This window comes from Pseudoalteromonas sp. Hal040, assembly GCF_037162425.1.
Taxonomy (GTDB): domain Bacteria; phylum Pseudomonadota; class Gammaproteobacteria; order Enterobacterales; family Alteromonadaceae; genus Pseudoalteromonas; species Pseudoalteromonas gelatinilytica.
The window spans coordinates 1,351,984-1,409,654 of sequence record NZ_JARLUU010000001.1 but is presented as its reverse complement, the minus strand read 5'-3'; the positions used below and the strand labels follow the sequence as shown (position 1 = coordinate 1,409,654).

At 41.8% G+C, this 57,671-nt stretch carries 46 protein-coding genes and 4 pseudogenes (2 of these 50 only partly in view); 23 read left to right on the top strand and 27 right to left on the bottom strand.

Features of this window, described 5'->3' with window-relative positions; genetic code table 11:
* From P4S60_RS06365 to dapB, 5 genes are all read right to left on the bottom strand, one after another.
* A protein-coding gene (locus P4S60_RS06365; RefSeq protein ID WP_337115385.1) for a S66 family peptidase crosses the window boundary here: on the bottom strand, nucleotides 1–663 show its 5' portion. The gene continues 381 nt to the left of window position 1, outside the view; only the first 663 of its 1,044 coding nucleotides appear in the window; the start codon lies at nucleotides 661–663; its stop codon lies beyond the left edge, outside the window.
* 119 nt (nucleotides 664–782) lie between these two features.
* A complete protein-coding gene (gene greA / locus P4S60_RS06360) occupies nucleotides 783–1,259 on the bottom strand; it encodes a transcription elongation factor GreA (protein ID WP_063705817.1) in 477 nt (158 codons plus the stop codon).
* Between the two features lie 51 nt (nucleotides 1,260–1,310).
* Nucleotides 1,311–4,529, bottom strand: a complete 3,219-nt coding sequence (gene carB / locus P4S60_RS06355) for a carbamoyl-phosphate synthase large subunit (RefSeq protein WP_063705819.1) — start codon at nucleotides 4,527–4,529, stop codon at nucleotides 1,311–1,313.
* 16 nt (nucleotides 4,530–4,545) lie between these two features.
* On the bottom strand, nucleotides 4,546–5,682 hold the full coding sequence (gene carA, locus P4S60_RS06350) for a glutamine-hydrolyzing carbamoyl-phosphate synthase small subunit (protein ID WP_063705821.1): 1,137 nt from the start codon (nucleotides 5,680–5,682) through the stop codon (nucleotides 4,546–4,548).
* Between the two features lie 207 nt (nucleotides 5,683–5,889).
* Complete coding sequence (dapB, locus tag P4S60_RS06345) at nucleotides 5,890–6,687, bottom strand: 4-hydroxy-tetrahydrodipicolinate reductase (protein WP_337115384.1); 798 nt, start codon at nucleotides 6,685–6,687, stop codon at nucleotides 5,890–5,892.
* Between the two features lie 289 nt (nucleotides 6,688–6,976).
* Here dapB and P4S60_RS06340 point away from each other — a divergent pair, with 289 nt between their 5' ends.
* Together P4S60_RS06340 and P4S60_RS06335 are read left to right on the top strand one after the other, a co-directional pair.
* A complete protein-coding gene (locus P4S60_RS06340) occupies nucleotides 6,977–8,290 on the top strand; it encodes a Na+/H+ antiporter NhaC family protein (protein ID WP_337116830.1) in 1,314 nt (437 codons plus the stop codon).
* 92 nt (nucleotides 8,291–8,382) lie between these two features.
* Nucleotides 8,383–9,165: an outer membrane protein OmpK gene (locus P4S60_RS06335; RefSeq protein ID WP_337115383.1), complete on the top strand. Its 783-nt coding sequence runs from the start codon at nucleotides 8,383–8,385 to the stop codon at nucleotides 9,163–9,165.
* An 80-nt stretch (nucleotides 9,166–9,245) separates the two neighbouring features.
* On the opposite strand, the gene P4S60_RS06330 is transcribed toward P4S60_RS06335, so the two are convergent.
* Nucleotides 9,246–10,043 carry a M48 family metallopeptidase gene (locus P4S60_RS06330; protein WP_337115382.1) on the bottom strand — a complete coding sequence of 266 codons (798 nt, stop codon included), beginning with the start codon at nucleotides 10,041–10,043 and terminating at the stop codon, nucleotides 9,246–9,248.
* Between the two features lie 192 nt (nucleotides 10,044–10,235).
* Between P4S60_RS06330 and P4S60_RS06325 the strand changes: the two genes are divergently transcribed.
* Nucleotides 10,236–11,435 carry a Bcr/CflA family efflux MFS transporter gene (locus P4S60_RS06325; protein WP_337115381.1) on the top strand — a complete coding sequence of 400 codons (1,200 nt, stop codon included), beginning with the start codon at nucleotides 10,236–10,238 and terminating at the stop codon, nucleotides 11,433–11,435.
* 27 nt (nucleotides 11,436–11,462) lie between these two features.
* Here P4S60_RS06325 and grpE read toward each other — a convergent pair whose 3' ends face one another.
* A complete protein-coding gene (gene grpE / locus P4S60_RS06320; protein ID WP_063705836.1) occupies nucleotides 11,463–12,071 on the bottom strand; it encodes a nucleotide exchange factor GrpE in 609 nt (202 codons plus the stop codon).
* A gap of 58 nt (nucleotides 12,072–12,129) precedes the next feature.
* Complete coding sequence (locus tag P4S60_RS06315) at nucleotides 12,130–13,074, bottom strand: HrcA family transcriptional regulator (protein WP_337115380.1); 945 nt, start codon at nucleotides 13,072–13,074, stop codon at nucleotides 12,130–12,132.
* A gap of 120 nt (nucleotides 13,075–13,194) precedes the next feature.
* On the opposite strand from P4S60_RS06315, the pseudogene nadK reads away from it, so the two are divergent.
* From nadK to P4S60_RS06295, 4 genes and pseudogenes are all read left to right on the top strand, one after another.
* Nucleotides 13,195–14,078, top strand: a pseudogene (nadK, locus tag P4S60_RS06310) (NAD(+) kinase).
* A gap of 94 nt (nucleotides 14,079–14,172) precedes the next feature.
* Entirely contained in the window at nucleotides 14,173–14,736 is a 564-nt protein-coding gene (locus P4S60_RS06305; RefSeq protein WP_119851984.1) for a hypothetical protein, read from the top strand.
* A 68-nt stretch (nucleotides 14,737–14,804) separates the two neighbouring features.
* On the top strand, nucleotides 14,805–16,478 hold the full coding sequence (recN, locus tag P4S60_RS06300; protein ID WP_337115379.1) for a DNA repair protein RecN: 1,674 nt from the start codon (nucleotides 14,805–14,807) through the stop codon (nucleotides 16,476–16,478).
* Between the two features lie 58 nt (nucleotides 16,479–16,536).
* Nucleotides 16,537–16,935 (top strand): hypothetical protein, encoded by a 399-nt coding sequence (locus P4S60_RS06295; RefSeq protein ID WP_337115378.1) that lies wholly within the window; start codon nucleotides 16,537–16,539, stop codon nucleotides 16,933–16,935.
* Between the two features lie 75 nt (nucleotides 16,936–17,010).
* Here P4S60_RS06295 and P4S60_RS06290 read toward each other — a convergent pair whose 3' ends face one another.
* Nucleotides 17,011–18,606: a hypothetical protein gene (locus P4S60_RS06290; protein WP_337115377.1), complete on the bottom strand. Its 1,596-nt coding sequence runs from the start codon at nucleotides 18,604–18,606 to the stop codon at nucleotides 17,011–17,013.
* Nucleotides 18,607–18,922: 316 nt separating this feature from the next.
* Between P4S60_RS06290 and P4S60_RS06285 the strand changes: the two genes are divergently transcribed.
* Together P4S60_RS06285 and P4S60_RS06280 are read left to right on the top strand one after the other, a co-directional pair.
* Nucleotides 18,923–20,965 carry an ATP-binding protein gene (locus P4S60_RS06285; RefSeq protein WP_337115376.1) on the top strand — a complete coding sequence of 681 codons (2,043 nt, stop codon included), beginning with the start codon at nucleotides 18,923–18,925 and terminating at the stop codon, nucleotides 20,963–20,965.
* Between the two features lie 229 nt (nucleotides 20,966–21,194).
* Nucleotides 21,195–21,494: a hypothetical protein gene (locus P4S60_RS06280; RefSeq protein WP_337115375.1), complete on the top strand. Its 300-nt coding sequence runs from the start codon at nucleotides 21,195–21,197 to the stop codon at nucleotides 21,492–21,494.
* A 22-nt stretch (nucleotides 21,495–21,516) separates the two neighbouring features.
* Here P4S60_RS06280 and P4S60_RS06275 read toward each other — a convergent pair whose 3' ends face one another.
* From P4S60_RS06275 to gltB, 3 genes are all read right to left on the bottom strand, one after another.
* The gene (locus P4S60_RS06275) at nucleotides 21,517–22,434 is read right to left on the bottom strand and encodes a response regulator (protein WP_337115374.1); all 918 of its coding nucleotides are present in this window, start codon (nucleotides 22,432–22,434) and stop codon (nucleotides 21,517–21,519) included.
* 260 nt (nucleotides 22,435–22,694) lie between these two features.
* On the bottom strand, nucleotides 22,695–24,110 hold the full coding sequence (locus P4S60_RS06270) for an FAD-dependent oxidoreductase (RefSeq protein WP_063705857.1): 1,416 nt from the start codon (nucleotides 24,108–24,110) through the stop codon (nucleotides 22,695–22,697).
* Between the two features lie 9 nt (nucleotides 24,111–24,119).
* Nucleotides 24,120–28,577: a glutamate synthase large subunit gene (gltB, locus tag P4S60_RS06265; protein WP_337115373.1), complete on the bottom strand. Its 4,458-nt coding sequence runs from the start codon at nucleotides 28,575–28,577 to the stop codon at nucleotides 24,120–24,122.
* Between the two features lie 696 nt (nucleotides 28,578–29,273).
* Here gltB and P4S60_RS06260 point away from each other — a divergent pair.
* The 6 genes from P4S60_RS06260 (at nucleotide 29,274) to P4S60_RS06235 (ending at nucleotide 36,491) form a co-directional block, all read left to right on the top strand.
* Nucleotides 29,274–30,527: an efflux RND transporter periplasmic adaptor subunit gene (locus tag P4S60_RS06260; RefSeq protein ID WP_337115372.1), complete on the top strand. Its 1,254-nt coding sequence runs from the start codon at nucleotides 29,274–29,276 to the stop codon at nucleotides 30,525–30,527.
* Between the two features lie 21 nt (nucleotides 30,528–30,548).
* Nucleotides 30,549–31,256 (top strand): ABC transporter ATP-binding protein, encoded by a 708-nt coding sequence (locus P4S60_RS06255; RefSeq protein ID WP_054551528.1) that lies wholly within the window; start codon nucleotides 30,549–30,551, stop codon nucleotides 31,254–31,256.
* Nucleotides 31,257–31,258: 2 nt separating this feature from the next.
* Nucleotides 31,259–32,572, top strand: coding sequence for an ABC transporter permease (locus tag P4S60_RS06250; protein WP_337115371.1), 1,314 nt, complete (start codon nucleotides 31,259–31,261; stop codon nucleotides 32,570–32,572).
* 11 nt (nucleotides 32,573–32,583) lie between these two features.
* Nucleotides 32,584–33,789, top strand: a complete 1,206-nt coding sequence (locus P4S60_RS06245) for an ABC transporter permease (RefSeq protein WP_337115370.1) — start codon at nucleotides 32,584–32,586, stop codon at nucleotides 33,787–33,789.
* Between the two features lie 81 nt (nucleotides 33,790–33,870).
* On the top strand, nucleotides 33,871–35,199 hold the full coding sequence (locus P4S60_RS06240; RefSeq protein WP_337115369.1) for a sigma-54-dependent transcriptional regulator: 1,329 nt from the start codon (nucleotides 33,871–33,873) through the stop codon (nucleotides 35,197–35,199).
* Nucleotides 35,199–36,491, top strand: coding sequence for a sensor histidine kinase (locus P4S60_RS06235; protein WP_337115368.1), 1,293 nt, complete (start codon nucleotides 35,199–35,201; stop codon nucleotides 36,489–36,491). The genes P4S60_RS06240 and P4S60_RS06235 overlap by 1 nt, the downstream gene beginning before the upstream one ends.
* Nucleotides 36,492–36,546: 55 nt before the next feature.
* Here P4S60_RS06235 and P4S60_RS06230 read toward each other — a convergent pair whose 3' ends face one another.
* Nucleotides 36,547–36,885: a Grx4 family monothiol glutaredoxin gene (locus P4S60_RS06230; RefSeq protein WP_054551536.1), complete on the bottom strand. Its 339-nt coding sequence runs from the start codon at nucleotides 36,883–36,885 to the stop codon at nucleotides 36,547–36,549.
* Between the two features lie 264 nt (nucleotides 36,886–37,149).
* Between P4S60_RS06230 and P4S60_RS06225 the strand changes: the two genes are divergently transcribed.
* The 5 genes and pseudogenes from P4S60_RS06225 (at nucleotide 37,150) to P4S60_RS06205 (ending at nucleotide 43,624) form a co-directional block, all read left to right on the top strand.
* A complete protein-coding gene (locus tag P4S60_RS06225; RefSeq protein ID WP_337115367.1) occupies nucleotides 37,150–37,731 on the top strand; it encodes a superoxide dismutase in 582 nt (193 codons plus the stop codon).
* Between the two features lie 239 nt (nucleotides 37,732–37,970).
* The gene (locus P4S60_RS06220; protein ID WP_337115366.1) at nucleotides 37,971–39,890 is read left to right on the top strand and encodes a PrkA family serine protein kinase; all 1,920 of its coding nucleotides are present in this window, start codon (nucleotides 37,971–37,973) and stop codon (nucleotides 39,888–39,890) included.
* Nucleotides 39,891–39,916: 26 nt separating this feature from the next.
* Nucleotides 39,917–41,203, top strand: a complete 1,287-nt coding sequence (locus P4S60_RS06215; protein ID WP_337115365.1) for a YeaH/YhbH family protein — start codon at nucleotides 39,917–39,919, stop codon at nucleotides 41,201–41,203.
* Nucleotides 41,204–41,223: 20 nt separating this feature from the next.
* Nucleotides 41,224–42,737 (top strand): annotated as a pseudogene (locus P4S60_RS06210) (SpoVR family protein).
* 5 nt (nucleotides 42,738–42,742) lie between these two features.
* Nucleotides 42,743–43,624: a universal stress protein gene (locus P4S60_RS06205; protein WP_337115364.1), complete on the top strand. Its 882-nt coding sequence runs from the start codon at nucleotides 42,743–42,745 to the stop codon at nucleotides 43,622–43,624.
* A gap of 52 nt (nucleotides 43,625–43,676) precedes the next feature.
* Here P4S60_RS06205 and P4S60_RS06200 read toward each other — a convergent pair whose 3' ends face one another.
* Nucleotides 43,677–44,639 carry a sensor domain-containing diguanylate cyclase gene (locus P4S60_RS06200; RefSeq protein ID WP_063705887.1) on the bottom strand — a complete coding sequence of 321 codons (963 nt, stop codon included), beginning with the start codon at nucleotides 44,637–44,639 and terminating at the stop codon, nucleotides 43,677–43,679.
* 3 nt (nucleotides 44,640–44,642) lie between these two features.
* Nucleotides 44,643–45,647 carry a response regulator gene (locus P4S60_RS06195; protein ID WP_063705889.1) on the bottom strand — a complete coding sequence of 335 codons (1,005 nt, stop codon included), beginning with the start codon at nucleotides 45,645–45,647 and terminating at the stop codon, nucleotides 44,643–44,645.
* Between the two features lie 205 nt (nucleotides 45,648–45,852).
* Here P4S60_RS06195 and tpx point away from each other — a divergent pair, with 205 nt between their 5' ends.
* Complete coding sequence (tpx, locus tag P4S60_RS06190) at nucleotides 45,853–46,434, top strand: thiol peroxidase (RefSeq protein ID WP_288344704.1); 582 nt, start codon at nucleotides 45,853–45,855, stop codon at nucleotides 46,432–46,434.
* Between the two features lie 67 nt (nucleotides 46,435–46,501).
* Here tpx and adk read toward each other — a convergent pair whose 3' ends face one another.
* The 11 genes and pseudogenes from adk to P4S60_RS06140 form a co-directional block, all read right to left on the bottom strand.
* Entirely contained in the window at nucleotides 46,502–47,146 is a 645-nt protein-coding gene (gene adk, locus P4S60_RS06185; protein ID WP_036967590.1) for an adenylate kinase, read from the bottom strand.
* 179 nt (nucleotides 47,147–47,325) lie between these two features.
* Nucleotides 47,326–49,239 (bottom strand): molecular chaperone HtpG, encoded by a 1,914-nt coding sequence (gene htpG, locus P4S60_RS06180; RefSeq protein ID WP_188727551.1) that lies wholly within the window; start codon nucleotides 49,237–49,239, stop codon nucleotides 47,326–47,328.
* Nucleotides 49,240–49,400: 161 nt separating this feature from the next.
* Entirely contained in the window at nucleotides 49,401–50,009 is a 609-nt protein-coding gene (gene recR / locus P4S60_RS06175; protein ID WP_337115363.1) for a recombination mediator RecR, read from the bottom strand.
* Nucleotides 50,010–50,019: 10 nt separating this feature from the next.
* Nucleotides 50,020–50,346 carry a YbaB/EbfC family nucleoid-associated protein gene (locus P4S60_RS06170; protein WP_054551547.1) on the bottom strand — a complete coding sequence of 109 codons (327 nt, stop codon included), beginning with the start codon at nucleotides 50,344–50,346 and terminating at the stop codon, nucleotides 50,020–50,022.
* Nucleotides 50,347–50,405: 59 nt separating this feature from the next.
* Nucleotides 50,406–50,945, bottom strand: a pseudogene (locus P4S60_RS21520) (DNA polymerase III subunit gamma/tau C-terminal domain-containing protein); the annotation flags it as partial.
* 2 nt (nucleotides 50,946–50,947) lie between these two features.
* Nucleotides 50,948–52,831 carry a DNA polymerase III subunit gamma/tau gene (dnaX, locus tag P4S60_RS06165; RefSeq protein WP_442961475.1) on the bottom strand — a complete coding sequence of 628 codons (1,884 nt, stop codon included), beginning with the start codon at nucleotides 52,829–52,831 and terminating at the stop codon, nucleotides 50,948–50,950.
* Between the two features lie 3 nt (nucleotides 52,832–52,834).
* Complete coding sequence (gene apt, locus P4S60_RS06160) at nucleotides 52,835–53,380, bottom strand: adenine phosphoribosyltransferase (RefSeq protein WP_063705905.1); 546 nt, start codon at nucleotides 53,378–53,380, stop codon at nucleotides 52,835–52,837.
* 148 nt (nucleotides 53,381–53,528) lie between these two features.
* On the bottom strand, nucleotides 53,529–53,651 hold the full coding sequence (locus P4S60_RS06155; RefSeq protein WP_254907726.1) for a hypothetical protein: 123 nt from the start codon (nucleotides 53,649–53,651) through the stop codon (nucleotides 53,529–53,531).
* A gap of 85 nt (nucleotides 53,652–53,736) precedes the next feature.
* Entirely contained in the window at nucleotides 53,737–54,480 is a 744-nt protein-coding gene (locus tag P4S60_RS06150; protein WP_337116828.1) for an HvfC family RiPP maturation protein, read from the bottom strand.
* 7 nt (nucleotides 54,481–54,487) lie between these two features.
* Nucleotides 54,488–55,350, bottom strand: a pseudogene (locus P4S60_RS06145) (HvfB family MNIO-type RiPP peptide maturase).
* A gap of 54 nt (nucleotides 55,351–55,404) precedes the next feature.
* Nucleotides 55,405–55,995 (bottom strand): HvfA family oxazolone/thioamide-modified RiPP metallophore, encoded by a 591-nt coding sequence (locus tag P4S60_RS06140; RefSeq protein ID WP_337115362.1) that lies wholly within the window; start codon nucleotides 55,993–55,995, stop codon nucleotides 55,405–55,407.
* A gap of 173 nt (nucleotides 55,996–56,168) precedes the next feature.
* Here P4S60_RS06140 and P4S60_RS06135 point away from each other — a divergent pair, with 173 nt between their 5' ends.
* Nucleotides 56,169–57,146 carry a tRNA-dihydrouridine synthase gene (locus P4S60_RS06135; RefSeq protein WP_337115361.1) on the top strand — a complete coding sequence of 326 codons (978 nt, stop codon included), beginning with the start codon at nucleotides 56,169–56,171 and terminating at the stop codon, nucleotides 57,144–57,146.
* A 51-nt stretch (nucleotides 57,147–57,197) separates the two neighbouring features.
* Complete coding sequence (locus tag P4S60_RS06130; protein ID WP_063705913.1) at nucleotides 57,198–57,533, top strand: TraR/DksA family transcriptional regulator; 336 nt, start codon at nucleotides 57,198–57,200, stop codon at nucleotides 57,531–57,533.
* Between the two features lie 11 nt (nucleotides 57,534–57,544).
* On the opposite strand, the gene P4S60_RS06125 is transcribed toward P4S60_RS06130, so the two are convergent.
* Nucleotides 57,545–57,671, bottom strand: the end of a protein-coding gene (locus tag P4S60_RS06125; protein WP_337115360.1) for a hypothetical protein. Its footprint extends 878 nt past the window's final position; 127 of the gene's 1,005 nt are visible here — the last part of the coding sequence; the start codon falls outside the window, past its right edge; it ends in the stop codon at nucleotides 57,545–57,547.

The window sequence follows — 57,671 nt, the reverse complement described above, 5'->3', positions numbered from 1 at the left end:
CAACAAGCCTAGCGTATCTAAACAGCCACCAATTAATCGTCCAGATACTTCAATTTGGCGTTTATCTTTATAGTTAATACAGCGCCATTGGCTTGGAGCGGTATAGTCAAATTGAGCCTCAGGCTTAGCTTTATAATCAATAGGCTTTTGCTGATAAAAAGGCGACGCGACTTGATGCAGTTGCTGTTTTTCTTCAAGTGACATAGCACTGAATATATTTGCTAAATAAACATCGGGATCGTCAGGGTGAATTTGCATTAAATTTGCAGCGTGCAAGGTTGCCCAGCCACAACGAGTGGTTAATGCACATGCAAACGTGCTGATATCTGAAAAGCCAACCAACCATTTAGGCCTTGCTTTACTTATGGCATTGAAATCGAGAAGAGGTAAAATTTCCATAGTAAGATCACCGCCCCACGGAGGCATAATGGCTGCGATTGAATCATCAGTTAAAAACTGCATTAGCTCATCAGCACGTTGCTTTGCACTGTTGTGTGACTGACGTAAGCAGGCACCTTCAATTACGGTAAAACCTTTAGCAGTTAAGCCTCTAAGCACTGTGTCTAAACGTCTATGAAACGCTTTATCAACACCCGATGAAAAAGCACAAATAGCTATACTATCGCCTTTGGCAAGCGGCTTAGGATATTGAATTTTAGCCATTATTACTCCTTCATTATGATTGCTAAGCGCCCAACCTAGCGAATAATTCTCCCTCTGTAAACAGGCATAAAAAAACCGCAGTATAAAACTGCGGTTTTTATCAATGCTTGGTTAAGCTATTAAATATACTCAACTTCAATGATTTCGTACTCGACTTCACCGTTTGGTGTTTTAATGGTAACGGCATCATCTACCTCTTTACCAATTAAGCCACGTGCGATTGGCGAGTTAACAGAGATCAGGTTGTTTTTGATATCTGCTTCATCATCACCCACGATTTGGTAAGTTACCTCAGCGTCGGTTTCAACGTTAACGATAGTTACTGTTGTACCAAAAATAACTTTGCCAGTTTTTGGCATTTTCGTCACATCGATGATTTGTACATTTGAAAGTTTCGCTTCAATTTCTTGAATACGACCTTCACAGAAACCTTGTTGCTCACGAGCAGCATGGTATTCAGCGTTTTCTTTCAAATCACCGTGTTCACGCGCTTCAGCGATATCAGCGATAATTTTTGGACGTGTAACTGTTTTTAATTCGTTAAGTTCTTCGCGCAGTAATGCTGCACCACGAACCGTCATCGGAATTGATTGCATATTATTCTCACTTAATCCAAAGGGCGAATTGCTCGCCCCTGGCACATTTCCTTAGTTAATTCGCTGATGTAGTTCCTGAACTGACGTCACTTTGCTACGGTCGTCTGCTTGGTTAGCAGTACAGTTAGCAAATGCCGCGTTCAGCGTCGTTGTGTAGTTAGTCTTGTGCTGTAATGCACCACGACGTAACACCTTCGAATCTTCAATCGCTTGGCGACCTTCAGTAGTGTTTACAATGTAGCTGTATTCACCATTTTTAATTCTATCAAGAATATGAGGACGACCTTCGAATACTTTGTTTACGCGACGTACTGCAATGCCTGCTTCTTCAAGTGCTTTTGCAGTGCCACCTGTTGCATCTAGCTCAAAACCTAATTCAGTCATGGTTTTAGCTAGTTCAACAATACGTGGTTTGTCACTGTTGCGTACCGATAGTAACGCGCGACCACCGCGTGGTAAAGTGTTGCTTGCACCTAATTGTGCTTTGGCGAATGCTTCGGCGAAAGTTTCACCAACACCCATTACCTCACCCGTTGAACGCATTTCTGGGCCACGAATTGGGTCAACACCTTGGAACTTAGCAAAAGGAAGTACAACTTCTTTAACGCTGTAGTAAGGAGGAATTACTTCTTTTGTAATACCTTGGCTTGCCAGTGATTGACCCGCCATACAACGTGCCGCTACTTTAGCAAGTGCGATACCTGTTGCTTTAGAAACAAACGGTACTGTACGTGCAGCACGTGGGTTTACTTCGATTAAGTAAACTTGACCGTCTTTCACAGCAAACTGTGTATTCATCAGACCAATTACGCCAAGCTCTAGTGCCATATCTGTCACTTGCTTACGCATTACGTCTTGTACTTCAGCTGTTAATGAATGAGCTGGTAAAGAACATGCAGAGTCACCTGAGTGAACACCTGCTTGCTCGATGTGCTCCATGATACCACCGATGATTACTTGCTCACCGTCACAGATAGCGTCAACGTCAACTTCGATTGCGTTATCTAAGAAATGGTCAAGTAGTACTGGCGCTTCATTTGATGCAGATACCGCTTCAGTCATGTAACGACGTAAGTCGTCTTCATCGTATACGATTTCCATCGCACGACCACCCAGTACGTAAGAAGGACGTACAACCAGTGGGAAACCGATTTCAGCAGACTTAACAACCGCTTCTTCTAAAGAAGTCACTGTTGCATTTTCTGGCTGCAGAAGGTTTAGACGCTCAACGAGTTGTTGGAAACGCTCACGGTCTTCAGCACGGTCGATTGCATCTGGAGAAGTACCAATAACTGGCACGCCATTAGCTTCTAGTGCACGCGCAAGTTTAAGTGGCGTTTGACCACCGTACTGAACGATAACACCTTTAGGCTTTTCAACACGTACGATTTCTAATACGTCTTCTAGCGTGATTGGCTCGAAGAATAAGCGATCTGATGTGTCGTAGTCAGTCGAAACAGTTTCAGGGTTACAGTTAACCATGATTGTTTCGTAGCCGTCTTCACGTAAAGCTAATGCTGCGTGAACACAGCAGTAATCGAATTCGATACCTTGACCGATACGGTTAGGGCCACCACCGATTACCATGATTTTATCTTTGTCAGATGGGTTCGCTTCACACTCTTCATCATAAGTTGAGTACATGTAAGCTGTATCTGAACTAAACTCTGCAGCACACGTATCAACGCGCTTGTATACAGGCACGATATCTAACTGGTGACGCTTTTTACGAATTTCTGCTTCAGAAACACCGGCAATTTCAGCGATACGCGCATCAGCGAAACCTTTACGCTTAAGCTTGCGTAAGAACTCAGCATTTAAACCAGCCATACCTACTTCGCTGATTGTTGCTTCGTCTTTTAAGATGTCTTCGATTTGCACTAGGTACCAAGGGTCAATCTTAGTGAGTTCGAAAACGTCCTCTACGCTCATACCGTGACGCATTGCATCAGCAACGTACCAAATACGCTCTGCACCTGGCTCACGTAATTCACGGATGATTTTTTCTTTTGCTTTCGGATCATCAAGAGCAACAATTGGGTTAAAGCCCGTTGCGCCTACTTCAAGACCACGTAATGCTTTATGTAGTGACTCTTGTTGGTTACGACCAATCGCCATAACCTCACCCACAGACTTCATCTGTGTTGTAAGACGGTCGTTTGAACCTGCGAATTTTTCGAAGTTAAAACGTGGGATTTTAGTAACAACGTAGTCAATTGACGGCTCGAAAGACGCTGGTGTTTTACCGCCAGTGATGTCGTTTTGTAGCTCATCAAGGGTGTAACCTACAGCTAGTTTTGCAGCAATTTTCGCAATTGGGAAACCCGTTGCTTTTGATGCTAGAGCAGATGAACGCGATACACGCGGGTTCATCTCGATGATTACCATACGGCCATCAACTGGGTTCACACCAAATTGTACGTTTGAACCACCTGTTTCAACACCGATTTCACGAAGTACCGCCATCGATGCATTACGCATGATTTGGTATTCTTTATCCGTCAATGTTTGCGCTGGAGCAACCGTGATTGAGTCACCAGTGTGAACACCCATTGGGTCAAAGTTTTCGATAGAACATACGATGATACAGTTGTCGTTTTTGTCACGCACAACTTCCATTTCATATTCTTTCCAACCGATTAATGATTCGTCGATTAGAAGTTCATTTGTTGGTGATAAATCTAGACCACGCTCACAAATTTCATCAAATTCTTCTTGGTTGTATGCAACACCACCACCGGTACCACCCATCGTGAATGATGGACGAATGATACATGGGAAACCGATGCGGCTAAGTACATCGTGTGCTTCTTCCATTGAGTGAGCGATTTCTGCACGCGGACACTCAAGGCCAATGTTTTTCATTGCTAAGTCAAAACGCTCACGGTTTTCAGCTTTATCGATTGCATCAGCAGTTGCACCGATAAGTTCAACACCATGTTTAGCCAGTACGCCGTGCTTATCTAAATCAAGTGCACAGTTTAATGCTGTTTGACCACCCATAGTAGGCAGTACTGCATCAGGCTTTTCTTTTTCAATGATTTTCTCTACCACTTCCCAGTGAATTGGCTCGATGTACGTCGCATCCGCCATTTCAGGGTCAGTCATGATAGTTGCAGGGTTTGAGTTTACAAGAATTACTCGAAAGCCTTCTTCTCGTAGTGCTTTACACGCTTGTGCACCAGAGTAGTCAAATTCACAAGCTTGACCGATAACGATCGGGCCTGCGCCTAAGATAAGAATGCTTTTTATGTCGGTACGTTTTGGCATTGTTACTCCGGTTAAATTAGTTAGAACGTGCTTGCATCAAATCGATGAAGTGGTCAAATAATGGTGCCGCATCATGTGGACCTGGGCTTGCTTCTGGGTGACCTTGGAAGCTAAATGCAGGCTTATCTGTGCGGTGAATACCTTGTAGCGTGCCATCGAATAATGATACGTGAGTTGCACGTAAATTCGCTGGTAATGTTGCTTCGTCAGCTGCGAAACCGTGGTTTTGCGCTGTGATCATTACAACATTGCGGTCAAGATCTTTAACTGGGTGGTTACCACCGTGGTGACCAAACTTCATTTTCACCGTTTTAGCACCTGAGGCAAGCGCTAGTAATTGGTGACCTAAACAGATACCAAAGATTGGCGTGTCTGTTTCTAGGAAAGTTTTAATTGCTTCAATCGCGTATGTACACGGCTCAGGGTCGCCAGGGCCATTTGATAAGAAGATACCGTCTGGGTTTAATGCCAATACGTCTTCTGCAGATGTTTGTGCAGGAACAACGGTTAATTTACAACCGCGGTCAACTAACATACGTAAGATATTACGTTTAACACCGAAGTCATAAGCAACAACGTGGAACTTCTCGTCTGCTGCTTCTAGCGTTTTAAAACCTGAACCTAATGTCCAGCTTGAATCACGCCACTCAAAATTTTCCTTGGTTGAGACAACTTTTGCTAAATCCATGCCTTTTAAGCCAGGGAAGGCTTGCGCAGCTTCAAGCGCTTTATTCTCATCTAACTCGTCGCCTGCAATGATACAACCATTTTGAGCGCCTTTATCACGTAAGATACGTGTTAATTTACGAGTGTCGATGTCTGCAATACCTAAGATATTGCGTTCTTTTAAGTAATCACTTAACGATTGCTCGTTACGGAAATTACTTGCTAGCAGTGGCAAATCACGGATCACTAGGCCTTTAGCCCAGATTTGACCCGCTTCTTCGTCTTCGCTGTTAGTACCCGTATTACCGATATGTGGGTACGTCAAAGTTACGATTTGTTCCGCGTATGAAGGGTCAGTCAAAATTTCTTGATAACCAGTCATAGACGTATTGAATACTACTTCACCGACTGACATGCCGTCAGCGCCGATTGCAGTACCGCGAAACACTGTGCCGTCTTCTAGGACTAACAGAGCGGATTTAGTCAAGTTAACCTCCTAACAGTAAAAAACGGGAGTAAAGTCATTTGCTCTACTGCCCGTTTAAAGCGATTGGAAACACGCATTTATGAATTTTTGGCAAATTGGCGCTATTCTACAGTAATTTAGCTTTCAGATCTAATCTTAATTAATAAAATAGTAAAAATAAGCGTTATTATCGAAAAATTCACTGAAACTGCCAAAAAAGAGACTAAACTACTTCAAGTCAAGCACATCTTGCATGTCATAAAGTCCAGCAGGCTTATTTTTCAACCAGCCTGCAGCTCTTACAGCTCCTAACGCGAAGGTCATTCTTGAACTTGCTTTATGAGTTAATTCTAGCCTTTCGCCAGAAGTTGCGAAATATGCGGTGTGTTCACCTACAATATCTCCGCCTCTCATGACCGAATAACCGATTTCATTTTGCGATTTTGCGTGTTCGTCTTTGCTTCTATCAAAACGCGCGACTTCATCATGCTGCCAGCCTTTTGCCTCAGCAATTGCTTCACCAATTGCCAATGCAGTTCCCGATGGCGCATCGATTTTATGACGATGATGAGCTTCAAATATTTCGATATCCATGTCATCGCCAAACTTCACAGCCGCAGTCTGCACTAAGTTAAGCAGTAAATTCACACCTACGCTATAGTTGCGGGCAAAAACAATCGGAATGTGTTTCGCGGCTTCATTTAGGGCATCAAGATCATCTTGGTTAAGACCCGTAGTACCAATTACCATCGCGATATTTTTGTCGACCGCTGTTTTTAGGTGGTTGCGCATGCCTTGAGGTAAGGTGAAATCTATCAATACATCTGCATCTTTTACGTCTGTTTCTTTGCTAAATGATACATCTACTGATGCAGCGCTGTTTAATTGATTAACCGCTATATCTAAAAGTGGTGAGTTCTCGCGTACGTACGCGCCCGTTAATGTTGCGTCATCTTTTTTTGAGACTGCTTCTAAAAGGGCAAGTCCCATGCGGCCGTTTGCGCCGAATACACCTATGCGGTTCATATAGTTACCTTATCTATTCTTCTTAGCTGGCTGGATTTTATCGAAAACTCATGTAATAGTCAGGTTAGCTTATAAAAAATACAGAGCTAATTTTAGATTTATTAATAGAACAACAATAATAACAGATAGTCTTTGCATTTAGCCATCTATACATTTAAACTTCTTCCTTTGCGCCGATTTGGTCTTTGGCTTGCGGGCGCTGTTGTTGTCTTTCATTATTTAAGACAGCGACTAAATACAGCTAAAAGAAGTGTTTGGCTGTGTTATTGGTTATCTAACGAGGAATATGATGCAGCCATCATTTAATAAAACAAAAGCAAAACTTTCTTTGCTGCCGCTTTTGGTGTTTGTCGGCTTATTTTTAGGCGCTGGCTTATACTTACAGTCTCAAGGTGTCGATTACGCCTTCTATCAATTGCCTGCTCCTGTGGCAATTTTGCCAGCCATCATGTTGGCATTTATCTTAAATAAAAATACCATCAACCACAGTGTTGAAACCTTTATTAAAGGTGCTGGCCATAGCAACATCATCACTATGTGTTTGATTTATCTGCTTGCCGGTGCATTTTCTGCGGTTGCTGGCGCAACCGGTGGTGTTGATGCCGTTGTTAATGCCGGTTTATCACTTATTCCGCCGGCTCTGTTACTACCTGGATTATTTTTAATTGCTGCGGTTGTGTCGACTGCGATGGGCACTTCAATGGGTACTATCGGTGCGATTGGCCCGATTGCTTATGCCGTCGCCCAAAAAACAGGCATTGATCCATCTCTAATGGCTGGCACGATTGTATCGGGTGCCATGTTTGGTGATAACTTATCAATCATCTCTGACACAACAATTGCGGCAACTCGCACGCAAGGCTGTGAAATGAAAGATAAATTCCGTGAGAACTTAAAAATTGCCTTACCCGTCGCGGCATTAACTATCGGCTTGTTATTCTTCTTAACGCCTGCTGCAGAAGCTGTTGAAACGCAAGACTTTGATATTTTATTAGTATTACCTTATGCATTTATCTTAATACTCGCGGTAATGGGCTTTAATGTATTCGTAGTACTGTTTAGCGGTATTATCTTTGCTGCACTTATGGGCTTTACTGGCAGCTATGAAGGTGCAAGCTTTGTAAAAGATGTTTATAAAGGCTTTACTGATATGCAGGAAATTTTCTTGCTATCGATGTTTATTGGCGGTCTTTCAGAGTTTATCCGTATTAATGGTGGCCTTGATTATATTGCTAACAAAATTCAAGCAATTACAAAAATCATTGCAAAATGGCACCGTAAAGTTGCGGATCAATTAGGGATTGCCGCACTGGTTATGACCAGTAACTTATGTATCGCTAATAATACCGTGTCTATTATAGTTGCAGGCCCGATTGCTAAAAAATTAGCGGATGATGGTGAAATTACAGGAAAGCGTTCAGCAAGCTTACTTGATATTTTTGCTTGTGTTACGCAAGGCTCATTGCCGTATGGCGCACAAGCACTTCTACTGGGCGCAACGTTCAAAATTAGTCCGTGGGAAGTTTCTACCTCTTCTTACTACTGCTTTATTCTTGCCTTTACTGCCGTTGCAGTAATTTGCTTACGCCGAAATAAAGCATAAGTTAAATAATTTTTCTCTCGATACGCCCAAATATGGGCGTATCTGCTATAATCCACTCTTTGTATCCCCCTTTACACCATCAATATTGAGATATGAACTTGAAAAAGATCCTTTCTGTTGCTGCGCTTTGTGCAGTAAGTACTTCGAGCTATGCCGCTAATTGGAGCTCTACGCAATTACACGTTAATAACGGTGAACACAAAAATCCGTTTTCATTAACTAAGTCAAATACCACAGTTGTATCACTACAGCATGCGTCTGGTTATGACTATGGCGACAACTTCTTTTTTATTGATTACAGCAATGACGACCGTCAAGATGGCTATCAAGATAAAGACTTTTACGGTGAGTGGTATTCAACATTTAGCTTATCAAAAATCTCTGGCAGTGATTTCTCATACGGGGCTATTGCTGATGTAGGTTTAACTGCAGGTTTTAATGCTGCGGGTGATTCAAAAGTTCTTAAGTATTTACCAGGTGTAAAACTTAGCTGGCAAGCACCTGGCTTTAGCTTTTTATCAACTTTATTTACTGCTTACATCGATGACAATGAAGGGGTAGCACGTGGTGGTGCACCTACTGAAACAAACAGCTGGATGATTGATGTTGCTTGGGGCTACCCATTCACTATTGGTTCTCAAAAGTTCAACGTAACAGGCCATGTTGAATACATTGCTGAACGTGAAAATGAGTTTGGCGAAGATGTTAACGCATGGATTTTAGCGCAGCCAATCGTGACTTGGGACTTAGGTCATGCAATGAGCATGAAAGAAAATACCCTACTACTTGGCATTGAATGGCAATATTGGCACAACAAACTAGGTACAAACACAACTGAATCAGTACCACAACTTCACGTTGAGTGGACATTCTAATAAGCTGAAAGCTGAAAGCTGAAAAATTAAAGCCTGTAGTCATTACTGACTACAGGCTTTTTTAATTTTTAAAGATATTTTTACAGTTTACACTGTGGGGTTTTGCCTTTTTCTTTAGCGGCTTGTTGGGCTTTTAATGCATCCGACATGTGCTTTTGAAGCTCTTTGATGCGGTTACCCGGTGCTGGGTGAGTCGACATAAACTCTGGGGTACCGCTACTGCCAGCAGCACTCATATTTTGCCAAAGCGATACAGATTGCTCTGGGTTAAACCCTGCTTTTGCCATTAAATCTAAGCCAACAATATCCGCTTCTGATTCATGTGAGCGACTAAACGGTAAGACAACACCATACTGTGCGCCTAAGCCTAAAGCTTGCATAATTTCACCGCGGTATTGCACATTCCCCATATCTAGTGCGGCACCACCCACTTGCAGGCCTGTTTGTAAAAGTGCGTTTTGTGATACACGCTCATTAGAATGCTCTGCAATAACGTGTGCTACTTCATGACCTAGTACTGTTGCCAATTGATCTTGATTTACAGCAACTTTTAATAAACCTGTATGAACGCCAATATAGCCACCTGGTAATGCAAATGCGTTTGCTGAGTCTTCTTCAAACACAACAACTTCCCAAGATTGCTTTGCATACTCGTTAGGTAAAACGGCAATAACATCATCAGCAATACACTTCACATAAGCATTGACACCTGGATCAGTATTAACAGGTTGTGTTTTTTTCATTTCAGCAAAACTTGCTTGACCCATTTGGCTCATTTGCGAGTCTGAATAGAGTGCGATTTGTGTTCGCCCTGTTGGAGAGGTTTTACAACCCGCTAAAACTGCGGTTGCTAACACAGCCATCATTAACTTTTTCATACTAGTCCTTCAAATACTTAGTGCAATTGAGGCTAATATAGCAAAGCATTGCTTAATTTTATATGAAAATGAACAATCACCCACTCAGTTGTTATCATTTAGTTAATTCTTTTACTTAGCAGGCAAACTAAGTTCACCACAGTGATTCACACTGTTACAATAGTGACCTACTATTTGATGAATGAGTAAACAATGCCTTCCCCTGAGACTTTAAATAAACGCATTTTATTGCCTTTGCTGGCAAGTATTGTCGCGATTACGCCTTTGGCAATTGATTTATATTTACCCGCGATGTTGGTGATTGCCAACGACTTGCAAACAACCATGCCAAATGTGCAAATCTCGCTTAGCATTTATTTAGCAGGTTATGCCCTTGGTATGCTATTTTTTGGCCCCATTGCTGATGAGCTTGGTAGGCGATTACTCGCTAAAGTGGGCTTAGCATTGTTTGGGATTAGTTCGTTAGCGCTGGCGTTTTGTACTAACGTCGAATTATTTTGGTCTTTAAGAGCCGTGCAAGCATTCACTGGCGCTGCTGCAACCGTTGTAGTGCCAGGAATTATTCGCCACATTTATCGAGAAAACACCGCCAAAGGCATGTCTTATGTCTCGATGATTATGATGGTTGCCCCGCTAATTGCACCGACCCTTGGCTCATTGATCATGGGTATTTCAACATGGCAGGTTATTTTTATAGCATTAGCTGCCTACAGTTTTGCAATATTGGCGTTAGTGCAAATTCATTTAATTGATATCCCTATTTTTAAGAGCCAGCAACGTGGTTTAGCACTGTTTTTTAATAGTTATAAAACCGTATTTTCACGTCGTAGCGCCCTTGCTGATATTGGCAGCTCGATGTTTGCCTCGTTTGCATTCTTCTGTTTTTTAACATCCGTCCCTTATGTATATCTCGATTTTTTTAAAGTAGATGAGCAATTGTTCGGTGTGTTATTCGCTTTTAATGTATTAGCGTTGATGTTTGGTAACTTTATGAATACACGGTTAGTGCCACGCTTGGGTTCTCGTAAACTGTTATTTATTGGCCTTGGCATTGGCTTTGTGTCTGGCGGGGCATTGTTGTTATTCAGTGTGATGCATTTATCGCTGTATTTTATCGTAGCCGCTATCGCACCACTGATGATGAGCTTAGGTATTGTAGCGAGTAATGCAGACTCATTAATACTGATGCAATTTGAGGAAAAGTCAGGTACTGCAACAGCTGTTATTGGTACCTTGAGATTCGGCAGCGGTGCTTTGGTTGGGCCTATCCTTGCTTTTGTTCACCCGCAAAGTGCCATTCCATTTTCTGCGATGATGTTCAGCGCACTGATACTTATCTTACTCGTGCAGCTTTGGCATCGAAAATTGGACAAAAAAAATGCCTGTAATTAACAGGCATTTTTTATATCACTTTAAAGCTTATTCAGCTTCTTTTGATACCATAACCATTGCAGGGCGTAATAAACGTCCATTTAATGTATAACCTTTCTGCATTACTGCAAGAACAGTATTCGGCGCTACGTCATTGCTTGGTTGAATTGACATTGCTTGATGGAATTCTGGGTTAAATTGCTCACCTTGTGGGTTAACAATTTCAACACCAAACTTCGCTACTGCATCGTTAAAACTTTTCACAGTCATTTCGATACCTTCAAGCACAGGCTTAAGCTGCTCATTTTCTTTATCAGAAAACTCAATTGCACGCTCTAGGTTATCAATAACTGGAAGTAATTCGTTAGCAAACTTTTCAAGTGCAAACTTATGTGCTTTTTCTACATCTTGAGCGGCACGACGACGCATGTTCTCAACATCTGCAGCAGCACGAACAACACTGTCTTTTTGATCGTTAATCGTTTGTTTAGCTGCTTCTAGTTCGCTGTATAGTAATGCGATTTCAGCTTCTGGGCTTATTTCTTCGCCTTCCACTTGCTCAGCCGCTTTTTCTGCTGCTTCAACTTCAGCTTGCATTTGTTCAAATTCTTCGTTTAGTTCAACTTCTTGCTCTGGTGATTTTGTCTGCTCAGACATAGCTTACATGCTCCAATTCTTTACAACTGCGGTAATTATGGGGATTGAATTAAAAGATTCAAGAGGCTGATGAGCCGATTAACTCAAATTCTTGGATGATTGCTTCGATTTGCGCTGATTTTGGACAAATTATACAAAATCGACTTTGATATTCATGGTTATTAAAGTAAGGAACGCTGATCACCATTAACTCATTGCAATCAGTGAATGGTAACTGCTCTGTATTTAAAACCGATAAGCCATTTTTGAAAGCGAGTTTATCTTCTACAAAATTTAAAAACGATACACCTATATTCAAACTGGTTTGACAATCAACTTGACGATATAGGTAGTTTTCACCTACCACGATGCTGTTATCTGAACCAAGCTTTTGACTTAATTGCCGTGTCCATTGCGTTAGTGAATCATGGCAGTTATGCGGTGCAGTGCTTGCCATCGCATGCATGCGATATAAACCTTCCATCAAGGTTTGTTGACTAAAAACTGTATTAAGCCAAGTCGCAAACTGGTAACGCACTGCATCCGATGAATCTTCAGGTTTGCAGATGCAAATATTATGGCTTTGCCCTGCTCTATCAATTAACAATATAAGCCAATTACTACCATCAAAATCAAGTACCTCAACACGAAAAACCAGTTGAGAGCTAACTTGCGGCAAGCCCACACAACAACACACTTTATAGCGCTGGCTCAAACCGTGGGCAAGCTCGACCAATTGCGCTTGCTGTGGCTGCCAATATGTTGCGATTTCAGGCAATGCAAAAAATTCGCTTAGCCAATAATCAAACCCTGCATTGGTAGGTACGCGGCCAGCAGAAGTATGCGGCGAATAAAGTAAGCCTTCTTTTTCGAGCCGTGCCATTGCGTTACGTACTGTTGCCGAACATACCGCCATGCCTTTTTGTTTGGCAATGCGTGTAGATGCAACAGGCTGTCCTTCACCATTACAGTAAAGACTCATTACAGCTGAAAAAATTTGTTGGTCACGCGGATTTAATTTCATAATTTATACATCTTGCTTCTTGCCAGTGGATATTTGGGCGCAGCAAGTTTATTTCAAGTTATTTTCAAAGCATTAATTTTTAATGTAATCTAGCGATATGAAAGTTTAAGTGCAAATAACATGGATTCACCGTTTAAAACCATAGGTTTAATTGGCAAACCTAATCACAGTGCTGCGGCTGCTACACTTGGTCGTCTACACACATTTTTGCGCGCATTAGGTTTTGAAGTGCTAGTAGAACAACGAACTGGCCGCCAGCTTGATGAGGTTCCCGCAGAAAACTTAGTCAAACTCGTTGATTTAGGTGAACGAGCAGATTTAGCGATTGTCGTGGGCGGTGATGGTAACATGCTTGGTGCTGCACGAGTTTTGGCACGTTTTGATGTGGCAGTTATTGGTGTAAACCGTGGTAATTTAGGGTTTTTAACCGATTTAAACCCAGAAGGTTTTGAAGCCAGCTTGGAACAAGTCTTAAGTGGTCAATTCCTCGAAGAAAAACGCTTCTTGCTTGAAGTTGAAGTATATCGTCACGCCGAACTGAAAAGTGCAAACTTGGCAGTGAATGAAGCAGTACTTCATGCTGATAAAGTTGCCCACATGATTGAGTTTGAAGCCTTTATTAACAACGACTTTGTATTCTCTCAACGCTCTGATGGACTAATTGTCTCAACCCCAACAGGTTCAACTGCTTATTCATTATCTGGTGGTGGGCCGATTTTAACGCCAGAGCTCAATGCAATTTCATTAGTTCCTATGTTCCCGCATACATTATCAAGCCGCCCCCTTGTGGTTGATGCCGACAACGAAGTACGTTTAAAGCTCAGTCTTGAAAATACCGATAGCCTGCAAGTTAGTTGTGACAGCCATGTAGTTTTAGCTGTGTTACCTGGCGATGAAGTGGTGATAAAAAAGGCAGATAAACGCCTTCGCTTGATTCATCCGAAGGAGTACTCTTATTACAATGTATTAAGAAAAAATTAAACTGGGGAAGCCGCTTATTTTAAGCGGCTTTTTTATCTCAATTGATTGCCAAGACTCCTTGATTAGCGCAAAATAATCAAACTTAATGCTGTATTATTTTAAGGATTCTAAGCCGAAATGAGCTATATCGTTTTTCTTGCTCTATTATTACTCATTACCTTACTAGGTTGTTACTGGATGGTTGAGAGCAACCGTCGCAAAGCGATTGAAGCTGAAAAAAAGCGTTTTAATCAGCGAGTAAAAGAAATTAACAACGATTTTAAAGACAAACTAATCGACTTTAGTGAAGTTAAGCTTATTCGCCCGAAAAATATTTCGCGCTTAAGTATGATCACCAGTAATTACTTTGTTGTACAAGCCCATAACGAAGAAAACCTTACATACCTTGAATACATCAGTGACCTACTAATTAATACAATCATGATGGAAGCGAGTAAAGCACAAGGCCCAGAACAAATAGACCAACTAGCTGACCGACTTCAGTATTTTATGGCTGAATTACCTTACAATGGCATCGAATACAATAAAGCATTTTACCAAGAAGCTCTGCCTTCTCTGATTGAAGTGATTAAATATCAGCCCCCCAAGGATTTACAGGATGATCAGCCGCCAGCCCAGAGCACACCAGCGCCAAATGATTCATACCAAGAAAATCAGCTGTCAGAATTAAGCAAAGCATAAAAATTTAATTTGCAAAACCCGAAAACACTGTATAAATTAACAGTTAATTGACTGGATGGATAAACAGTATGTTAATCGGGTTAGAAATTAAAAACTTTGCCATTGTAAGTAATTTAAGTACTGAGTGGCACAATGGTATGACAGCCATTACAGGTGAAACAGGTGCGGGTAAATCAATTGCAATTGATGCCCTGTCATTATGTTTAGGCGAACGTGCTGATGCAGGTGCTGTTCGCCCTGGTACTGATCGTGCAGAAATATGCGCACAATTTGATATTAGCCAGCTCCCTCTTGCCCAACACTTTTTAGAGCAACATTTACTTTCAAGCACTGAAGGCGAATGTTTACTACGCCGTGTTATTTGCAAGAATGGTCGTAGCAAAAGTTATATTAATGGCAGCTCCGTCACCGCTGCACAGTTAAAAGAGTTAGGTCAGTATTTAATTTCGATTCATGGCCAACATGCTCACCAGCATTTATTAAAAGCTGAGCATCAATTACACCTACTCGATGCCTATGCAGGACACAATCAGCTATTAGCGGATGTAAAAGAGCGTTATAAAACCTACCAAGCATTACTCAAAGAGTTTAACCAGCTTGAACAGCAACAGCAGCAACAAGCAGCTCAAAAGCAATTACTTGAGTATCAAGTTGCTGAGCTTGATGAATTTGCGCTACAGCCGGGTGAATTTGAAGAGATTGAAGCTGAGCACCACAAATTAAGCCACAGCCAGACTATTTTAGAATCATGTCAGAGAGAGCTACAACACTTATATGAAAGTGATGAGCAAAGTGCATGTTCGTTATTACAACACAGTGCTCAGCAATTTGCTGAATTGGCAAGCTATGATGAAAGCCTTTCAAGCATTGCATCGTTATTAAGTGAAGCTGCCGTGCAAGTTGAAGAAGCAAGCCGTGAAATTCGCAGCTATGTTGATGTAACCGACTTAGATCCGGCACGATTAGACGAAGTTGAGACTCGTTTAACAGGTGCTATGGACCTTGCTCGTAAACATCACATAAAACCCGAAGAATTGGTTGAATTTCATCAGTCTATTGCCGAAGAGTTAGCATCGATTAGTTATAACAGCGACCGCCTTGTGGCACTTGAAAGCGAAATCAGCGATGCCCTTGAGCAATACAAACAAGCAGCTCAACTATTGAGTGAGAGCCGCCATAGTTATGCAGATACGCTTAATCAATTAATTAGTGATAGCATGGCGAACTTATCAATGGAAAACGGCAAGTTTGCGATTGATATCCAACAAACTAGCGATAAAGCACCAAGTGCGATGGGTTTTGATACTGTGTCGTTTTTAGTATCGACCAACCCGGGTCAACCAATGCAAGCACTGTCTAAAGTGGCTTCTGGCGGTGAGTTATCGCGCATTAGTTTAGCTATTCAGGTAATTATTGCTCAACGTGTTACTACCCCTACACTGATTTTCGATGAAGTTGATGTGGGTATTTCAGGCCCTACCGCTTCTGCAGTTGGCAAGCTATTACGCCAGCTAGGTAAATCGACCCAAGTTATTTGTGTAACTCACTTGCCACAAGTTGCAAGCTCTGGGCATCAGCAATTTTTTGTAGCCAAAGAAATTGCAAACGGCGAGACCTTTACGCAAATGAATAAACTTTCAAAAGATGGCCGTATCGATGAAATTGCCCGACTACTTGCTGGCGACAACATTAGTAAAATGGCACGAGCGAATGCCAAAGAACTTATTAGCGCTCATGCATAACTCAGTTTTAACTATAAAACTTAGCTTGTTAATGAATTTGATGGTGTAGAGTTTATAAATGAAAAATAAAAAAATACTTACAGCTTTGGGGCTTGCCTTAATAACGCTTAACTCAGGGCATTCGTTTGGCGCAGTGGTAGAGCCTCCCTATCAAGGTACGCAATTAGTCGTTACTTTATTTGAATGCTTTTTAATTGCCCTCCCTACTAGCGCATTATTTTTGATTGTTTGGAGTCGATGGAAACATTTACGTTTTAAGCAGTTATTACAAACAGTGTTAAATTCATCGTTGGTTGTAATGCTTATTAGCCTAATAATAGTCAATCAATTAGCACAGGGTATATCGTCTTGGTTAATTGTCTTAGCAATAAGCCATACTTTGCTTGTAAGCGTTAATTATTTAATGGTTAAACAGCACACGAATAGAGTAAAAAGTACCCTAACAGGCTGTTGGTAAACAAAATCATAGTTAAATATAAAAATCGCGAAGTAAAAATACTTCGCGATTTTTATATGATTATATATATTAAGCTTACTCAATTTCGCTGGCGAAATTAATTAAGTTCATAAATAAACGGTCTGTCATACTTGAAACACCTGTACCCTCAGTATAGTTACCAATTTTACCTTGATTGGTAAGCATCCCACTATCTGATAAAAGAATATCACCCGTTTCTGAATCAAGCACTATCGTTGGTAAGCCATCTTGGTTTACAGCTAACACTTGCGTACCCACTGGCATTTCAGAGAAGTATCCTTTAGCACCACCCGCTTGATAGAAACTAGTTACACCACCAAATGGGCCAGCAAAAATAGCCTGTTGAGCTTGAGTGCTTACGCCTTCAGGGTTTTGTGTATTTGGACCATCCACATAACCAACACGAGTAACCGTGTAGCCCCATTTCGCATACACTATTTCATTAGGCATGTCGGAATCAGCTGCAATAATAGTGACATTGCCTGGTTTTTTTGACCAGTTATAAAGCTCTTGGACTTCTGCTTGGGAGACCTCTGTATCATGGAAAGTTCCCATATAGAAGATATCTGTATCATAGCTATCGATAGCAGCTTCTGTAATAGAGTTTGCTGCAGCAAATTCGTGATTTATTGAGACTGTTTTATTAACAATTCCACCTTCGCCAAAATTTGTAGAGCTCATCAGTTTTGCGATTGGCTCATAAAATAACTTCCCATTCAAAGTATAATTTTGCCATGTCGCCTTTCGTTCTTTATCGATACTTGTGATAACAAACGACTCAGCACTTGTACTACAGGTTGGCTGGGTATAGCACGCAACCGGTTTTAATGTATTAAGTGCCAAATCGTTAATACGCATTGGGTAAGTACCCATTGCACATGTTTTCCCCGTTTCAATCGACGCTTTATACAGCTTAGTTACATTGTGATTACCTTGGTCATTTATTACTTCACGAGAAATAAGCAGCTCACCATTTTGATCAAGTGCAGCACCTGTTACCGTTGTTAAACCATGTTCAGACTTTTTCGATAACTCAAGTGTAGAAAGGTCCAAAGAGAAAATGCTTGTTGCAGAAATCAAATAGACTTCACCATTTTTAACAACCATATCACCACGGAAAATATCTAAGCTACTACCATAGCCTGTCATATTACCTACAAACTGGGTTTCACCAGAATCTGGATAAATAACATAGAACTTACTGCCTTTAGAGCCATAAATAACATCACGGCTTGGATCATACACCAAACGAGTCATTGGACTTGTTCTAGCAACTTCTGTATGTGTATTTGTTTCCATATCAACATAGGCTAATTTAGTATATTTATACTTTTCGCCTTTGATTGGTAAATCTTTTAATTCTTCATCTGATAAATTCAACGCACTTGGATCTAACTTGTACGTTAAAGCGCGTGGTGCTGAAACATAATATAAGCGATTACGAGTACTATCGAACGCCATTGCGGCTGAAGAAAACTTCGCTTTTGAATGAATAGCTGCTGTTTGTGCTTGTTCATCAAGCGAAAAAACAACGCCTAAATGGCCTCGGCCGGAGTTAATACCATAGAGCTCGCCGGTGCAGTTATTTGCCGCAGCATCAGCAGTAACTGCTCCGCATACCATCAGTACTGATAGAATAGATTTTTTCATTGTTTTTTCACCTGAATAATTAACCAAAACTTTATTATTAGCAAAAATGACAAATAAATTATTTATCATTAGACTAATTATGCATAAATTATGTTCAATTTAATTCTAGGCTTAAGTCGATTGAATACAATCAGAAATTTTTGATAATGAGTTGAAAAGGTTAAAAACAATAAAATATAGGGCTTAAATAAATAAAGACTAAAACTTTACTATTAAACAGCTATTAACTCACTTTAAAAGCGATGATTACGTGCTTCATATTTTGCACACATTTGCTGGTTAGTATTAGCACACATTAAGCTTATTCTAACTGCAAATGAAATACTCTTTACTTATCGTCGCGTATTTTCTGTCTTTTTCGTGTGTAGCAACCTCACTGCCAAGCTCTCTATTAAATCAAGTCACAGACCTTGAGAATCAAGGTAAGCTCAGTGAAGCTCTCTCTATTCTTGAGCAATACAAGGATAAAAATAACACGACATCAGGCCCTGATGTTGCCATGGCACAAGCGCCTCTTTTGCGTAAACAAGGACATTATAACGAGGCGATAGAACTGTTACTGCCATTACAGAAACTAGCTAGTCTGAGTAAAAAGGACCAATACCATATTCAAAAAGAGTTGGGGATCAACTACCGTCGCCAAGTAAAAACTATAGAAGCAAAAAATCATTATATGGCAGCCTTAGCGCTTGCCAACGAACTTGAAGACACAAACCTACAAGCCCAAAGCCATAGCAATTTAGGTTCGCTATATGACACACTGAATGACCTTGAACAATCAATGCATCATCAGGTAAAAGCACAAGGTTTATTAGAAAACAGCGTTAATTATGAACTGGTTGCCACTAACTTTTATAACCTAGCAAATCTTGCTCAAAGACTTGATGACCTCTCTCAATCTGAGTACTTCTATAAAAAAGCACTTGAGTTTGACATTAAAACCAAAAACCAAATGAATATTGCCGATACCAGCTTACAACTTGCCAAGCTGGTGTATAAACGGGGTGATTTGGAGCAAGCGCTCCCTTTATTAAATAATGCCTATACTCGTTTAGCTGACGTCAAGGCATATGAAAATATGGCTACAGCTAAACATACACTGATGCAATTGTATTTGAAGATAGACAACCAGCATATGGCGCTCAGCAGTGCAGAGTCTGGCCTCAATGCGGCACTTAAATCTGGCACAACGTTAAGCCAACTCTATTCTTACTTTAATTTAATTGAACTGCATTTAGCACTTAAAAACCCTGAGCTCATTGGTCTTTATTTAAGCCGCACAAAAGAGTTGTTAGTGGGTATTGATAATCGCTTATTGAATCAAAAACAGCATGGCTATACCGCAATTTATGCTGAACTTATCGGCGATTACAAACTAGCAGCTGAGCAGTTAAAGCTTGAAAATAAACTGGCCGAATCTTTGTTTGAAGAGCATTTAAATCAAGCTGTCGAAAAAAACAAAAAGCAACTAACAGCTATTGAGCAACAGCAACGCATTGATGATGAGATTCAAAAAAATAAACTCGCTACTGCACAAATGAATAACCAACGACTAGAAAAACAAATTTGGTTGCTAACTGCCGGTATTGTTTTGTTGTTTAGCACCCTTGCCTTAGTGCTCTATTACTTTAAACATCGAAAAGCATTATTTAAAGCAAAGCTTTATCAATACAACTTGATTGAAAAAGACAAAATGCTTGCTGATATTTCCCATGAATTACGCACCCCACTGAGCGTTTTAAAGCTGCATATAGAAGCGCTTGAGCTTGATATTCAAGAAAACCGCGATCTCGCCTACAGCAAGATTAATGGCAAAATAGCGCAACTAAATAACTTAATTTCAGATGTGTATCAGTTATCTCAAGCTGAAAATAAAACCCTGACATTGAATCTTCAACAATATAATGCCGCGCAGATTTTTGCTGAATACGAGCAAGACATGCGTCGTTATGTTTGCAGTCATCAGCTCACATTTTTTGCTGATATTGTTATTGCAGATGATGTTGCTATCACGGTAGATAAACAAAAATTGGACCAAATTCTCAACAATATTTTTACTAATGCATGCCTTTATACAGACAGCCCAGGCCATGTTCGCCTTAAAGTAAGAGCAAACAAGCAAGAGCTGTTTATTCAAGTCGATGATACCTCTCCAGGTGTCGGCAAAGCACACATTGGCAAGCTCTTTGACCGTTTATATCGTGTCGAAGAATCTCGAAGCCGCGCATCAGGAGGCTCAGGTTTAGGGCTGTCAATTTGTCAGAGCTTTGTTGAATTGATGTCTGGGAATATCAACGCATTACCAGGGAAGTCAGGGGGGTTATGTATCAGAATCTTGCTCCCTTTAAGCAGAAAATAAACCTCTCCATTTTTCCACCACATTTTATTGCTTAAATAGCACTATAAACTACTGTGGAATGGAACCATGTCAGAGTCATTAAAGCATGCTCAATGGGCTAAATCTGTTGAGCGTAAACACCGCCAAAGCCAAATTAAAACAACCAAGAAGTCCCCACTTCCTATTTACGCAGCTGTTTGCCAGCTTATTGATAAGTGCAGGTCTTTATTATGCTAGCTACGAAAAGCCAATGGAGTCCCCACCTCTCACTGAAGCTGCAAAACAGCGTATATCTCAGTTCTTTGCAAAGCAGTTTTTATTAGGACAATGGCGCTTAAATAAAATTAAGTACACAACTGATGCTATTCAAGTGTACGTACAAACACCCTCTGCGATTGCCCTTGAAGGTGAAGCACTAAGCCAATATTTACATTACGCTCTATGTCCAGTCCCAAGCAAACGCATTTGGCAAGATATTCAAGCAAGAGAGTTATCTGTGTATGTGTTCACCCATTCGATTCGAAAAGGTGAACGTACAGTGTGTAACTAATAGAAAAGCGATGAACGCCAAATCAATTGATTTGACGTTCATCATAGCGATAGCCTGCTCCATAAACGGAAGCGACTATCTTAGGAGAGAACTGTAAATTCTTCAGTTTTTTGCGAATATTTTTGATATGGCTGTCGATTACGCGGTCGGTAATATCGAAATTATTAGGTTGGATATGATCAAGTATCTGCTGCCTAGAAAAAACACGCTTTGGGGCTTTGTACAAAAGCATAAATACGTCAAATTCCACTTTAGTTAAACCCAAAGACACACCTTTTATTTCAACTTCTAAAGCGTCTTCGTTTAAGCAAATCGCAGCAGGTGAATTAATCGCTTCGCTGACAACCGGCGCTGGTGCACAGCGTCTTAAAATAGCTTTTACGCGCATCACCAGCTCTGCACCGCTAAAAGGTTTACAGACATAATCATCAGCGCCATGTTCAAGCCCTTTTAGTCTATCAGCCTCTTCAACTTTTGCGGTTACCATGATAATAGGTACCATAGAAAAAGCGCGGATCTGCTTCATGCACTCCACGCCATCTAAATTAGGTAACATCACATCTAAAATTATCGCATCTGGTTTATTTGCTTTAACCCATAAAACCACAGCACTGCCATCAGTGATGTGGTGAGTGGTAAAGCCAGATGCATTGAAGAACAACAGCACTTGCTCTGCAATATCTAAGTCGTCTTCGACGACTAATATCTGGGGCATTTTTATTTCCGTTTTATATTTTTTTATTGTTTTTAATTGTTGCTTCACCATCGCTTTAAGCGCATCTGATAAGGTTTCATCAAATAAAACCATGGTCAGAATATCGTGCAGGTCTTCACTGTTCATGACCTCATCAAGTAAATCATTTTCAGATTTTGAACTTGGCTGAAAAAAGCTTAACTGCTCGTTATTAGTGTGTTCGCAAAACATTTTCTTTTTATCCATGTTGTTAGCATCAAATATTCAGATGGGCTTCTGCCTCTGATAAACATTAAAACGCAACAATATGGAGCAAATATGGAGTTAGTACAAAATAATGAATTTTCTCTGTTCAACAGTAAAATTCATTCGAGAATTGTAGGTAATAAGCGCTATTTTTTCATTGTTTTTCTTAATCTTGATTAAATTCTCAAAATAGCTAAAAAGTAGGCAAAAAAAGCAAGCTAGGCAGCTTGCTTTTAAACATATGAAATGGCGACTTAGGATTAAACGCCTAAATAATCCATAATCCCTTCAGCGGCATTTCGGCCTTCGAAAATAGCCGTTACCACTAAGTCTGAGCCGCGGACAATATCGCCACCAGCAAAGATTTTAGGATTAGTTGTTTGGTGAGTAAACTCGCCTTTTTCTGGTGCATTGATACCGCCCCAATGATTGATTTCAACACCATACGGTTCTAACCAATCCATTTTATGAGGTTTAAAACCAAATGCCATGAGCACCTTGGTCGCTTCAATAATATGCTCAGAGCCGGCTACTTCTTCAGCACGGCGACGACCATTTTCATCCGGCTCACCGAGTTGTGTTTTAACCATTTTAACGCCAGCAACTTTGCCTTGCTCATCAACCACAATCCCTTTTGGCTGAACGTTAAAGGTAAACTCAACGCCCTCTTCACGGGCATTTTTAACTTCCCGTTTTGAGCCTGGCATGTTTTCTTCGTCTCGACGATACGCACAGGTAACCTGTGTAGCACCTTGACGAATAGAGGTTCTCACACAGTCCATCGCAGTATCACCACCGCCTAATACAACGACTTTTTCGTTCGCCATATCGATATAAGCTTGCTTGTCTTCTGCATAGCCCATAACACGGTTTGTGTTACCTATTAAGAATGGCAATGCATCAAACACACCGTCTGCATCTTCATTTTCAAGCCCTGCACGCATACTTTGATAAGTACCCACCCCTAAGAATACGGCATCATATTCAGCCAAAATTTCATCAAGGGTAATGTCAACACCAACTTCAGTGTTTAGCTTAAACTCGACACCCATTTCCGTGAAGATTTCGCGACGCTTTTGCATCACTTCTTTTTCAAGTTTGAATGATGGAATACCAAAAGTAAGAAGCCCGCCGATTTCTGGGTGGCGGTCAAACACCACAGGCTTCACACCGTTACGTACTAAAATATCCGCACAGCCTAAGCCAGCTGGGCCAGCACCAATGATAGCCACTTTTTTGTCAGACCAAACCACATATGACATATCTGGTTTCCAGCCCATCTTGAAGGCCGTATCTGTGATGTACTTTTCGATATTACCGATAGTGACAGCACCGAACTCTTCTTCTAGCGTACATGAGCCTTCACATAAGCGATCTTGTGGACAAACTCGGCCACACACCTCGGGTAAGCTGTTGGTACGGTGAGAAAGCTCTGCCGCTTCTAAAATACGGCCAGTACGAATTAACTTTAACCATTGTGGAATATAGTTATGTACTGGGCATTTCCATTCACAGTAAGGGTTACCACAATCTAAACAACGGTCCGCCTGTGAGTTAACTTGAGTCTCAGAGAACGGCTCATATATTTCTACGAAAGATTGCTTACGTGCTGAGATTGGCTTTTTACGCGGATCAACACGTTGTACATCGATAAACTGGTATACATTTTCGCTCATACTACCCCCTTACTGAGCCTGAACACGAAGCTCTGCGCTGCTGCGCGCTCGGTGTCCGAGTAAACTTTTTACATCACTAGATTTTGGCTTAACCAATTTAAACATCGGCATGTATAAATCAAAGTTAGCTAAAATCTGCTCAGCGCGGTTTGAGCCAGTCAGCTCTAAATGCTCAGCAATGAGACCGCGTAAATGCTCTTGATGAGAAGCTAAGCTCTCAAGCGTAACAATTTCAACAAGCTCTGGGTTAATGCGTTTTTCAAAGTCTTTGCCTTCATCAAGAATATAGGCAAAGCCACCTGTCATACCCGCACCAAAGTTGATACCGACTTTGCCAAGTACGCACACTACACCGCCAGTCATATATTCACAGCCGTTATCACCGACACCTTCTACAACTGCTTGTACGCCTGAGTTACGAACAGCAAAACGTTCACCTGCAGAGCCAGCAGCAAATAACTTACCACCCGTTGCCCCGTATAAACAGGTATTGCCAGCAATCGTTGCTTTGTGGCTTTCGAACGATGAACCAAGCGGCGGGCGAATTACCAGCTTACCGCCAGCCATGCCTTTACCAACATAGTCATTGGCATCACCAACAAGGGTCATTTCAAGACCACCCGCATTCCATACCCCAAATGATTGACCCGCTGTACCATGAAGCTCAATAGAGACAGGATCAGCAGCCATACCTTGGTTGCCATGTTTAGAGGCAATATAGCCCGATAACATCGCGCCCACAGAGCGGTCGGTATTACAAATACGGCTTACCAATGAGGTCCCCGATTTTTCGTCAATTGCTTGTTTTGCTTTTTCAAGCAAGGTTTCATTTAGCTGACCTAAGTAGTGTGAGCTATTTGGCGCACTACAATACAGTGTTTCACCTGTTGGGTTGTTCGGCACAGCAATCACAGACGAAAGATCCACTTTCTTTTGCTTCTCTGTATTACCTTCAATTGCTTCAAGTAAGTCCAAACGACCAATTAAATCTGTTAAACGAGTCACCCCTAAACTTGCCATAATTTGGCGTGCTTCTTGGGCAATAAACTTGAAGTAGTTCATCGCCATTTCAGGCAGACCATGATAATGCTTTTGACGCAGTGTATCGTCTTGCGTTGCAACACCGGTCGCACAGTTGTTTAAGTGACAAATACGCAGATACTTACAACCAAGAGCCACCATAGGACCAGTACCAAAGCCAAAGCTTTCAGCACCTAAAATAGCAGCTTTAATGATGTCTAGACCCGTTTTAAGACCACCATCGGTTTGTAAACGAATACGGTGACGTAAGCCATTTTCTACTAGCGCTTGTTGAGTTTCAGCAAGGCCAAGCTCCCATGGGCTACCTGCATATTTCACCGAAGTAAGCGGGCTTGCACCGGTACCACCGTCATAACCTGCAATCGTGATTAAATCGGCATACGCTTTGGCAACACCCGTTGCGATAGTACCGACACCCGGCTCAGAGACTAGTTTCACCGAAATCAGTGCTTCTGGGTTTACTTGTTTTAAATCGAAAATTAGCTGGGCTAAATCTTCAATCGAATAAATATCGTGATGCGGCGGTGGAGAAATCAAAGTCACACCTGGCACTGAGTAACGCAATTTTGCAATATACGGCGTCACTTTTTCACCTGGTAATTGACCACCCTCGCCTGGTTTTGCACCTTGCGCCACTTTAATCTGAATCACATCAGCGCTACGTAAGTAATGCGGTGTTACACCAAAGCGGCCAGAAGCAACCTGTTTAATACGTGAGTTTTTCTCTGTGCCGTAGCGAAGCTTGTCTTCACCACCCTCGCCAGAGTTTGAACAACCACCTAAACGATTCATCGCTATTGCTAACGCTTCATGCGCTTCTGGTGATAACGCACCAATACTCATTGCTGCTGAGTCAAAACGTTTGTATAGCTCAGTTGCAGGTTCTACGTCATCAATACTGATGCCTGCATCAGGTACTTTCAGTGCAAGCATGTCACGTAAGTTAGTGATCGGACGATTATTAACCAGATCAGCATACGCTACATAGTCACTATATTCCCCAGAACGCACAGCTTTTTGCAGTGTTTGAATAACGTCTGGGTTATAAGCATGGTATTCACCGCCATGAACATATTTTAATAAGCCGCCATGGCTTAATAGTTTACGTTTACTAAATGCCAACTTATGAAGCTTGCGTTGGTCATCATCAAAATCAGTGAAACAGGCCCCTTTAATACGGCTTGCAACGCCATTAAAACAAGTTTCTACAATCGCGTCAGACAAACCGACTGCTTCAAACAACATTGAGCAGCGATAAGATGCAACGGTACTGATACCCATTTTCGACATGATTTTATACAAGCCTTTATTTATCGCGTTACGATAGGCAAGTGTGACCTCACAATAGCTCTTGTTAAGAATCTTTTTGTCACTCATCGCAACTAAAGATTCATAAGCAAGGTACGGATAAATAGCCGTCGCGCCAAAACCAAGTAATACCGCAAACTGATGCGCATCACGGACACTACCCGATTCGATGATAATGTTTGATTCACAACGTAAGTTATTATCAACTAAACGCTTTTGAATAGAACCAACCGCCATTGCTGCCGGAATAGGTAACTGTATTTCACTGAAGTTACGGTCACTTAACACAAGCATTACGCAACCCGCTGCCGCTTTTTCTTGCGCTTCATCACATATACGCGTGATGGCGTTTTCAAGGCCCTCTTCTGCAGTGTAAGTAATATCGATTTTGCAATAGCTATAATGCGCTTGATCAGCACTTAAAAGCTGTTTCATGTCTGCATACATCAAAATAGGTGTATCAAACTGTAAGCGCTTTGCGTGACCAGTTGTTTCGTTAAATACGTTTTGCTCACTACCAATACAGGTTGCCAATGACATAACATGGTTTTCACGAAGCGGATCAATCGGTGGATTGGTTACTTGCGCAAATTTTTGTCTAAAGTAATCAAACAGCGAACGATGACCTTCTGACAGTACCGCAAATGGCGTGTCATCCCCCATTGAACCTGTTGCTTCTTGGCCATTTTCACCCATTACACGAATAACGCTATCAAGTTCTTCGTTGGTGTAGCCAAACATTTTTTGATACTTAAGCAATGTTTCATCATCAAATGAACGGTTACCTGCGTCTTTTTCTGCAAGCTGTTCAAATGGCGTTAAACGCTTAACGTTTGCTTCAAGCCATGCTTTATATGGATGACGTGACTTAAGGTCTTGGTCAATTTCATCTGAATGCCAAATTTTACCTTGGTGAGTATCAATAACTAACAGTTCACCCGGGCCCACACGGCCTTTCTCAACCACTTCATCAGGCGCGTAGTCCCAAATACCGACTTCTGAGGCAAGGGTAATAAAACCATCCTGAGTGATTACATAACGCGCTGGGCGTAAACCGTTACGGTCAAGGTTACAGGCTGCAAAACGGCCATCAGACATAACAATACCAGCCGGGCCATCCCATGGTTCCATATGCATTGAGTTAAAGTCATAGAATGCACGTAGGTCTTCATCCATAGCACGGTTTTTTTGCCATGCTGGCGGCACAAGCATACGCATTGCACGGAATAAATCCATGCCTCCCGCTAAGAACAACTCAAGCATATTATCTAAGCTTGAAGAGTCAGAGCCGCTTTCGTTAACGAATGGTGCAGCTGATTGCAAATCAGGAATAAGTGGTGAGGCAAACTTGTACGCACGGGCACGGGCCCACTGGCGGTTACCTTGAATCGTATTGATTTCACCATTATGCGCTAAATAACGGAATGGTTGTGCAAGTGGCCAACGAGGTTGTGTATTAGTAGAGAAACGTTGGTGAAATACACAAATCGCACTAGTCATGCGAATGTCAGCTAAATCTAAATAAAAGTTAGGCAAGTCTACAGGCATCATTAAGCCTTTATAGACAGTGACCAAACCAGATAAGCTGGCAATATAAAAATGTTCATCGTTTTCGAGGCGCTTTTCAGCACGACGACGCGCTACATATAAGCGACGTTCTAAATCTTTTGGACGCCAGCCTTCTGGTGCGCTAACAAAAATTTGTTCAAAGCCTGGTAGTTGTTTTTTTGCAATTGGCCCTAAACATGACGCATCGGTAGGTACTACGCGCCAGCCTTGAATGCTCAAGGTTTCTTTTTCGAGTTCTTCACTCAACACATCTTTAGCTGTTTGCGCAAGTACAGGATCGGCATTTAAAAATACCATGCCTACGGCGTAGTTCTTTCCTAGATGCCAATCATGTTCGCTGGCAATAGCACGAAAGAAACTATCAGGTTTTTGCATTAATAAACCACAACCATCACCGGTTTTACCATCGGCAGAAATACCCCCACGGTGCTCCATGCGATCTAAGCCAGTGATTGCTGTTCGAATCAAGCGATGGCTCGCCTGACCATTGACCTGGGCTATTAAGCCAAAGCCACAATTATCTTTTTCTAATTTTGAGTCGTATAACATAGACCCCTCCCCTTGCTACAACGACTAGCGGTTCAGTCTTTTGTGACAGTGCTAGCAGACGAACAAAACTATCGCCAAATATCCCATGAGTCAATAGAGTTTTGAATACATATTCATATTCATGAATATTTCTCACTTAAGGCACACTTTAAATTCTAAGCTAAATTTTTACATTTAGTCGTATTTTACCCGTTATTTTTTTATGACACTGGTGTCAAATTTAACAACTTGTAAAAAAACAATCTAAAAACCCGCACCTTTACGTTAACGTAAACTGCGCTCAATATTGAATAATTATTCACGCAATGAATATCAATGCAGTTTTTAATGGGCTCTAGTGCAGTACAGCTGCATCATTATTTACTCTTGGCTTTAGCATAGTTACAAACTATGTATCTGAGCAGCCGACCTTAGTCGCAATGTCTTAGTCTGTTTACCTATGCGTCAACAATCAGCAATTTAAAAGTGTCCGTCGCGGACACTTTTTCTGTCCGCGGACAGATAAAAAACCTGTAACAAAAACAAAACCAATTAAAAATCAACAAATTAAAAACTGGCACACTACTAGTATAGATAAGACATCAGCGAAATTGAGGATTTCAAAATGTTCACTATCAGTTTGTTTATGGCTTCTCCACTTACCATGCTTGCCGTTGGCTTCATGATCGTGTGTTTTGAGAATCGTAAGGAGTTAAAATGATTAAGGATACCAGTGCCCAAGATATTACCGTGGCGAAGAAAAACACCATAAAAAAACCACTTATAGTAGCAGCGGGTTTAATACTTGTTGGTGCGCTTGGCTTTCAAGCATTATTTGCAAGTAGCGATGGCAGCATTTCGGTAGATGCAGCGAGCTTACAAATTAGTGAAGTGACTCAAAAGACGCTCATCAGAGATGTGGCCGCGAGCGGTAAAATCGTTGCAGCTAATGCGCCGAAGGTTTATAGCCCTGAACGTGGTTTTGTCGATTTAAAAGTAAAAGCCGGTGACAGCGTTGAGATAAATGAAGTGATCGCAACCGTAACCAGCCCTGAGCTAACCAACGAGCTAAAGCAACAGCAATCGGTATTAGCACGATTGGAAGGCGAATTACAGCGCAAGCAACTTGAAGCGCGCAGACAAAAACTGAGCCTGACTAAAGCGCTCGATTTAGCGCAAGTTGAACTCAATGCCGCAGATAGAGAAAACCGCCGAGCTAAAATCTCTATCGAGAAACATTTAATTAGCCAAATAGATCTAGAAAAAGCGGTTGATGACTTAGCCCGTGCCAAGCTTTCTTATAAGCACGCCGAGCAAGAAGTTAATCTAGCCAAAGATACCCTCGCATTTGAGCTAAAGGCCGCAGAGCGTGATCTGGCTCGTCAGCAACTGATTGTTGACGACTTACTCAGACAAGTAAATGAACTTACTATCACTGCCAGTGTAAGCGGCATTGTGGGTAACTTATTAGTGCAACAAAAAGAAGCGGTCACACAAAGCCAACCATTAATGACATTGGTCGATTTAAGTAACTTTGAAACAGAACTGCAAGTACCAGAAAGCTACGCCAATGAGCTGGGTCTTGGTATGCAAGTTGAGCTTACTTTAGGTGCTCGTCATGTCACAGGCACGCTATCGGCTATATCACCTGAAGTAAATAATCGCGAAGTCACAACCCGCGTACGCTTTGACAATGAGATTTCTGGCATTCGCCAAAACCAACGCTTAACCGCACGTATTTTATTAGAGAATCGCGACGATGTATTACAAGTAAAACGCGGCGCATTCTTACAACAAGGTGGCACCCATGCCTATAAGGTTGACGGTGACATGGCTTATTTAATCGATATAAAAACCGGTGCAAGCAGTATTAATGCTGTCGAGATAATTGAAGGCGTAGAGCCTGGCGATAAGTTAATTATCTCGAACTACGATCGCTTTAAAAAAGCAACCACACTGGTTTTACGCTAACAAATAAGAGGAATAATCAACATGCTTACAATGAACAACATCAGCAAAGTGTATCAAACAGATATGGTACAAACACATGCCCTTCGTGACTTTAATCTACAAGTAGAAGAAGGTGAATTTATTGCCGTAACAGGGCCAAGTGGCTCAGGTAAAACCACATTTTTAAACATCGCCGGTATGTTAGAACCATTTAGCGAAGGCCAATACATGCTAGACGGTATTGATGTGGGTAAGCTCAACGACAACCAGCGTGCTGACTTACGTAATCAAAAAATTGGTTTTATTTTCCAAGGCTTCAACCTTATTCCAGATTTGAATCTCTATGAAAATATTGAAGTACCACTGCGTTATCGCGGTATCAAAGCCGCCGAGCGTAAACGCCGAATCGAGCAATGCCTAGAGCAAGTTGGTTTAGCATCACGCGCTAAACACTTACCGCAACAACTTTCTGGTGGTCAACAACAACGTGTGGCTATTGCCAGAGCTCTTGCAGGTGAACCGCGCTTTTTACTTGCCGATGAGCCAACCGGTAATTTAGATAGCTTAATGGCGCGTCAAGTAATGGAGTTACTTGAGCAAATCAACCGTGATGGCGCAACCATCATCATGGTTACTCATGATCCAGAGCTTGCTCGCAGAGCACCACGTAATATCCAAGTTGTTGACGGCCAATTAGCTGATTTCACCTTGTACCAAGGCACTCAAAATCTTAAAGCAGCTGGAGTGTAACCATGTTCCTTCATTATTTAGATTTAAGCTGGCGCAGCTTTAAGCGCACGCCACTTGTGAGCTTTTTAATGGTACTGGCCATTGCCATTGGTATTGGCGTAACCATGACAAGCTTATCTGTGTATCACATGATGTCAGCAGACCCTATTCCTGAAAAAAGTAGCGACCTTTATACTGTACAGCTACAAACTATGGATGAAGGCCGTACGTGGTGGACAGTCGATAACATGCCACTACAATTAACCTATCAAGATGCCGTTAACCTTAATCAAGCGAATGCGGGTGGTAAACGTGTCACTATGGTTAGAACGGGTTTTTCGGTTTATTTAGACTCAGATAAAGTTAAACCATTTATTGGACAAGCACGCCTAACCACGCCTGATTTTTTCGATATGTTTAACCTATCATTTATTTATGGTGGGGTTTGGAGCGCGCAACAAGAAGCCGATGCAGCCCCTGTTGTGGTGATCAATAAAGAATTAAACGACAAGCTATTCTCAGGTGAAAACCCTGTCGGCAAAATGGTGTACCTTGATGATGCCAGCTACGAAGTTATTGGCGTGATTGATGATTGGGATATCACCACCAAATATTATGATCTGAACAACGGTGCATTTAATAAGACCGAGCAACTATTTTTACCATTTAGCCTAATGAAAGCACGCCAGCTTGAAAACTGGGGTAATACAAATGGTTGGAAGCACGAAAAAACCAATACCTTTAACGATAAGCTCAATTCTGAAATGGTGTGGTTACAATTTTGGGTTGAACTAAAAACACCTGCAGAAAAGCAAGCTTACCAAGACTTTTTAATGGCCTATATGCAAGAGCAACAAAAGCTAGGTCGTTTTAACCGCGAAAAATTAACCGCCACTTTACGCGATGTAAATGAGTGGATGCAGTACAACAATGTCGTTAGCGAAGACAACGAAATTCTGGTTGGCCTAAGCTTTATGTTTTTAGCAGTATGCCTTGCCAACATTTTAGGTTTATTACTAGCGAAATTTTTACGCCGCGCTCCTGAGGTCGGTGTGCGCCGTGCATTAGGTGCCAGCAAACGCCAAATATTCTTTCAACATATTGTTGAGGTCGCGATGTTAGGTTTCTTAGGTGGCATCTTCGGAATTATTTTGGCGCAAGTGGGCTTATTAGGCGTACGTCAAAGCTATAGCTACTACCAAAGCTTAGCCACTATGGATTTGACCATGCTACTCAGCGCACCGGTGATTGCAATTAGCACCTGTGTGATAGCGGGTCTGTACCCTGCTTGGCTGGTATGTAAAACCAACCCTGCTATTTATCTTAAGAGCCAATAAGGAAGACACCCATGTTAGAAATTAAACCTATCTTTCACGCCTTATGCCGCTCAAAAGTTGGCGCTATATTATTACTGATCCAAATTGCCATCACCACTGCGATTGTCAGTAACGCGGCGTTTATTATTCAAGACAGAATTAGCTATTTAACTCAAGAGACTGGCTATCCTGAAAAAGACATTTTCGTTTTTAATGTCATGATGTTTGGCAAAGATGTGTCGCCGTCACAGCAATATGAGCTTGATGAAGCCATGCTTCGTCAAATACCTGGTGTAGTTGATGCTGCTTATTCGAGTAACACACCGCTTTCGGGCAGTGGCTCTTCGTCAGATTTTAGTTTAAAGCCAGCACCTGAAGAGAGTAAATCAGCGCGTAGCTCTTACATGTTTATCGATGAGCATGGCATTAATACTTATGGTGTAAAACTCATTGCTGGGCGTAACTACACCGAAGACGAAGTGATCGTCACCGATAACTATGATGAGCTTTCAAAAGTAACCGTTGTCACTAAAACCCTACTCGATGAGCTGTTCCCTGACGGCAATGGTTTAGGTCAAACTGTCTATTTTGGTGACATTCCAATGAAAGTAATTGGTGTTGTTGAACTGATGAAAGGCCCATGGCTTAAAGACAGCCGTCCAGATAACGTAGCACTGCTGCCTTTTATTAAGCCTGGTACAAATGCACGCTTTGTGGTTAGAACAGAGCCTAGTCAACGTCAATCAGTCATGAATCGTGTTGAAGAAGCCATGCTGAAAAACTACAACAAACGCGTTATTTCTCGCATTCGTGGCTTAGATGACGATAAAGAGTCATACATGGCTGAAGATACATTAATGATGCGCATGTTGATTGTACTTATTACTATTTTAGTGTTGGTGACGGCCCTGGGTATTTTCGGCCTAACGCTGTTCAATATTAGCAAGCGTACTAAACAAATAGGCACTCGCCGCGCTTTAGGCGCCAGAAAATCGGCCATCATCAGCTACTTCTTAGTTGAAAACGCCATGATATGTTTAGTTGGTTTAGTGATTGGTGTGATTGCTGCCGTGTATTTAGGCCAGTTGCTCATGCAGCACTTTTCAATAGCTCAGCTTGATATTAGCTACGTGCTTGCTACAGCGCTGGCAGTGTTCGTTATGAGTTTATTAGCAGTACTTGCCCCTGCAAGACGGGCGGCGAATATCTCACCGAGCATTGCAACTCGAACAATTTAGTTCTCCCAACCTATGCTACACTGGATTAACAGTGTAGCATTCATCTTGCACCCTTATTAGGAAAATAACTAAAACAAAAATATGGAAAAAATACTTATCGTCGACGATAACCCAGCCATTTTGGATGCATTGTCGTTATTACTCGAAATTCACGGTTTTGATGTTGTTACAGCAAGCAACCCGTTTGAGGCAATTCAAGCCGTACAATACCAACGCATAGCGCTTGTTATTCAAGACATGAACTTTACCGCCGACACCACTTCCGGCGAAGAAGGCAAAGAACTTTTTTATGCCTTACGAGACATTAATCCTCACCTACCGATTATTTTGATCACCGCATGGACAGAGCTTTCTACTGCCGTTGAACTAGTCAAAGCAGGGGCGGCTGATTATTTACCAAAACCATGGGACGATGCCAAGCTACTTACTTGTGTAAATAACCTAATCGAGCTGGGTAAAGCAAAACAACAAAACGAAACCTTTACCCGCCACCAGCAAGAACGTGACGCATCTGTGCAACAAGCAAATTTGGTGGGCTTGGTTTATAAAAGTACCGCTATGGAGCACATTGTTAATCTTGCGATTCAAGTGGCTAAATCGGATATTTCAGTGCTGATCACAGGCCCCAACGGCAGTGGTAAAGAACGCATTGCACAAATAATACAGGCTAATTCATTATTAGCAGATAAACCCTTTATCACTGTTAATGCCGGTGCTTTGCCAAGCGAGCTTATTGAGGCTGAGTTATTTGGTGCCGAAGCTGGCGCCTACACCGGTATTACTAAACAGCGCATTGGTCGTTTTGAAGCGGCCGATGGTGGCACCCTATTTTTAGACGAAATTGGTAACTTGCCACTTTCTGGACAAATGAAATTATTACGCATTTTACAAACCGGTGAATTTGAACGTTTAGGTTCAACACAAACTCGTAAAGTGAATGTGCGGGTGATTTCAGCAACCAATGAAGATTTAAACCATGCAATTAAAACAGGTCAATTTCGAGAAGACCTTTACTACCGCTTAAATGTGATTGAGTTAAATTTACCAAGCCTTGCCCATCGCCCAGATGATATTTTAGCTTTAGTCGCACATTTTTTACCTGAGCGCACACTGTCGCTAAGTACAGAAAAAGCCCTGCTCGCCCATTGCTGGCCGGGTAATGTTCGTGAGCTTGAAAATGCCTGTAAACGCGCTGGCGTTTTAAAACCCACAGGGGTGATTGAGCTTGCTGATTTTGGCTTACAAGTTGAAACAAACAGCCCAACACAAACAAGAGCAGAGCCTAACAAACAAGAGATTGAACTTGCCATGCGCGAATACAAAGGTGTGATTGCTAAAGTGGCTCGCCATTTTGGCTTAAGCCGCCAAGCACTCTATCGCAGGCTTGATAAATTTAAGATTGAGTACTAATGCGTTTTTCGTTTCGATATAAAATCATAACTTTGTGTATTGCTGCGTCTGCATTGCCGCTTATATTGGTGTGTTATTTTGCGGGCATAAGCTTGCTTTACAGCCTATTAGCCCTGCTCGCTTGCGCCTTGATCAGCGGATTTTTTGCCGCGCAATTATCAGCTCCGCTCATTGATGGTATGAACTCGCTCGAAACCGGACTGCTTAATTTTAAAGATGGTGAGCTGGCCACATTATTAGCCTATGATGGCAGCGATGAGCTTGGCGATTTATGCCGGCTTTATAACCAAACCGCAAAACAGCTTCGCCAAGAAAAACAATGGATTTATCAGCGTGAGTTGATGCTAGACAAAGTGCTGCAAAGCTCGCCACAAGCTGTGCTTTTGACTAACGACCAAGACTTTATTGTGTATAGCAACCATAGCGCTCGCAGCTTACTCGATGCTAAATCTGCCCTTGAAGGCGCCAAGCTTGAAAATTTATTAGATTCAAGCTGCGAGCAATTAACGCGTGCCATTCACAAAGGCGTTGATGGCTTATTTACCCTCGACAAAGCAGATCAAGAATCACAAACTTGGCATATGGCAACAGGTCGATTATTACTTAATAATCAGTTTCATCAACTGTATGTTTTTAAACAACTGACCCGTGAACTAAGCCGCCAAGAAGTAGAGGTTTGGAAAAAAGTTATTCGTATTATTAGCCATGAGCTTAACAACTCCCTTGGGCCAATGTCATCAATGCTTCATAGCGCGCAACTTTTAACAAAAGAAGTCGATGAACCACGCTTAAAACGGGTATTTACCACCATTGAAGACCGCATAAAACACCTTAATGAGTTTGTGCAAGGTTATGGTAAATTTGCCAAGTTACCCACCCCTCAACTATCAACGATTAACTGGCCTACGCTCATTGAGCAATTAAAAAGTCAGTGGCAGGTTGAAGTATCACTTGATGAGCGAGTGACAACTGACGCTGATCACACTCAGCTCGAACAGTTACTTATTAACCTATTAAAAAATGCCTATGAGTCAGGGTCAAACCCGGAAGATGTCAGCTTAACAGTGCAACAAGAAGCAAGTGGCACACACATCACGGTGAGTGATAAAGGCAAAGGCATGAGTGAAGCTGTAATGGCGAACGCACTTATTCCCTTTTACTCAACCAAAGCAACAGGCAGTGGCTTAGGGCTAGCACTTTGCAGAGAAATAGTTGAAGCACACCACGGGCAAATTAGCTTACATAACCGCGAGCAAGGTGGATTAAGCGTGCATGTTTTGCTGCCCGCCTAATACAACAGATATAAAAAAAGCCGCAATCAGCGGCTTCTTTCTACACTAAATATAATTATTCAGCGTCTTTTTCTTTGTACTTTGCAGCTGTTTCAGTGATTAGTGGCTGTAATTCACCACGTTGAAACATTTCGATGATAATGTCACAACCACCGATAAGCTCGCCTTCTACCCATAGTTGTGGGAATGTTGGCCAGTTTGCGTATGCAGGTAACTCTGCACGGATATCTGGGTTAAGTAGAATGTCAACGTAAGCAAACTGCTCACCACACGCCATAAGTGCTTGTGATGCTTGTGAAGAAAAACCACAGTTAGGTAACTTTGGTGATCCTTTCATGTAAAGAAGGATTGGATTTTCAGAAATTTGCTGTTTAATTTTATCGATGGTTTCCATTTACAACCTCAAAAAAGACATTGGCTTACTACATTGGCCTTGAAAAAGTTTCACTGTGGCCTCAGATATATAACTTAAAATCGGCATTCGTAGCCACAATTTTAAATAGTCTTTAGCAATAGCATTGCTGTTTGCTAAAACTTGAGTAAAATACTCAACAATTATAGTAACACTATAATACCACTTGGTATAGGGAAGTACGCTGTTTACCTTGCTATTACCTATAACTGAGTGGACTATCAACCAAGAAGATGGAGATAAAAAATGGCATTTGAACTACCGTCACTACCATACGCAATCGATGCATTAGAGCCACATATTTCAAAAGAGACTCTAGAGTTTCACCACGGTAAACACCACAACACTTACGTTGTGAAATTAAACGGTCTGATCCCAGGCACAGAATTCGAAAACAAATCTCTAGAAGAAATCGTATGTTCTTCAGAAGGTGGCGTATTTAACAATGCTGCACAAATCTGGAACCACACGTTCTACTGGAGCAGCCTATCTCCAAACGGCGGTGGCGAGCCTACAGGCGCAATCGCTGACGCGATCAACGCTAAATGGGGTTCTTTCGACGCATTCAAAGAAGCGTTAAACGACAAAGCAGTAAACAACTTCGGTTCAAGCTGGACTTGGTTAGTTAAACTAGCTGACGGCACACTTGATATCGTTAACACATCAAATGCTGCAACGCCATTAACTGATGAAGGTGTTACTCCAATCCTAACTGTGGATCTTTGGGAACACGCTTACTACATCGATTACCGTAACGTTCGTCCAGATTACCTAAAAGGTTTCTGGGCATTAGTTAACTGGGACTTCGCGAACGCTAACTTCGCTTAATCTTCTGTTACTAGCAGTAATCAAAAAAAGACGCTTCGGCGTCTTTTTTATTGCCAGTGCACGCCCCTTCTAAGTCGCAGCCAAGCCCTCAGCCAAAAAGCGTAATCAAGATGAGCTTTTTTCAATTAAATTCTTAATTTTCTTGCGCAAAAATTCAAAATCGTGACTAAGCTTTAATTAGCCTTTGCTTTTCTCTTAATCTAATTACACGTCATTTTAGCGGGTTTTCGGAGGTCTCTATGAGTATTTTTGAGCATTACCAATCACGATACGAAGCAGCGCAAGAAGAATACAGTATTGAGGAATTTCTCGAGATCTGTAAGAAGGATAAATCAGCTTATGCCAGCGCACCTGAGCGGCTATTAATGGCCATCGGTGAGCCGGAGATTATCGACACTTCAACCGATGCGCGCTTAAGCAGGCTGTTTTCTAATCGCGTAGTCGCACGCTACCCTGCATTTCACGATTTTTATGGTATGGAAGATGCCATTGAGCAAATCGTCTCTTATTTAAAACATGCTGCGCAAGGCTTAGAAGAATGTAAGCAAGTACTGTATTTACTTGGCCCGGTAGGTGGTGGTAAATCATCCATTGCTGAAAAGCTTAAATACTTAATGCAGCAGGTACCTATTTATTCGATTAAAGGCTCGCCTGTTAACGACCACCCTTTAGCGTTATTTGACCCAAATGAAGACGCTGAGCTTTTAGAAAAAGAATACGGCATTAAACCGCGTTATTTAAAAACGGTGATGTCACCGTGGGCTGCAAAACGCTTAAGTGAATTCAATGGTGATATTAGCCAATTTAGAGTGGTTAAGCGCTATCCATCTATTTTAAATCAAGTTGCGATTGCTAAAACTGAGCCAGGCGATGAAAACAACCAAGACATCTCAGCGCTAGTAGGTAAAGTCGATATTCGCCAGCTTGAACACTTTGCGCAAAATGACCCTGATGCGTATGCCTATTCAGGTGCGCTTTGTTTAGCAAATCAAGGCTTAATGGAGTTTGTGGAAATGTTTAAAGCGCCAATCAAGGTGCTACACCCACTACTTACAGCCACGCAAGAAGGTAACTACAACGGCACAGAAGGTATCAGTGCCCTGCCGTTTAGCGGCATGATTTTAGCTCACTCAAATGAATCTGAGTGGCAAACATTTAAAAACAACAAAAACAATGAAGCATTTTTAGACCGTGTTTACATCGTCAAAGTGCCTTACTGTTTACGTGTTTCTGAAGAAGTTAAGATTTACAATAAATTGCTTGAAAACAGTGAATTACATGACGCTCCTTGTGCACCGGGCACATTAAAAACACTGGCACAATTTACCACCCTTTCTCGTATGAAAGAGCCTGAAAACTCAAGTATTTATTCAAAAATGCGCGTCTATGATGGTGAAAGCTTAAAAGACACCGACCCGAAAGCGAAGTCGTATCAAGAGTACCGTGACTACGCGGGTGTTGATGAAGGCATGACCGGGCTCTCTACCCGCTTTGCCTTTAAAATTCTATCGCGGGTATTTAACTTCGATACCACTGAAGTGGCGGCCAACCCAGTGCACTTATTCTATGTTCTTGAGCAACAAATTGAGCGAGAGCAATTTACCGCCGACGTTGAAGAGCGTTACTTAAGTCACTTAAAAGGCTACCTCATCCCTCAGTACGTTGAGTTTATTGGTAAAGAGTTACAAACGGCCTACTTAGAATCGTACTCTGAATACGGGCAAAACATCTTTGACCGCTACGTGACGTATGCTGATTTCTGGATCCAAGATCAAGAATACCGCGACCCAGATACTGGCCAGCTATTTGACCGTGCTGCACTTAACGCAGAGCTTGAGAAGATTGAAAAACCTGCAGGTATTTCAAACCCTAAAGATTTCCGTAATGAAATAGTCAATTTCGTACTGCGTGCGCGTGCGCACAACCAAGGCAAGAATCCGCTTTGGACCAGCTACGAAAAACTTCGCACGGTTATTGAGAAGAAAATGTTCTCAAATACCGAAGATCTGCTGCCGGTTATTTCCTTCAATGCGAAAACCTCTGCTGAAGATCAGAAAAAACACGAAGACTTTGTCAATCGTATGGTTGAGAAAGGCTATACCCAAAAACAAGTACGTTTACTTTCTGAATGGTATTTACGCGTTAGAAAATCGCAGTAAAAAACGTTTGTTTTAAGGGGGTTGTTATGGCGCATTTTATTGACCGACGCCTGAATGGAAAAAACAAAAGTACCTTGAATCGTCAACGGTTCATCAGGCGTTATAAAAAACAGATTAAAGAAGCGGTATCTGATGCCATTAATAAGCGTAGCGTAACCGATACCACTAGCGGCGAGAGTATCTCGATTCCGCAACGTGATATCAGTGAGCCTATTTTTCATCAAGGACGTGGTGGCGACCGTGAACAGATCCACCCTGGTAATGACCAATTTTCTACGGGCGACAGAATCAAGCGCCCGCAAGGAGGCGGTCAAGGGGGAGGCAGTGGCGAAGGTGAAGCCAGTGACTCTGGTGAAGGACAAGACGACTTTGTATTCTCTATTTCAAAAGATGAATACCTAGACTTATTGTTCGAAGACCTTGAACTGCCTAATCTGCAACAAAACCAGCTCGATAAACTGGTGCAAATGAAAACCCATCGTGCTGGTTTTTGTAACGACGGCATGCCAAGTAATATTGATATTGTTCGTTCATTACAGGGTTCGCTTGCCCGCAGGGTGGCAATGACCGCAGGCAAAAAACGTCACCTTGCAGAGCTTGAAGGACAACTCGCGTTACTCAAAGCAGACGAGCAGCCTGATAAAGCGGCCATCGCTTTACTTGAACGCCAAATTGAGGAGCTGCAAAGTCGCATTAAAGCGGTGCCTTTTATTGATAATTACGACTTACGTTTTCGTAACTATGAAAAACGACCACACCCTACAAGCAAAGCCGTGATGTTTTGTTTAATGGATGTGTCAGGCTCGATGGATCAAGCCACCAAAGACATGGCAAAACGCTTTTATATTTTGCTGTATCAATTTTTAACCCGTAGCTACAAAAATATAGAGGTTGTCTACATTCGTCATCATACCCAAGCGAAAGAAGTTGATGAGCAAGAATTTTTCTATTCTCAAGAAACGGGTGGCACCATAGTATCTAGTGCATTGAAACTGATGAACGAAATCATCGTCGAGCGTTATAACCCTGAAGAGTGGAACATTTACGCAGCACAAGCCTCTGATGGCGATAACTGGGCCGATGACTCGCCAAACTGTGGCGAAATTCTACGTAATAAACTGTTAAAGGCGGTGCGCTATTACGCCTATATTGAAATTACCGCCCGTGCTCATCAAAGCTTATGGCGTGAGTATCAATCGATAGCACAAACCCACGACAATTTTGCCATGCAACACATTCGTGGCGTTGAGGACATTTACCCTATTTTCCGTGAATTATTTAAAAAGAATCGTCAGCAGCAAGGCGCCGCATAGCCTTGCGAGTGAGGTAAAGTATGGCCGATAAACGTATTAGCGACGGTCCTGATTGGACATTTGATTTATTAGCAGAGTATCAAACTGAGATTGAACGGGTAGCGAAAATTTATAAACTCGATACCTACCCAAATCAAATTGAGGTGATCACTGCTGAACAAATGATGGATGCCTATTCGAGTGTGGGTATGCCGATTGGCTATAGCCACTGGTCGTATGGTAAAAAATTCATTCAAACAGAACAAAACTATAAACGTGGGCAAATGGGTCTTGCTTATGAGATTGTGATTAACTCAGATCCGTGTATTGCTTATTTAATGGAAGAAAACACCCTGCCAATGCAAGCCTTGGTAATGGCGCACGCTTGCTATGGCCACAATTCATTTTTTAAAGGTAATTACCTTTTTAAAACTTGGACTGATGCCAGTTCAATCATCGATTACTTATTATTTGCCAAAAATTATATTGCTAAATGCGAAGAAAAATACGGCATCAATGAAGTTGAGAATCTCATCGACTCATGCCATGCGTTAATGAATTACGGTGTGGACCGCTACAAACGTCCGCAACGTATTTCACTGTACGAAGAGCAAAAGCGCCAACAAGAACGTGAAGATTACTTACAATCGCAAGTGAACGAGTTGTGGCGCACAATCCCTACTTCGCAGCAAGAATCAAAAAACGTGAACGCCGCTTCCCTGCTGAGCCACAAGAAAACATTTTATATTTCATCGAAAAAAATGCGCCGTTGCTTGAGTCATGGCAGCGTGAAGTAATTCGTATTGTGCGTAAAATTTCGCAATATTTTTACCCCCAAAAACAAACTCAAGTGATGAATGAAGGCTGGGCTACGTTTTGGCATTACACCATTTTGAACCACCTGTACGATGAAGGTAAGCTCACCGATGCCTTTATGCTCGAGTTTTTACAAAGCCACACCAACGTAGTGTATCAACCGCCCTACAACAGCAATTATTATTCAGGGATCAACCCTTATGCTCTTGGCTTTAATATGATGGTTGATATTCGCCGTATATGCGAAAACCCAACCGAAGAAGACAAGAAATGGTTTCCAGAGTATGCCGGCAGCGATTGGTTAGAAACATTACATTTTGCAATGCAAAACTTTAAAGACGAGAGTTTTATAAGCCAGTTTTTATCGCCAAAAATTATCCGTGATTTTAAGCTCTTTACCATTATTGATCATGAAAAAGAGCCAACCCTTAATGTCGGCGCTATTCATGATGAAATGGGCTATCACAAGGTTCGTGAAACGCTTTCTGCACAATATAACTTAAGTAATCACGAACCAAACATTCAAGTCTATAACGTTGATATTAGAGGAGATCGTTCACTTACCTTGCGTTATGTACCCCATAACAATATTCCATTAGCGAAATCAAAAGATGAAGTACTAAAACACCTTTACAGGCTATGGGGCTTTAAGGTAAAACTGGAACAAGAAACCTCAACAGGTGAAGTTTCATTATTGGGTGAATGCCCAAGCAGTGATACCCGACACACAACAGAGTAGGCAAAATGGATAAAAAAATACTGGTGATCATCGACTCGATAGCCGATGCTAAAACGTCAATATTACACGCAAAACAAAAAGCCAAAGGAGTGAAGCATATTGATATCGTCGCCTTTAGCTATGAAGACACCAACAGTATTTTATATTCTATTCCACCCGATGAAGCGCTCGCTATTCAAGATAAAGAGCTCGCAAAAGTTCGTAATGCGCTAAGCCCTCTTATTAGCGAGCACTTAGACGCTAGCAGCTATACGTTGCAAACTCTGTGGCATGAAAACCCAGTGCAGTGGCTAGCCAATGAACTTGATACGTCAGATTATGAAATGGTGATTAAAACTCGCCATATTGACGAACAAACGCAATTTACAGAGCTTGACTGGCAACTTATTCGCTTTAGCCCGTTACCACTTTATTTAGCTGCTGATAACAAATGGCGAAACAATACCAATGTGTTAGCTGCGCTTGATTTGGGCAGTGAAAAAGCAACCAAATACCGTTTAAACGAAGCGATTATTAAAGCGGGATTAGCCTATGCAAGTGATTACGACAGCGAATTTTATGCCTGTTATACCGTGCATGTATCGCCGTTTTTACGTGATTTGGGAATTGTATTTTCAGATGAGCAAGTCATTAATGCGTTCGAAAAGCTACCGATAGCGCAGCGTGCCTTAATTGAAGCACATGACTTAAAAGATAAACTAGAGATTAAAGCGGGTGTCGTTGAGCAAGTGATCCCAAGTATTGCTGCAAAATTAAATGCCGATTTAGTGATTATGGGTTCGGTGGGCAATACCGGTATTAAAGGTCATTTAATTGGTAATACCGCAGAAAAGGTTATGAAACTACTTAAAACAGATATTCTCGTTTTACCGCCGCTTGGTGTTTAACCCGGATAACTTAATAGAATTGTTATGAAAAAGGGGCTTATTAGCCCCTTCTTTATAAATCTGTATAAGCTGTCACCCGGTTACGGCCATTTTCTTTAGAGTGATACAAGGCTTTATCTGCCGCCTCAACCCATTTTTCGTAACGATCAAATTTCTCGTCAAAGCACGCAAAACCGATGCTAACCGTCAGTTGAATTTGTTTACCACCAAAGTAAATCGATGAATTCTCAATCAGCGTTCTTAATCGCTCAGCGAAGATATGCGCTCCTTCATGATCAGTATCGAGCAAGGTTACCGCAAACTCTTCCCCGCCGTAGCGACCTGCTAAGTCTGTTTCACGTAGAGTTTTACGAAGCAAGTCTGCAATATGACGCAACGCCTCATCCCCACCGCGGTGACCATGTTCATCATTGACCTTTTTAAAGTGATCAATATCGAACATCAATAAGGTGCTGCACCCGCCACTACGAACAATACGCATATATTCTTTGCGTAACTTTTCTTCCCAATAACCGCGATTGGTAAGCTTGGTAAGTGCATCAGTGCGGCTCATTTGTTCAAGCTTGCTATTGGCTTCTTCTAGCTCTTTTTTATTCACTGCTTCATCGGTCACATCATAAATAATGATACAAATATGCGACACTTCGCCTGTGGTCGTCGTCAGTGGTATAAAGGTGGCATTTTGATACATATGATCCGCTTTACCAGTAATTGGGCGGTAATTTTTAAAGCGGAAAATATACGGCTGCTGCTCCCAGATAGTAAACGAGCGATTATTTAGAATGAACACAGACTCTGATTTGCTGCGAAACCACTTTTCATCGATTGATGGAAATAAGTCGAACAGATCTTTGTCTTTCACCGCACTGGGTAGCAAGCCTGAATGGTTTTCCATAAACCCATTCCAGATGCATACTTTGTAGTCTCTATCGAGCACTACTAGGCCTACATCAACGGTATTAAACATATCCATTAACCAATGGAGTTCATTCATATTAAAATCGGCTGCAGGCATAGTCTAGTCTTCTAATAAATAAGCTACTTTGTACTTAAGGGTTTTTAATGAGTCCTCGGTGAACAGCAACATCAAATCACAGTTGATATTGTGATTTTCGATGCCATAGCTGATCTCAATCGCCAGCGTTCGTTGCCAGCGAGATTTATTGGCTTTTACTAAATCGGTCACATCACAATGCTGACCTAGTACCACAGGATGACCTTGGCTAAAACGCATATCGAGCTGTTTAGAAAGCCCTGATAAAATTGCACCGATCAAAATGTTGCTGACATCCATCAACAGCTCAAGCTCAACTTTATCGTTAAGCTCACCTTCGTAATTCATTAGTGATGCAATTTCTTTAAAGCTTGAATCATTTAGCAGTAATAAGGCTTCACCAGACACACCGCCGCCAATAAATCCTTGGCATACACCGGATGTCGTGGCATTCGCATCAATTGAGCGTAGAGCCATATCTAGCTCATTTACTTCTAATACATTTACATTAGGTATTGGAAGTTTTACAAATACATTAAGAAGACGCGCTAATAAGTCCCCTGCTTGCCCCATAGCCACGTTTGTGAGTTCTTGATAGATATCACGTACATCAGGGTCAACTTGCTCACCTAGCTTATTAGCAAGTCGTTCACGCATGGCTTTGTCTTTAATGCCATGATGCTCGATGATATTGGCAAGCTTTTCTGCAGAACACGGCTTTTGAATAAAATCGATAGCGCCTAACTCAAGCACACGTTGATGAGCATTAGGCTGGATATCACCAGAAACAACGACAGTAAGCACATGAAGGCCTTGATCTTGAATGGCTTGAAGTACTTCGTAACCATCCATTTCAGGCATGTTTAAATCTAGAAATAGAATTTCTGGCTGGAGTTTTTTGATTTGCTCAATACAGTGCACACCGTCTTCAGCAAACTCAACTTTAATATCCCAATCATCGGGTAAAGAGCGCGCTAATTGTCGACGAGCTAACTTTGAATCATCACAAACTAATACCGATGTTGACATACTCTCTCTCTAAATCCGTACTTTTTAACTAGACACAAATTCGACTAGCAACTTTATTCTTATTTTTATATATAAAAAATAGGGTCACGAACACATGTTAATCAAACTATTGGTTATTTACAATTTTAAATTGTACTAATCCTTGGACCAACTCCTTGAGTATAATACACTGATGTTAAATGCGTTAATTTGAAGGAATCTTATTATGTTACGTCCACTTATATTTGCACTTAGTGCAGTATGCACGTTTAGTTATGCGGGTGATTTATCAGAAAATAGTTTAGATGCTGGTAAGGTTTCTGCGCAGTCAAAGCCTGTCACTTTACTAGGACAAGGTGTTGAAGTTGGTCAAAATGCACCTAATTTTAAAGTAGTAGATGGTAGCTTTACACCCGTCACACTAGACAACTACCAAGGCCAAGCGGTGCTTTTAAGCGTAGTGCCAAGTTTAGACACCGGTGTATGCAGTATTCAAACCAAACACTTTAATGAAAAGGTAGCTTCAGAATACCCAAGTGTAGCGATGCTTACTCTAAGCGCTGACTTACCATTTGCTCAAAAGCGTTTTTGTAAAGCAGAGAATATCGACAAAGTGGTGACTTTATCGGATTCTGTATGGCATGACTTTGGTAAGAACTATGGTTTGATTATCAAGGATATGGGCCTGCTAACCCGTGCGGTATTTGTATTAGATAAAGAGCATAAAATAGTTTATAAACAGCTCGTTGATAACCTTTCAAAAGAGCCTGATTACGACAGTGCTATTGCTGCGTTGAAGAAACTGTAAAGCGCAATATCAACTTGCATAAAAAAACCGCCCATATGGCGGTTTTTTCATATCTGCAATTAAGCTATTAACCTAAAAGCTCACCAAGTTGTTGGCTAACAGCTTCAACAGCTTGTGTACCGTCTAACTTGTGGTACTGAGTGTTGCCTGCTTTTGCTTCAGCTTGGTAGTAATCAACTAATGGTTTAGTTTGGTCGTGGTAGATACCTAAACGCTTACGCACTGTTTCTTCAGTGTCGTCATCACGAATGATAAGGTCTTCACCTGTAATGTCATCTTTGCCATCAACTTTTGGTGGATTATAAACAACGTGATAAACACGACCAGAACCTGGGTGTACGCGACGGCCGCCCATACGCTCAACGATGATTTCGTCAGCAACGTCAAATTCGATAACGTGATCAACAACCACACCATTCTCTTTCATTGCATCAGCTTGAGGGATCGTACGTGGGAAACCATCTAGTAAGAAACCTTTTTCGCAATCTGGCTTAGCGATGCGCTCTTTAACTAGACCGATAATAATTTCGTCAGATACTAATTGACCTGCATCCATTACTTTTTTAGCTTCAAGACCAAGTGGTGTACCTTCTTTGATTGCTGCACGCAGCATATCGCCCGTAGAAATTTGTGGAATACCGTATTTGTCCATCAAAAACTGAGCTTGAGTACCTTTACCTGCACCCGGCGCGCCCAAAAGAATAATGCGCATATCATTGTCCTCTGTGTGATACTAATCTTAAAAATGGTCGATCAGTGGAGTTTTGTTTTTAGAGCCTGAATTCTTCCACAACTGAGGCTATACCTCAAGTAACTTATACCAATTGCCTATATTAGCAGCAATAAAAAAGGGAGCCTTGCTCCCTTTTTCAACTCATTCAGTTAAAACGCTTATTTGCTTAAATCTAGCATAAGTTTGTTCAAGCGAGTTACAAAGCCTGCAGGGTCTTTTAACGTACCGCGCTCGGCGAGTAATGCTTGGTCAAGAAGCACATGTGACCACTGGGCAAACTTCTCTTCATCTTGTTCAACGTTTAAGTGTTTAACAAGCTGATGCTCTGGGTTAAGCTCAAAAATTGGCTTTTGCTCAGGTACAGTTTGACCTACAGACTCCATTAGCTTTTGCATTTGCGAGCTCATATCATGCTCATCAGCAACAACACAAGCTGGTGAGTCTGTTAAACGATGCGTAAAGCGTACATCTTTAACATTATCACCTAACGCAGTTTTAATACGCTCAACTAGGCCAGCAACTTCTTTTTCTGACTCTTCTTGCGCTTTTTTCGTGTCTTCGTCATCCATGTTGCCTAAATCTAAGTCACCACGGGTGATTGACTGGAATGATTTTTCGTTGAACTCAGTTAAGTAGCTCATCATCCACTCATCAACACGGTCGCTTAGTAGCAATACTTCGATACCTTTCTTACGGAAGATCTCTAAATGTGGTGAGCTCTTCGCTGCTGCAAACGAATCTGCAACCACATAGTAGATTTTGTCTTGCTCTGGCTTCATACGCTCAATGTATTGCTCAAGCGATACATTTTGTGTGCTTTCGTCAGTGTGTGTAGAAGCAAAACGCAATAGCTTAGCAATGGCTTCTTTGTTTGCCATATCTTCAGCTGGACCTTCTTTTAACACCTGACCAAATTCATTCCAGAACGTTTGGTAATCTTCTTCACGGTTTTTCGCCATGCGCTCAAGCATTTTCAGTACACGCGATGTACAACCTTTACGGATTGCTTGCGTTACCTTGTTATCTTGTAAGATTTCACGCGACACGTTAAGTGGTAAGTCATTTGAATCAAGCAGACCTTTTACAAAGCGAAGGTAACTTGGCATAAATTGCTCTGCGTCATCCATAATGAAAACGCGTTGCACGTATAGTTTTAAACCCGTTTGGCGGTCACGGTTCCATAAATCAAAAGGCGCTTTTTTAGGAATGTATAACAGGCTCGTGTATTCAGTTTTACCTTCAACCTTGTTATGTGCCCAGCTTAGCGGCTCTTCCCAGTCATGGCCAATATGCTTATAAAACTCTTTGTACTCTTCGTCTGTGACTTCTGACTTATCACGAGTCCATAGTGCTGTAGCGCGGTTAATACCTTCCCACTCGCCTGGCTGTGCTGGAATTTTCTCGCCATCTGGACCTTCTGACTCAGGTACTTCTGCTTTATACATTTCAACTGGAATAGAAATATGATCTGAATATTTAGTTACGATGCTTCGTAAACGGAACTCATCAGCAAATTCTGTTTCGTCTTCACGAAGGTGAAGAATAATTTCGGTACCGCGTGTTGGTTTCTCAATCTCTTGTAAGGTGTAATCGCCTTCACCTGCAGATTGCCATTCGATACCTTGGCTTTCACCTGCTTTACGCGTACGCACGGTTACTTTATCAGCAACGATAAATGCTGAGTAAAAACCCACACCAAATTGACCAATCAATTGTGAATCTTTGCTTTGGTCGCCTGTTAGGTTCTGGAAAAATTCTGCGGTGCCTGATTTGGCAATCGTACCCAGTGAATTGATCACATCTTCACGGCTCATACCAATACCGTTATCAGTAATGGTGACCGTGTTTGCGTCTTTATCGGCGCTGATACGGACTTTCAAATCTGCATCGTTTTCGTATAAATCGCCATTAGAAAGCGCAAGGAAACGCAATTTATCTGCTGCATCTGACGCGTTTGATACAAGCTCACGTAGGAAAATCTCTTTATTAGAGTAAAGAGAGTGAATCATCAGGTTTAATAGTTGTTTGACTTCTGTTTGAAAGCCTAATGTTTCTTTTTGTGCTGCAGTCATTGTGTAAATCTCCAATTAACAAAGTGTCTAATCTGCACTATGACTCTTTATATGGGGCAGGCTTTTTGAACTTCAAGGCAAAAAATAAAATTTACGGCTAAATTGGGGGGCTACACACAAAAAAGCCTGCTTAAAGCAGGCTTTTGATACCATATCAGGTATTAGTTTTGGTTTACGGCGCGTCGTCCACTAAATGCGTGCATCAGTGTCATGCCATCAAGTAAGTCGAGCTCACCACCAACAGGCACACCGTGAGCAATACGAGATGCACTCACTTGGTACTTGTGGCAAAGCTCAGCAATATAATGAGCGGTGGTTTCACCCTCAACACTTGGATTGGTTGCGAGGATCACCTCATTAATACCGCCTTGTTTCAACTTACTTTCAAGGATATCAAGGCCAATTTCTTTTGGTCCTATGCCATCAATTGGCGACAAGTGACCCATTAAAACAAAGTAAAGCCCTTGATATTGACCAGTTTGCTCAATAGCGAGTACATCGGTTGGTGATTCAACCACACACAATAAACCACTATCTTGGCGTTTAACACTTGAACAAATATCGCATACAGCTTGCTCTGTAAAAGTACGACAAGATTGACAATGCCCTACTTCATCCATTGCCTTGGTTAATGCATGGCCAAGTTGTTTACCACCTTGACGGTCACGCTCAAGCAAATGAAAAGCAATGCGCTGTGCAGACTTAGGGCCAATACCTGGCTGGCATCGTAGCGCTTCAATTAGCTGTGTTAAACTAGGAGATAGTTGCATACAAAATCACTTAGAATGGCATTTTCATACCTGGTGGTAATTGCATACCGCCAGTTACTTTGCTCATGCGCTCTTGTGTTTCTTCAGCAACACGACGTACAGCATCGTTACACGCTGCCGCTAGTAAATCTTCGATCATGTCTTTGTCGTCTTCCATTAGGCTGTCATCTAATTCAACACGACGTACATTGTGGTTACCAAGCATAGTTACTTTAACTAGGCCTGCACCTGCTTCACCTACTACTTCAAGGTTTGCGATCTCTTCTTGGGCTTTTTGCATGCGCTCTTGCATTTGCTGCGCTTGCTTCATCATGTTACCCATTCCACCTTTAAACATAACTGTCTCTCTTTCTAAACTACTTTAATTGGCATGAAGATAAGGGCTATTGTAACTAATTACAATGCCTGAATACTGTTTTCATCGATTATCGCGCTAAATAACTTCTGAAATTGCACGATGTTTTCATCTGTATTTATTACATCAATCGCTTGTTGATGACGACCTGCATCGATTTTTTGTTGAATCAAATACGGTGAATCTATCACGCCATCAGCAAACTCGATATTAAGCTCTACATTATGACCGTAAATTTCACTTAATGCAGCATTGAGCTTTTGCCTTAGCACTGCGCTGTCTAAATGGCGGCGCGATGAATCAACTTCAATGTGCAGCTGATTATTCTGCTTGGTAAAGATTGAATGCAACGCAAATTGGCGCATGCGACCGCCCAGCCCCATACGTTTTATTAAATACGCCCATTCATCTTGCTCGTGTGCAAATTTAATACTGCTGATCGGGCTTTCAAAATCATCGGGTACCGGAATACAGGCTTCTTCAACGACTGGCTCTGGCGCTTTTTGCGGATTGATCTGCTCAAGCAGCTCTGGCGCTAAATTTTCGGTGATTGTTTGATGCTTTTCTCTAAAGTCGACTTTTTTTACTTTATTAGTGCTCTCCCCCGTTTGCTGGGGGATGGGCTTTTTACTTCAGCAGCCATTGCTTGCTGCTGAGGCTGAATATTGGTCGTGGTTTGGTTTTGTTGCCCGAGCGGCTCTACTACCGGCTTTGCTTCAGGCTGTGGCTCTGCTTTTACATCTGTTTGCGTCGCCGCACCACTTAAACGCCCGGCTCCTGAGATATTACGGTCTTGTAAAATACGTGCAATGGCCGATTGCGCTTGGCTTTGCTGCTGTTGCAATTGTGCAGTTTGCTGTTGCTGGGGCGCAGCTTCTTCATTTGCTGTAAAGCCCTGATCATAGGCGCTATTCATCACATCATCGTATTGCGCAGCAAGTGATGAATCCATTTCTGCATCATCATCCATGTAATCTTGCGAAGAGTACTCTGGTGTAGAGTAAGCTTGCGAAGAATCAGCAGCAGCAGGCATCTGTTCTGAATTACTTTGCTCTTGCTGTTGTGGCACTGGTTTAACGTCAGCGGCAATTGCAGTTTCAGCCGGTTGAGCAGACTGTTCTAAAGGCTTAGCTTCGACTTGCTGATCAGGCTCTTGGCTTTGTGCCGTTTCTACCCTAGCTGTTTGAATAGGTGCTGCTTGTGTTTGCTGAGCCTCTGAAGGCACAGGATTTGTATGCTCAGAGCTTTGCGTTACTGGTGCTTGAGCTGATGCAGCTTGTTCACGTTGCGCCGTTGATTTTTTTAAAATATCGCGCAGTGCACTGGCACCTGTTGGCTTAACCTGCTGCTGAGTATTCGCTGGAGTTTGGCTTTGTGCAAATTGCGTAGGTTGGAATGCGAGCAGTCGCAACATGATCATTTCAAAACCAAGTTTAGCATCGGGTGCCCATTGCAAATCCTTTTTACCATTTAATAGCAATTGGTAGTAAACCTGCATCTGCTGTGCATCAGTGGTTTGTGCCACCTGCTCAATAAAATCTCGGTTAGTATCATCAAGTGCCGCTGCACTAGGCACGAGTTGCACAAGTTGAATAAGATGCGTAAGTGCAATTAAATCGTCGAGCAAGGCTACAAAATTAGGGTTTCGGCTAACAACTGCTTTTACTTCTTGAAGTAATGCATCGCCATCTTGGCACAGTAACGCTGCTAACATGGTTTGGCTATATTGAGTATCCATCAAGCCAAGCATGGTTTGCACAGCCTGATGATTAATATTGCCATTGGTTTGCGCAATTGCTTGGTCTGTAAGGCTCAGTGCATCACGCATACTGCCGTCAGCTGCTTTCGCCAAAATAGACAGTGATTTATCGTCAAAACTTAGTTGTTCTTGATTAAGAACATGGGCAAGCTGATCATGAATCTCTGTTTGCGACAAAGCATTTAAATTAAACTGTAAGCAACGCGATAAAATCGTCACGGGCAGTTTTTGCGGATCGGTTGTCGCTAATAAAAACTTCACATGCTCTGGCGGCTCTTCCAATGTTTTAAGTAATGCATTGAAACTATGCTTTGACAGCATATGAACTTCATCGATTAGGTATACCTTGTAACGTCCACGTGTTGGAGCGTATTGAACGTTATCAAGGATTTCGCGGGTATCTTCTACTTTAGTACGCGATGCCGCATCGATTTCTAATAAATCAATATAACGACCTGCTTCGATGTCAGTACAACTTGAACATTGGCCGCATGGCTCAGCAGAGATACCCTTATCGCAGTTGAGGCTTTTTGCGAATATACGTGCGATGGTTGTTTTACCCACCCCACGGGTTCCAGTAAAGAGATAAGCATGATGGAGTCTATTTTGTGTTAATGCATTAACTAATGCTTGTTTAACATGAGACTGCCCCACTAACTCGTGAAAGGTTTGTGGTCGCCATTTCCTTGCTAGAACCTGATAACTCATTAATTATTCGCCTTCGAATTCAACCAACTTTAAGATTTTGATGCCCATATCAGCAACACGTTGTTCACCACCCAGTTCAGGTAAAGAAACAACAAATGCCGCATCAGTTGCGTTACCGCCTAGCTTAGCGACTAATTTTGCCGTTGCTTCGATTGTGCCACCTGTAGCCAGTAAGTCGTCTACTAATAACACTTTATCGCCAGGGACAATTGCATCTGTATGAAGCTCAAGAGTATCTTCACCATACTCTAATTGGTAGCTTTGTGAAATCACTTCGCGAGGAAGTTTGCCCGGTTTACGAACTGGAATGAACGGAACACCAAGTGCATATGAAAGTGGTGCACCAAAAATAAAGCCACGTGATTCAGTACCAATGATTTTTGTAAAACCTTGGTCTTTATATGCGGCAATAAAGCTGTCGATGGTTGCTTTAAATGCCTCAGCGTTAGCCATTAAAGTGGTTACATCGCGGAACATAATGCCCGGCTTAGGGTAATCAGCGATCGTTGCAATGCTCTGTTTGATGAGCGTTGAAGTTGCTTGAGTCATAATTATACTGCTCAAAAAGTTTATCTAACAAAGCTCGAGAGTATAACATCACCTTAGTAGAAAGTCGGTAGCAAGTTTCGAAATAATATAAGCAGCAATAAAAAAGGCTGCATAATGCAGCCTATTGTCTTAAATTTGCTTACGCAGATTAAGATAAAGAAGTGATCCAACCAAGGATAGCGTTAAGGCAGCCAATGCCACCGAATACAGCTAAAAACGCAATGAAATAAGTTGCATTGAACGGATCTTTAAAGTCTTTATCATTCGACATAGTTACTACCTTTATTTAAGCACGACAAAATAAGGCGGACATAATAGTCGAACTGCCCTCATCAATAAAGAGCTTTAGCCGATTTTTAAACCAATGTATTAGTCACCACAATGCCTCGTTCAGCCATGGCACTTAAGGTATTAAGCGCTCCTTGATAAAGCTGTTCTTGGCTAAACTGAGGTGCATGCTCTGCAACTACTTGGCACACATGGTTTAAATCGATACCTGGCTGAGATTCAATCATGTTTAGCAGTAACGCGGTCATCGCATTAGTTGATAAAAACTGCACTTCGTCATCGCTATCCCGATATACCACAAAATAGCTTGCCTCAGCTGCGGGCTCACTTGGTTGGTTATCCACACTGATGGTATGAACTGGAAAACGATAACTCAAATTGCAAGCAAGGGAGCTTAAATACAATGCAGAACTGGTGACTTGATGAGCCGATAAGTTCGTTTCGTTTTCCAGCTCCTTCGCAACCGACACATCGAGCTCAACCCACTCATAATGCGCCAGTTCTAATATGAACGCAGGATCATCACTTTGCATTTCATAGTCATTTGCAAGAAAGGCCAAAAACTCCCCGGCAATATCTAAAAAATAAGGCGATTTACAGTTATGCTGACTAAAAAACTGCCTAACGAGTCTGTGCCACGCTTGCTCTGAATATAAACTTTTTAGAACAGGATAGGCAGAACTGACAAACCCATCCACATTATTAAAAAATAAGTCGCGGTAAATCGCCATACGGCGCTCTTCAACATCGCTAGGCTTAGCATGTTGCTCAGGGTCGCGGATATGCGCCATAAATGCTTGCTGTACTTGCATAAAATGATTAGGCACTGTGTTTCACCGTTACTTGATTTTGCTTATTGGCTGTGTGCTGCAGTGTTTCAATTGTTTTAAGCTCTGCTAATAACTCACTCATCGGCGGAATATTAAAATCACGTTCTAATAAGGTGGGAAATACCCCATGCACGTCATAAGCTTTTTCAAGCAATCGCCAAACAGGGTCAATGACAGGCGCACCATGGGTATCAACCAATAAATCTTCGGCTTCAGTATAGTGACCCGCAACATGTCCATAGGCGATGCGCTTTGTTGGTAATGCAGCTAAAAACTGCTCAGCATCATAACCATGATTAATCGAATTAACGTAAATGTTATTCACATCAAGCAGTAATTGACAATCGGCTTCTTCTAACACTGCATTAGTGAACTCAAGTTCAGTCATTTGTTGGCCAGGCGCGCCATAGTAAGAAACATTTTCGATAGCAATTGGCTGCTCTAGAATATCTTGTACTTGCCTAATACGAGAGGCCACATGTTTAATAGCCTCTTCAGTAAACGGAATAGGCATTAAATCATACATATGCCCTTCACCGGAGCAGTAGCTTAAGTGCTCGCTGAATAAACGAATATTATGCTCTTTAAAGAAAGCTTTTAGCGATTGCACAAAGTCAATATCAAGCGCTGCTGGTGAGCCAATTGATAACGATAAGCCATGACAAACAAAGGCGTGCTGTTCAGTAAGCTGTTTAAATTGTTTACCAAAACGCCCCCAAGCTTTAGCCAATTTTCAGGCGCAACTTCTAAGAACTCAATGGGTTTAGGAACATCGATGAGCATTTCATCAAGCATTTCTCGGCGCAAACCTAATCCTATTTGCCCAAAATCTGCTGCTGATTTATTTAACATACTACCTCCTACTAAAAAGGGCCTTTACGGCCCTTTCAAAAGCTAAGTGAGCGTTTAGTGATTAGAACCACATTTACCTTCGCCACACTTACCTTCTTTAGCTGCTTTTTTGTCTGCGCCACATTTACCTTCGCCGCACTTACCTTCTTTAGCTGCTTTTTTGTCTGCGCCACATTTACCTTCGCCGCACTTGCCTTCTTTAGCTGCTTTTTTGTCTGCGCCACATTTACCTTCGCCGCACTTGCCTTCTTTAGCCGCTTTTTTGTCTGCGCCACATTTACCTTCGCCGCACTTACCTTCTTTAGCTGCTTTTTTGTCTGCGCCACATTTACCTTCGCCGCACTTGCCTTCTTTAGCTGCTTTTTTGTCTGCGCCACATTTACCTTCGCCGCACTTACCTTCTTTTTCAGCTTTCTTGTCTGCGCCACATTTACCTTCGCCGCACTTACCTTCTTTTTCAGCTTTCTTGTCTGCGCCGCATTTGCCTTCGCCACACTTACCTTCAGCGGCGTCTAGCTGATAACCAGCTTGCATTTGCTGAAATTCAAATGGGTTTGCACTGGCATCAGTCGCTACAAAACTTGATGCACCTACTACAACTGCACCTAATGTTAATGCAATTGAATTTTTCTTAACTGTGTTCATTCGATGACTCTCTTTTTTATAAAGGGTTATTTAACAAGACCCGAGAACTAAAAATTACTTTCAAATTTTTTATAATTATTTTCTGAAACTGCCTAGAATGCAAATTACGATTTATAAAACAATCAAGAACAGCTAGAATACGCGTCCTAATTTTTGATGAGTTAACAGGTATCATGCGACTAGTTTTAGCACCGATGGAAGGCGTTGTAGATTTTAAAATGCGACAACTCCTAACTGATTTAGGTGGATTCGATTTATGCGTAACTGAGTTTGTTCGTGTCGTTGAAGACACACTGCCCGAGCGCGTATTTCATCGCTATTGTCCTGAGTTAAAAACTGCTGGCTATACCCGTGCAGGCACCCCTGTGCGTATTCAGTTACTTGGTCAAGTAGCCAATGCGCTAGCTGAAAATGCAGTTAAAGCTATCAATTTAGGGTCTCATGGCATCGATTTAAACTTTGGTTGCCCGGCTAAAACGGTAAACAAAAGTAAAGGTGGTGCAGTACTTTTAAAAGACCCAGAACACATGTACGAAATTATTAAAGCCGTTCGTGATGCAGTCGATCCGTGTCATGAGGTGAGTGCAAAAATCAGACTTGGTTTTGATGACGACAGCAACAGTCAAGAAATTGTTGATGCAGTGGTGAGTGCAGGCGCATCAAGTCTTGCTATTCATGCCAGAACGAAAAGAGATGGTTACAACCCACCGGCATACTGGGAAAAAATTCCACCATTAATTGAAGGCAAAAACATTGCTGTGGTTGCCAACGGTGAAATCTGGCAAGTTGAGGATGCTATGTTGTGTCAAAAACGCAGCCATTGCCAAGACTTAATGCTAGGTCGTGGTGCGCTAGCAATGCCTGATTTAGCAAAACAAATAAAATCGCATGTAGAAAATGATCAGTACAGTCCGATGCTTTGGGAACATGTGATATACCACATCATCCATTCTTCGATGCATCAAGAAGAAAGTAAATGTGAGAAGTATTTTGCCTCTCGAACCAAGCAATGGCTTGGTTATTTAAAGCGCCAATACCCACAAGCCAACGCACTTTTTGATGAGATCAGACGTTTAAAAGCGAAAGATGAAGTCGCTGACGTACTAAGAAAGTACGCCAAAGCGCCGAGTATTGATACAAATCATAATTAGCTAACGATTTTTGTTTGATAATACCAGTATTGCCCACTTGGAAGAAACGCGATGAACAATACTGAAATTCAAACAAAGTTATCTGCGGAACTTGCGCAGGTTAGACAACGTTTACTGGATATGCTGGCTAAATCTGATCAAGGCTATCATCAGCAACTGCTATCGCAACTCAAGGATAATCCCCCTTCAGAGTGGTTAGAGCTGACAGCGAATAATCTTGGCCCTGAGTATCAACTATTAATTGCTCGCATAGAAAAATTAGAAGCTGCTCTATGCCAGATTGATATTGGGCAATATGGTTATTGTTGTGATTGTGAAGAAAAAATTGATGATGAACGTTTACTTGCAGATCCGGCAAGTCAGCGCTGCCGGCGATGCGCTCCTTAGAGCGCAGCATATTAATTTACAAACATAAAACTCATCGCAGGGTAAAGGACAATATCCTCAATTAACCAATCAGCTTGCTGCTGATCAACATTCAAACGCTTCATTAAGTTGACACGAGCTTGCTGTTCACTCCACGTG

What these genes read in the sequence shown, in the direction of transcription:
- P4S60_RS06240 (WP_337115369.1), top strand. Translation starts at nt 33,871, where the DNA reads ATGGAAAAAATACTTATCGTCGACGATAACCCAGCCATTTTGGATGCA.
- recR (WP_337115363.1), bottom strand. Translation starts at nt 50,009, where the DNA reads ATGCAACTATCTCCTAGTTTAACACAGCTAATTGAAGCGCTACGATGC.
- P4S60_RS06275 (WP_337115374.1), bottom strand. Translation starts at nt 22,434, where the DNA reads ATGGATAAAAAGAAAATGTTTTGCGAACACACTAATAACGAGCAGTTA.
- P4S60_RS06305 (WP_119851984.1), top strand. Translation starts at nt 14,173, where the DNA reads ATGAGCTATATCGTTTTTCTTGCTCTATTATTACTCATTACCTTACTA.
- carB (WP_063705819.1), bottom strand. Translation starts at nt 4,529, where the DNA reads ATGCCAAAACGTACCGACATAAAAAGCATTCTTATCTTAGGCGCAGGC.
- adk (WP_036967590.1), bottom strand. Translation starts at nt 47,146, where the DNA reads ATGCGCATTATTCTTTTGGGCGCGCCGGGTGCAGGTAAAGGTACTCAA.
- P4S60_RS06325 (WP_337115381.1), top strand. Translation starts at nt 10,236, where the DNA reads ATGCCTTCCCCTGAGACTTTAAATAAACGCATTTTATTGCCTTTGCTG.
- P4S60_RS06135 (WP_337115361.1), top strand. Translation starts at nt 56,169, where the DNA reads ATGCGACTAGTTTTAGCACCGATGGAAGGCGTTGTAGATTTTAAAATG.
- dapB (WP_337115384.1), bottom strand. Translation starts at nt 6,687, where the DNA reads ATGAACCGCATAGGTGTATTCGGCGCAAACGGCCGCATGGGACTTGCC.
- grpE (WP_063705836.1), bottom strand. Translation starts at nt 12,071, where the DNA reads ATGTCTGAGCAGACAAAATCACCAGAGCAAGAAGTTGAACTAAACGAA.
- P4S60_RS06170 (WP_054551547.1), bottom strand. Translation starts at nt 50,346, where the DNA reads ATGTTTAAAGGTGGAATGGGTAACATGATGAAGCAAGCGCAGCAAATG.
- P4S60_RS06340 (WP_337116830.1), top strand. Translation starts at nt 6,977, where the DNA reads ATGCAGCCATCATTTAATAAAACAAAAGCAAAACTTTCTTTGCTGCCG.
- P4S60_RS06200 (WP_063705887.1), bottom strand. Translation starts at nt 44,639, where the DNA reads ATGCCTGCAGCCGATTTTAATATGAATGAACTCCATTGGTTAATGGAT.
- apt (WP_063705905.1), bottom strand. Translation starts at nt 53,380, where the DNA reads ATGACTCAAGCAACTTCAACGCTCATCAAACAGAGCATTGCAACGATC.
- P4S60_RS06255 (WP_054551528.1), top strand. Translation starts at nt 30,549, where the DNA reads ATGCTTACAATGAACAACATCAGCAAAGTGTATCAAACAGATATGGTA.
- P4S60_RS06285 (WP_337115376.1), top strand. Translation starts at nt 18,923, where the DNA reads ATGAAATACTCTTTACTTATCGTCGCGTATTTTCTGTCTTTTTCGTGT.
- P4S60_RS06230 (WP_054551536.1), bottom strand. Translation starts at nt 36,885, where the DNA reads ATGGAAACCATCGATAAAATTAAACAGCAAATTTCTGAAAATCCAATC.
- P4S60_RS06130 (WP_063705913.1), top strand. Translation starts at nt 57,198, where the DNA reads ATGAACAATACTGAAATTCAAACAAAGTTATCTGCGGAACTTGCGCAG.
- tpx (WP_288344704.1), top strand. Translation starts at nt 45,853, where the DNA reads ATGTTACGTCCACTTATATTTGCACTTAGTGCAGTATGCACGTTTAGT.
- P4S60_RS06195 (WP_063705889.1), bottom strand. Translation starts at nt 45,647, where the DNA reads ATGTCAACATCGGTATTAGTTTGTGATGATTCAAAGTTAGCTCGTCGA.
- greA (WP_063705817.1), bottom strand. Translation starts at nt 1,259, where the DNA reads ATGCAATCAATTCCGATGACGGTTCGTGGTGCAGCATTACTGCGCGAA.
- P4S60_RS06155 (WP_254907726.1), bottom strand. Translation starts at nt 53,651, where the DNA reads ATGTCGAATGATAAAGACTTTAAAGATCCGTTCAATGCAACTTATTTC.
- recN (WP_337115379.1), top strand. Translation starts at nt 14,805, where the DNA reads ATGTTAATCGGGTTAGAAATTAAAAACTTTGCCATTGTAAGTAATTTA.
- P4S60_RS06220 (WP_337115366.1), top strand. Translation starts at nt 37,971, where the DNA reads ATGAGTATTTTTGAGCATTACCAATCACGATACGAAGCAGCGCAAGAA.
- P4S60_RS06250 (WP_337115371.1), top strand. Translation starts at nt 31,259, where the DNA reads ATGTTCCTTCATTATTTAGATTTAAGCTGGCGCAGCTTTAAGCGCACG.
- P4S60_RS06295 (WP_337115378.1), top strand. Translation starts at nt 16,537, where the DNA reads ATGAAAAATAAAAAAATACTTACAGCTTTGGGGCTTGCCTTAATAACG.
- P4S60_RS06330 (WP_337115382.1), bottom strand. Translation starts at nt 10,043, where the DNA reads ATGAAAAAGTTAATGATGGCTGTGTTAGCAACCGCAGTTTTAGCGGGT.
- htpG (WP_188727551.1), bottom strand. Translation starts at nt 49,239, where the DNA reads ATGACTGCAGCACAAAAAGAAACATTAGGCTTTCAAACAGAAGTCAAA.
- P4S60_RS06245 (WP_337115370.1), top strand. Translation starts at nt 32,584, where the DNA reads ATGTTAGAAATTAAACCTATCTTTCACGCCTTATGCCGCTCAAAAGTT.
- P4S60_RS06315 (WP_337115380.1), bottom strand. Translation starts at nt 13,074, where the DNA reads ATGAAATTAAATCCGCGTGACCAACAAATTTTTTCAGCTGTAATGAGT.
- P4S60_RS06335 (WP_337115383.1), top strand. Translation starts at nt 8,383, where the DNA reads ATGAACTTGAAAAAGATCCTTTCTGTTGCTGCGCTTTGTGCAGTAAGT.
- P4S60_RS06280 (WP_337115375.1), top strand. Translation starts at nt 21,195, where the DNA reads ATGGAGTCCCCACCTCTCACTGAAGCTGCAAAACAGCGTATATCTCAG.
- P4S60_RS06150 (WP_337116828.1), bottom strand. Translation starts at nt 54,480, where the DNA reads ATGCAAGTACAGCAAGCATTTATGGCGCATATCCGCGACCCTGAGCAA.
- P4S60_RS06205 (WP_337115364.1), top strand. Translation starts at nt 42,743, where the DNA reads ATGGATAAAAAAATACTGGTGATCATCGACTCGATAGCCGATGCTAAA.
- P4S60_RS06140 (WP_337115362.1), bottom strand. Translation starts at nt 55,995, where the DNA reads ATGAACACAGTTAAGAAAAATTCAATTGCATTAACATTAGGTGCAGTT.
- P4S60_RS06215 (WP_337115365.1), top strand. Translation starts at nt 39,917, where the DNA reads ATGGCGCATTTTATTGACCGACGCCTGAATGGAAAAAACAAAAGTACC.
- P4S60_RS06225 (WP_337115367.1), top strand. Translation starts at nt 37,150, where the DNA reads ATGGCATTTGAACTACCGTCACTACCATACGCAATCGATGCATTAGAG.
- P4S60_RS06235 (WP_337115368.1), top strand. Translation starts at nt 35,199, where the DNA reads ATGCGTTTTTCGTTTCGATATAAAATCATAACTTTGTGTATTGCTGCG.
- gltB (WP_337115373.1), bottom strand. Translation starts at nt 28,577, where the DNA reads ATGTTATACGACTCAAAATTAGAAAAAGATAATTGTGGCTTTGGCTTA.
- P4S60_RS06290 (WP_337115377.1), bottom strand. Translation starts at nt 18,606, where the DNA reads ATGAAAAAATCTATTCTATCAGTACTGATGGTATGCGGAGCAGTTACT.
- dnaX (WP_442961475.1), bottom strand. Translation starts at nt 52,831, where the DNA reads ATGAGTTATCAGGTTCTAGCAAGGAAATGGCGACCACAAACCTTTCAC.
- P4S60_RS06270 (WP_063705857.1), bottom strand. Translation starts at nt 24,110, where the DNA reads ATGAGCGAAAATGTATACCAGTTTATCGATGTACAACGTGTTGATCCG.
- P4S60_RS06260 (WP_337115372.1), top strand. Translation starts at nt 29,274, where the DNA reads ATGATTAAGGATACCAGTGCCCAAGATATTACCGTGGCGAAGAAAAAC.